This window comes from Pseudomonas eutrophicaquae (assembly GCF_023544715.1).
In the GTDB taxonomy this organism is placed as follows: Bacteria; Pseudomonadota; Gammaproteobacteria; order Pseudomonadales; family Pseudomonadaceae; genus Geopseudomonas.
Genome location: NZ_JAMJEZ010000001.1, coordinates 112,844 through 167,946, shown reverse-complemented (window position 1 = coordinate 167,946; position 55,103 = coordinate 112,844). Strand labels below are relative to the sequence as shown.

Below are 55,103 nucleotides of genomic sequence, written 5' to 3'. Positions count from 1 at the left end.
GCAGACAGCGATTCTTCCAGGGATTGACGACTCATGATGTTTTCTCCGGGCGGGTACTGCCTGTCCTCAGGATTCCTGCAGCAGCGGCTGCAGCACCTTGTCGATCGCTTCACGCGCGCGGAAGATCCGCGAGCGCACCGTTCCTATCGGACATTGCATGACGCTGGCAATCTCCTCGTAACTCAGGCCCTCGAACTCGCGCAGGGTCAGGGCCCGACGCAGCTCCTCCGGCAGCGCGGCGATGGCGCGATGCACGGTCGCCTCGATCTCGTCGCGCAGCAGGGCGCGCTCGGGGGTCTCGATATCCTTGAGGGCATGATCACCCTCGAAAAACTCGGCATCCTCGGCACTCACATCGCTGCCTGGCGGGCGGCGGCCGCGAGCGACTAGGTGATTCTTGGCCGTGTTCACCGCGATGCGGTATAGCCAGGTGTAAAAGGCACTTTCCCCGCGGAAATTGCCCAGCGCCCGGTACGCCTTGACGAAGGCCTCCTGGGCGACGTCCTGCGCCTCATGGGCATCGTGCACGAAGCGCACGACCAGTCCGAGCACCTTGTGCTGGTACTTGAGCACCAGCAGATCGAACGCGCGCTTGTCACCGCGCTGGACACGCTCGACCAGTTGCTGATCGGCTTCCTGGATTAGCATTGCGACTCCTAATCAATGCCCGGGCAGGCAGGCAGACCCCGACAGGCCCGACCAGTGTGGCGTAGACCTGGGGCTGCGATGAAAGTTCTGCTGGGGGCGGCGGCAGCCGTTCGCGATCCCGCAGGCCGGCTGCCGGTAAAAGCCGCCGAGACGGCCGGTATTTTGCCGATTGGGCCTTGGATATACTAGGCAGCCCCGTTATCGCGGAAGTTCAGTTCCCATGAGCCAGCATCATCAGTACGACGTCCTCGTCATCGGCAGCGGCGGTGCCGGCCTTGCCCTGGCACTCAATCTGCCCGAGCACCTCAAGGTCGCCGTCCTGAGCAAGGGCGATCTGGCCGGCGGCTCCACTTACTGGGCCCAGGGCGGCGTCGCCGCCGTGCTGGACGACAGCGACAACATCGACTCCCATGTCCAGGACACGCTGGTCGCCGGCGCCGGTCTCTGCCATGAAGATGCCGTGCGCTTCACCGTTGAGCACAGCCGCGAGACCATCGACTGGCTGATCGAGCAGGGCGTGCCCTTCACCCGCGACGATGAACACAGCCGCGGCCAGCAGGGCTTTGCCTTCCACCTGACCCGCGAGGGCGGCCACAGCCATCGGCGCATCATCCACGCGGCTGACGCCACCGGTGCTGCGATCTTCACCACCCTGCTTGAGCGCGCGCGTCAGCGCCCGAACATCGAGCTGCTGGAGCAGCGCGTGGCGGTTGATCTGATCACCGAGCGCAAGCTCGGCGGGCTGGGCAATCGCTGCCTCGGCGCCTATGTGCTGGATCGCCGGCGCGGCGAGGTCGATACCTTCGCTGCGCGCTTCGTGGTGCTGGCCACCGGCGGCGCCGCCAAGGTCTACCTCTACACCAGCAACCCGGACGGCACCTGCGGCGATGGCATTGCCATGGCCTGGCGCGCGGGCTGTCGGGTCGGCAATCTGGAGTTCAACCAGTTTCACCCGACCTGCCTGTACCACCCGCAGGCCAAGAGTTTTCTGATCACCGAAGCGGTGCGCGGCGAAGGCGGACAGCTCAAGCTGCCCAACGGCGAGCGCTTCATGCTCCGCTTCGATCCGCGCGGCGAGCTGGCCCCGCGCGACATCGTCGCCCGCGCCATCGACCATGAAATGAAGCGCCTGGGCATCGACTGTGTATACCTGGACATCAGCCACCGGCCCGCCGAGTTCATCCGCGAACACTTCCCGACCATCTACGAGCGCTGCCTGGGCTTTGGCATCGACATCACCCGCGAGCCGATCCCGGTGGTGCCGGCGGCCCACTACACCTGCGGCGGTGTGCTGGTCGATCACCACGGCCAGACCGATGTGCCCGGCCTGTATGCGATCGGCGAGACCAGCTTCACCGGCCTGCATGGCGCCAACCGGCTGGCCAGCAACTCGCTGCTGGAGTGCTTCGTCTACGCCCGCGCCGCGGCAGCCGATATCGTCCAGCAGCTACCGCACAGCGGCGTCCCGCGCACCCTGCCGGGCTGGGATGCCAGCCAGGTCACCGACTCGGACGAGGATGTGATCATTGCGCACAACTGGGACGAACTGCGGCGCTTTATGTGGGATTACGTCGGCATCGTGCGCACCAGCAAGCGTTTGCAGCGCGCCCAGCACCGGGTGCGCCTGCTGCTGGCGGAGATCGACGAGTTCTACAGCAATTACAAGGTCAGTCGCGACCTGATCGAGCTGCGCAACCTGGCGCTGGTCGCCGATCTGATGATCCGCTCGGCCATGCTGCGCCACGAGAGCCGCGGCCTGCACTACACCCTCGACTACCCGGAAACCCTGAGCGACGCCCGGGACACCCTGCTGGTGCCGCCGGCTTATCGACCGGTCTGATCCGCTGGCCGCGCGGGCTGAGACGCCCGGGCAAAGCGCAGGCGCACCCGCAGACGCCGGTGCGCCCCAGCATCCAGGCTATCCGCCGGCAGGCACAGGGCTCGGTCGAACCACTGACCGGGCTGGCGATACTGCAGCACGACCAGCGCCGGCAGCACCAGCGTACCGGGGCGCAGCTGGATCGGCTGCCAACCCTCCCCGCCCGACTGCAGCCACCAGCCCTCTGCATCATGGCGCAGGCTGCCGGTGGCGTAACGGCCACCGGGCAGCAGGGTGCGCGAGAGCAGCCAGCCGGCGTGCAGCAGCGCCAGACTCAGCAGCAGACTGAGCACAGTCAATGGCAGAGGACTGGACAAACCTGCCAGGGCCAGCAGCCCCAGCAGACCCAGATAGAGTGCCAGCAGGCGCCGCGAGGGGCGCCAGTGGCAGAGGAAGGGCTCAGTGCGGCTGGACACGCGCGAGGATCATGCGAACCATGCGCTGATAGTCGGCATCCTCAGGCGTGCTGTAGGCCATGAACCAGCTGAACAGATCCGGGTCCTCGCACTTGAGCAACTTGCGAAAGCGCGCCTGATCCTCGGCATCCAGCTGGGGATAGGCCTCATCCAGGAAGGGCTTGAGCAGGACATCCAGCTCCAGCATGCCGCGACGGCACTCCCACTGCAGACGTTTGAGCTCGGTGTTTTCTTCAGTCATGTGCAACCTCCAGGGGCAGGTGGCGCATTATAACCATGCCCCCGCCCCCCGCCAGCCTTGCCGCGACTGGCCAGCGCTGCCGGCCGGCCCTATGATGAGGGCCCGTTTTTTCAGGACCGGCGATCGATATGTCCGCACTCTTCTGCCTGCTCGACCACGAAGGCGTCCTCGCTGTCCACGGCGCGGAAGCTGCCAAGTTTTTGCAGGGCCAGCTGACCTGCAACCTCAACTACCTGGACGCCACCACCAGCAGCCTCGGCGCACGCTGTACGCCCAAGGGGCGGATGCTGTCGAGCTTTCGCATCGTGCCGCTGGCCGATGGCTTTGCCCTGGCCATGGACCGAGCACTGGCCGAGCCGCTGCGCGCAGAGCTGCAGAAATACGCAGCCTTTTTCCGCACGACCCGCCTGGTCGATGCCAGCAGCGACTGGGTGCGCTTCGGTCTGCTCGACGGGGATACGGCGCTCAGCGCGCTGGGCATCGATCTGCCGCCGGCTGCGGGCAGCGTCTGCCCTTACGGCGCAGGTCTGGCGGTACGCCTGCACGGTGGACACAGCGAGTTGTGGAGCCCGGCAGGGGAAGCCGCTGCGCTGGAGACGCGCCTGAGCACGCTGCTAAGCCGCGGCAGTCTGAATGACTGGCAACTGGCGCAGATCCGTGCCGGGGTCGGCCAGGTGGTGGAAGCCACCCGCGAGCTGTTCATCCCGCAGATGCTCAACCTGCAGAGCCTCGGTGGCGTCAGCTTCAAGAAGGGCTGCTACACCGGCCAGGAGATCGTCGCGCGCATGCAGTACCTCGGCCGCCTCAAGCGCCGCCTGTACCGCTTGCAGCTGGAAGGCGACACCGTACCGGCGCCGGCCACCGAGCTGTTCTCCCCGGTGCATGGCTCCTCGATCGGCGAGGTCGTGCTCGCGGCACGCAGCGCAGAGGGCGTAGAGCTGCTGGCCGTGCTGCAGGACAACGCCGTCGAGGATGGCCGCCTGCATCTGGGCAGCTTGGAAGGCCCGACTCTGCAGCTGCTCGAGCTGCCCTACACGATCGACGCCGACCGCGACATCCAGCACTGACTCCCGTTACAGATTGGGCAGCGCCCAATCGACCGGCTCGATGCCGCGCTGCGCCAGCCACTGGTTGGCGCGGCTGAAGTGCCCATTTCCCAGGAAGCCGCGGTGCGCCGACAGCGGTGAGGGATGCGCCGAGCGCAGGATCAGGTGCCGGGTCGGATCGATCAACGGCTCCTTGCTCTGCGCATGCGCGCCCCAGAGCATGAACACCAGATGCGGGCAATCCCGGTTGGCTACCTCGATCACCTTGTCGGTGAACGGCTGCCAGCCGGCCTTGGCATGCGAGCCGGCCTTGCCTTGCTCGACGGTCAGCGAGGTGTTGAGCAGCAGCACGCCCTGCTCCGCCCAATGCTGCAGGCAGCCGTGGTTGGGCGGATCGATGTTCAGGTCGCGCTTGAGCTCCTTGAAGATGTTCAAAAGCGACGGCGGCACCGGCACGCCGGGCGGCACCGAGAAGCACAACCCGTGGGCCTGACCCGGCCCGTGGTAAGGATCCTGACCGATGATCACCACCTTGACCTGCGCCAGCGGGGTGGAGTTGAGCGCATTGAAGATCAGCCCACCCGGCGGATAGATCTGCTTGTCAACGGCCTTTTCATGGCGCAGAAAGTCACCGAGCGCCTGCATGTAGGGCTGCTCGAACTCTGCCTGCAGGGCCAGCTTCCAGCCCGGCTCCAGCTTGATACGCTCCGCTGCGGCGCTCATCGCCTCTCCTCGTCACGGCCTAATCGGAGGCCGCACGCTAGGCAAGCCCTGAGCGCAAGTCAAGGCGCGGCACGGCGCAGGGTCAGATTGATGCGCTGCGCACCCATGCGCGGATGCTCGCCCGCCTCCAGCGGCAGGATGCCGTGATAGCGCAGCCGCGCCGGCCCACCCCAGACCAGCGCATCGCCATGCTGCAGGCGCAGCCGCTGCACCCGGTCACGGCGCTGCAACCCGCCGAGCAGAAAGGTGGCGGGCAAGCCCAGAGAGAAGGACACGATCGGCTGGCGGAAATCCGCCTCGTCACGGTCCTGATGCAGCCCCATGCGTGCCCCAGGGCGATACCGGTTGATCAGGCAGGCATCGGCCGCAAAGTCAGCAAAACCGGCCCGTTGCGCCGCCTGCCAGGACAGGCGCTGCAGCAGTGGTGGCAAGGCCGGCCAGGGCTGACCGCTCTGCGGGTCCTCACGGACATAGCAGTAACCCTGCGCCGTGCTGACCCAGCCCAGTGCACCGCAGTTGCTCATCGCCACCGACAGCGGCTGCCCTGAAGGCGTGTTCACCCGGCGCAGCGGCGCGGCGGCCAGCACCTCGCGCAGCGCATCCAGCAAAGGCTCCAGTTCCGGGAGCAGATACCCCGGCAACAGGCAGACGCCCGGCGCCAGCCATTGCACGTCCCCCGCCTCGCGGGCGAACAGATCATCGATCACGTTACCCCTCCGGATTGGCCATCTGCCCTTCAACATCACCACCGCGCGGATGCTATTGCCCTGACGCAGAAACGACAGACCCCGCACGCGGCGGGGTCTGTACAGCCTCAGCAGGTGACCGGCGTGCCGGTCAACCGGCTCAGAGGTAGTAGGCCTTGAGCGGCGGGAAGCCGTTGAATTCCACCGCGCTGTAGCTGGTGGTGTAGGCACCAGTGGACAGCCAATACAGGCGATCACCGATGGCCAGGTTCAGCGGCAGACCGTACTTGTAGTGCTCGTACATGATGTCGGCGCTGTCGCAGGTCGGGCCGGCGATGACCACTTCTTCCATCTCGCCCTTCTTCTCGGTCCAGATCGGGAACTTGATCGACTCGTCCATGGTTTCGATCAGGCCGGAGAACTTGCCCACGTCGGTGTACACCCAGCGCTCCACGGCGGTACGCGACTTGCGCGCCACCAGCACCACTTCACTGACCAGAATACCGGCGTTGGAAATCAGCGAGCGACCCGGCTCGAGAATGATTTCCGGCAGCTCGTCGCCGAAGTCTTCCTTGAGGAAGCGGGTGATCTCCTCGGCATAGGTCTCCAGGGTGTTGGTCTTGGCGATGTAGTTGGCCGGGAAGCCGCCGCCCATGTTGATCATCTTCAGGACGATGCCGTCTTCCTGCTTGAGACGCTCGAAGATCACCTTGACCTTGGCCACTGCCGCATCCCACACCGAGATGTCGCGCTGCTGGGAGCCGACGTGGAAGGAGATGCCGTAGGGCTCAAGACCCAGATCCCGGGCCAGTACCAAAAGGTCCATGGCCATGTCGGTCTGGCAGCCGAACTTGCGCGACAGCGGCCAGTCGGCGGTGGTGGAGCCTTCGGTCAGGATGCGCACATACACGCGCGAGCCCGGCGCCGCCTTGGCGATGTTGCGCAGATCCGCCTCGGAGTCGGTGGCGAACATGCGCACACCCTTGTCGTAGAAGTAGCGGATGTCGCGGGCTTTCTTGATGGTGTTACCGTAGCTGATGCGCTCCGGACCAACGCCGCGGCTCATCACCTTGTCCAGCTCGTAGATCGAGGCGATGTCGAAGCTGGAGCCCTTGTCGCGCAGCAGATCGATGATCTCCACCGCCGGGTTGGCTTTCACCGCATAGAAGATGTTGGCGAACGGGAAGCAGTTGCCCAGCTGATCATAGGCATCGGCGATGGTCTTGAGGTCGATGATCACGAAGGGGGTTTCGTGCTGGTCAGCGAAGGCCTTCATCTTCTTGAAGGTATCGCGCTCGAAGTAGTCTTCAACCTTGATGGACATGCATGGGCTCCAGTGATGGCAAAACAAGCTACGTGAAGGTGGTGGATTGGCCCGTGGGCCGTGAACGCCTGATCAGTTTCCCCACTTTGGTTCGCCTACTTCCCAAGGCATGTCGCCGAAAGCAAAAAGGTCAACCTCGGCAACCGGTTGACCTTGCTGTCTCGTCGTCAGTACTTGAGCCGGATGGATCGTTTCCAGCATGAGCGTTCGGGCGCGAACTTTAGGACCATAGGGGATGGGAATCAACCAAAAATTCAGCCGCAGGATCATCGGTCACGCCAGCGAACCGGCCGGGGGGCGCATCCGTTATAATCGCTGCCTTTTCTGACAGACCGACTACCACGTCGACGGGTTCCCATTGCGATGACCATTCAGGCCACCGAAGTCGCCAAGCGCCGTACCTTTGCGATCATTTCCCACCCCGATGCGGGCAAGACCACCATCACCGAGAAGCTGCTGCTGATGGGGCGCGCCATCGAAGTCGCCGGCACGGTGAAGTCGCGCAAGTCCGACCGCCACGCCACCTCCGACTGGATGGAAATGGAAAAGCAGCGCGGCATCTCGATCACCACCTCGGTGATGCAGTTCCCCTACCGCGCGCACATGATCAACCTGCTCGACACCCCCGGCCATGAGGACTTCTCCGAGGACACCTACCGCACCCTGACTGCGGTGGACAGCGCGCTGATGGTGCTGGACGGCGGCAAGGGCGTCGAGCCGCGCACCATCGCACTGATGGATGTCTGCCGGCTGCGGGATACTCCGATTGTGAGCTTTATCAACAAGCTCGACCGCGACATCCGCGACCCGATAGAGCTGCTTGACGAGATCGAGGCGGTGCTGAAGATCAAGGCCGCACCGATCACCTGGCCGATCGGCTGCTACCGCGACTTCAAGGGTGTCTACCACCTCAGCGAAGACAAGATCATCGTCTACCAGCCGGGTCACGGCCACGAGCGTATCGAGCAGCGCATCATCGACAAGCTCGACTCCCCCGAAGCCCGCGCGCACCTGGGCGATCTGTACGAGCGCTTCCTCGACGAGCTGGAGCTGGTGCAGGGCGCCTGCCACACCTTCGATCAGGACGCCTTCACCCGCGGCGAGATGACCCCGGTGTTCTTCGGCACCGCGCTCGGCAACTTCGGCGTCGATCAGGTGCTGGATGCGATCGTTGACTGGGCACCGATGCCGCTGTCGCGTGCCGCCCACGAGCGGGTGGTCGAGCCGACCGAGGAGAAATTCTCCGGCTTCGTGTTCAAGATACAGGCGAACATGGACCCCAAGCACCGCGACCGCATCGCCTTCATGCGCATCTGCTCGGGCAAGTACGAGAAGGGCATGAAGATGCGCCATGTGCGGATCAAAAAGGACCTGAAGATCGCCGACGCGCTGACCTTCTTCTCCAGCGAGCGCGAGCAACTGGAGGAAGCCTATGCCGGCGACATCATCGGCCTGCACAACCACGGCACCATCCAGATCGGTGACACCTTCAGCGAAGGCGAGCTGCTGGGCTTCACCGGCATCCCGCACTTCGCCCCGGAACTGTTCCGCCGCGTGCGCCTGAAGGACCCGCTGAAATCCAAGCAGCTGCGCCAGGGCCTGCAAGAGCTGGCCGAGGAAGGCGCCACCCAAGTGTTCTTCCCCGAGCGCAACAACGACATCATCCTCGGCGCGGTCGGCGTGCTGCAGTTTGATGTGGTCGCCAGCCGCCTCAAGGAGGAATACAAGGTCGAGTGCGCCTATGAGGCGATCAACGTCTGGTCGGCGCGCTGGATCGAGTGCAGCGATGAAAAGAAGCTCAAGGAATTCAAGGACAAGGCCTATGAGAACCTCGCCGTTGACGGCGGCGGCCACCTCACTTATCTGGCGCCGACCCGCGTCAACCTCAGCTTGATGGAAGAGCGCTGGCCGGACGTCAAATTCCGCGCCACCCGCGAGCATCACTGAGTCCCGAGTGGGCGCCGCAACGGCGCCCACTACACTTCCGGCAACCCCCGGAGGCGCCATGCAACTGATCGACACCCACACCCACCTGGATTTCCCCGATTTCGACGCCGACCGCCGCGCTGTGCTGGCGCGCTGCCGGACGCTCGGGGTGGAAAAACTGGTGGTGCTTGGCGTGCAGCAGGCCAACTGGCCGCGCCTGTGGCAACTGGTCGAGCAGGAGGATGGCCTCTACGCTGCCTTCGGCCTGCACCCGGTCTACCTCGACCAGCACAGCCCCGAGCATCTCGTCGAGCTGCGCCACTGGCTGCAGCGCCTGAGCGGACACCCCAAGCTCTGCGCCCTCGGCGAGTTCGGCCTCGACTGGTATCTCGAAGGGCTAGATCGTGTGCGCCAGCAGGCGCTGTTCGAGGCGCAGCTGGCGCTGGCCTGCGAGTTCGAGCTGCCCGCCCTGCTGCACGTGCGCCGCGCTCACGCGCAGACCATCGCTACCCTCAAGCGCTACCGACCGGCGCGCGGCGGCATCGTGCATGCCTTCGCCGGTAGCCTAGAGGAAGCGCGGGAATACCAGAAGCTCGGCTTTCGGCTCGGCCTGGGCGGGGCGGCCACCTGGCCGCAGGCCCATCGCCTGCGCAAGGTGGTCGCTGGATTGCCGCTGGAGAGCATCGTGCTGGAAACCGATGCGCCGGACATGGCCCCGAGCCTGTACCCCAACCAGCGCAACAGCCCGGAATACCTGCCGGACATCTGCACCGCCCTGGCGGCGCTGCGCGGTATCAGCGCGGCGGCGCTGGCCGAGGCCAGCTACCGTAATGCCTGCGCCTTGTTCGGCTGGCCCGTTGCCAGCCACTGAACCTGCGCCAAGCGTCAACCCAGCAGAACCCCGGCCGCCAGTACGCTGGCCCAGATCCAGCCGGCGCGCATCAATACGTGCTGCAAGTCCTCCAGACTGTGGACTGCCGCGCGGCCATCGCCCGGTAGAGGCTGGGCAGGCAACTCCGCGGCGGCTCGCCCGCCTTCCGCCAAGAGCTGCGGCGCACTGATCTTGCCATCGAGCAGATGACGGCGCAGCAGGGCTCCCGCAGTGACGAAGTTGCCGGCCAGCGCCAGGGCCAGCAGCAGCAGGCGCACCGGCAGTGCATCCAGCAGATGCCGCAGGCGCACCGCCGGCTCCTGCCCCGGCGTACCCGCCGGCTGCTCGCCGAGCACCGCCACCAGCCGATAGCCCAGCGCGCCCAGCGGCCCCAGCAGCGCGTAATAGAAGATCACCGCAAACCAGCCCTGATAGCTCTGCCAGAGCAGATACCCCTGCACCTGCTGCAGCAAGGCCGGTGCGCTGTCGGCGCGCAAGCCCAGCGTCTGTTCGGCATGCAGGCTGGCAGCCTGGTCATCCTCACGCAACCAGCGGGCGCGCAGCGCCGCCAGATCCGCCAGCGGCGTTCCCCGCCCGAAGCTCCACAACAGAATCAGCACATGCGCCGGCACCAGCAGCACGCCATAGGCCAGCGGAGCCAGGATCTGCAGCAACAGCGCCACCGGCAGCAGCAGCGCCAGCAGTGCGGCCAGCAGGGCCAGCCAGGCATGCCCCTTGAGGACGCGCGCCTGTATCAGCCACTCCAGAAAGCGCTGCAGCAGCGCATCCTGCTGGATCCGGCCATGCAGCGCGGTAAAGCGCTCCAGCAGCAGCGCCAGCAGCATCACCAGAAAACTCATGCCACCCCCTCCTGCAGCAGACGGCGATAGCGCCCCCAGTCAAAGGCCGGGCCGGGATCGGTCTTGCGGGTCGGTGCGATGTCGCTGTGTCCGCAGATTCGCTCCAGGGTGATGGCGGGATAAACGCATTGCAGGGCGCGGCTCAATGCGCCGAGCACCCGGTACTGCGCCTCGCTATAGGGCAGATGGTCCGTACCCTCCAGCTCGATGCCAATCGAGAAATCGTTGCACTGCGCCCGCCCGGCAAAGCACGACACCCCGGCATGCCAGGCCCGCTGGTTGCAGGGGACGAATTGGGTCAGCGTCCCATCCCGCTCGATCAGAAAGTGTGCCGACACCCGCAGCTCGGCAATATCGGCAAAATACGGGTGGCCCGCCGGATCCAGGCGATTGAGAAACAGGTTCTCCACCTCCCCCGTACCGAACTGCCCCGGGGGCAGACTGATGTTGTGGATGACCAGCAGCGACACCTCGCCATCCGGGCGCTCATTGCAGTTGGGCGAGGGGCAGCGACGGGCCTCAAGGCACCAGCCGGTCGAGGGATCGATATGCATGCGGACTCCTGTGACGATCTCCCGCCGATGGGAGCCGGACGCCACTCTAGAGCAGCCGCCCGCGCGGGCCAAGGCAATCACGGTCAGCCGGTTTTCCGGGACCTTGCGCAAAGCGCCTATAATCGGCCGACAACCCCCAGGGAGCCTGCCATGCCCAATCTGCGTCTTGCCGATCTCGGTGCCGAAATCACCGCCAATGTGCGCACCGCCCTTGCCGAGGACATCGGCAGTGGCGACATCACCGCCCAGCTGATCCCCGAGGAACGCATCGCCCGCGCCCGGGTCATTACCCGCGAGGCCGCCACCCTCTGCGGCACCGCCTGGGTCGATGAGGTCTTCCGCCAGCTCGACCCGCGCGTGCAGGTCACCTGGCACGTGGCCGATGGCGAGCGGGTGATGCAGGACCAGACCCTGTTCAGCCTGGAAGGCCCGGCACGCGCCCTGCTCAGTGGCGAGCGCAGCGCGCTGAATTTCCTGCAGCTGCTCTCCGGTATCGCCACCCGCTGCCGCGAGTACGCCGATCTGGTCGAGGGGACGGCGGTCAAGCTGCTCGATACCCGCAAGACCTTGCCCGGCCTGCGTCTGGCGCAGAAGTACGCGGTCACCTGCGGCGGTTGCCATAACCACCGAATCGGTCTCTACGATGCCTTCCTGATCAAGGAAAACCACATCGCTGCCTGCGGTGGCATCACCCAGGCCGTCGCTAGCGCCCGGCAGATCGCCCCGGGCCGCCCGGTGGAGGTGGAGGTGGAAAACCTTGACGAGCTGCGTGAAGCCCTGGCGGCCGGTGCCGACATCATCATGCTCGATGAGCTGGATCACGACGACATGCGCACCGCGGTCGCCCTCACCGCCGGGCGCGCCAAGCTGGAAGCCTCCGGCGGCATCAACCGCGACACCCTGCGCAGCTACGCCGAAACCGGGGTGGATTACATCTCGATCGGCACCCTGACCAAGGACGTCAAGGCCATCGACCTGTCGATGCGCCTAAGCCTCTGAGGCTCTGGCCATAAGTGAACGGGCGGCGCAGCCGGTGCGGTGCCGCCCGCCCTCGTCCGCTTACAGATGCTCTTCCGCGTACTCGGCCAGCACCGAGCGCGGCACGCCCTGCAGCATGATGTGCACGCCGTGGGGGAAGTCCTTGAAGCGCTCGGTCAGATAGGTCAGCCCCGAACTGGTCGCCGAGAGGTATGGCGTATCGATCTGCGCCAGGTTGCCCAGGCAGATCACTTTCGAGCCGTTACCGGCGCGGGTGATGATGGTCTTGACCTGGTGCGGGGTCAGGTTCTGGCACTCATCGATCAGCAACAGGGTCTGCTGGAAGCTGCGCCCGCGGATGTAATTGAGGGATTTGAACTGCAGCGGCACCTTCTGCAGGATGTAATCGACGCTGCCGTGGGTGTTCTCGTCATCGCTGTGCAGGGCCTCGAGGTTATCGGTGATCGCCCCCAGCCACGGCTCCATCTTCTCCGCCTCGGTGCCGGGCAGAAAACCGATGTCCTCATCCAGCCCCTGCACGCTGCGGGTAGCGATGATGCGCTTGTAGCGCTTGCTGACCAGGGTCTGCTCGATGGCCGCCGCCAGGGCGAGAATGGTCTTGCCGGAGCCGGCCGCGCCGGTCAGGTTGACCAGATGGATATCCGGATCCAGCAGCGCGTGCAGCGCCAGCGCCTGGTAGATGTCACGCGGACGCAGCCCCCAGGCTTCCAGCTCCATCGGGGACTGCTGGTGCAGGTCGAGGATCAGCAGCTCGCGCCCGTCCACCGCCTGAATCCAGCCGACAAAACCCTGCTCATCGAGGATGTACTCATTGATGTGCATGGCCGGCATGTCCTCGCCCAGCACCACGCTGTGCAGGGTGCGGCCGATTTCCTGACGGGTCTCGACCTTGCTGACCTGCTTCCAGAACGAGCCCTCGAAGGTGTGATAACCGCGCGGCAGCAGTGCCACATCATCGACCAGCTGGTCGGTGTGGTAATCCTCAGCCGCCACCCCGCAGGCCCGCGCCTTGAGGCGCATGTTGATGTCCTTGCTGACCAGCACCACCCGCACCGCCGGATGCCGGCGCTGCAGCTCGACCAGCTGATTGATGATGCGGTTGTCGTTGGCATTCTCCGGCAGGCTGCCCGAGACCACATCCACCCGGCTCATCAGGATCGACAGGCTGCCACGCGGCTCAGCCTTGCCGCGGGCAATCGGTACGCCGTGCTCGACCTGCTCGGGCGTGGCATCGCCCAGCAGCTGGTCGATCATGCGGATCGCCTGACGGCATTCGGCGGCCACGCTGTGCTTGCCGCGCTTGAGATGATCAAGCTCCTCCAGCACGGTCATCGGGATGGCCACCCGATGCTCCTGGAAGTTCAGCACCGCATTCGGGTCGTGAATCAGCACATTGGTATCGAGTACGTACAGCTTGGTCGGCGTGTTCGTCTGTGCAGTCTTGTCCATGTTCACTTACCTCGGGTGCTGGGAGCAGGCGACGGAAGGTGATTGACGATCCGCCAAGAGAAGCCATTCCGGTATGGCCTGTGTATCTGAATAGCGCAAAATGTCTGACGAATCAAAGCGCAAGACCCGATCAGCGGCATAGACACGCTCTTGCCTGACCGCCCCACCCCGGCCGCTCGCCGCAGGGCTTGGACTGCTAGAATGGCCCGACATCCTGAGGAGCCATTGACCATGCTGATGGTGCTTTCCCCCGCCAAGACCCTCGACTACAGCACCCGTACCGCCACGGAGCAGTACAGCCTGCCGGAGCATCTGGACGATGCGGCAAAGCTGATCGCGCAGCTGCGCACCCTGAGCCCGGCGGACATTGCCACGCTGATGAAACTCTCCGACAAGCTGGCCGGCCTGAACGTCGCCCGCTATACCGACTGGTCGCCCGAGACCACTTGGGCGAATGCGCGCCAGGCACTGCTGGCCTTTCGCGGCGACGTCTATACCGGCCTGGATGCTGACAGCTTGAGCGCTGACGATCTTGCCTTTGCCCAGCAGCATCTGCGCATCCTCTCCGGCCTGTACGGGGTACTGCGCCCCCTGGATCTGATGCAGCCCTACCGGCTGGAAATGGGCACCCGACTGGCCAATACCCGTGGCAAGGATCTCTACGCCTTCTGGGGCGAGCGCATCAGCCAGTGGCTGAACGAGGCACTGGCCGCACAGGGCGACCGGGTGCTGCTCAACCTGGCCTCCAACGAGTATTTTTCTGCGATAAAGCGCCCGGTGCTGCAGGCGCGAATCATCGATACCGAGTTCCGGGATCTCAGCCACGGCCAGTACAAGATCATCAGCTTCCACGCCAAAAAGGCCCGCGGCCTGATGGCCCGTTACGTGATCCGCCAGCGCCTGCAGGACCCGGATGACCTGCGCAGCTTCGATCTGGCAGGTTATCGCTACAGCGCCGGGCACTCCAGCCCCGACAAGCTGGTATTCCTGCGCGATGCGCCAGTGACCTGATCGGCCCGCGGCCCACCGCAATAGCCAGGCCCGCCCCGCGCAGCCCTGTACATCGGCATGGCCAGCGCGGGACCCAGGCACCGCCCTGCAAGAGCCGCGCGTGGACGGACCCCGGCGACTCAGCGGCAGTTGGCCGGTGCCAATCCTGCGGCCAGCGTGCCAGCCACGGCCGGGGCGGCGGCATCCTTGGCGCCACAGGCCCAGGCGATCATCTCGCCGGGCACACTGTAACTGCCCGTCGAATCCGGCAGCGCCGTCGGCGTAGCCCGGCCACCGGTATAGGGACGCAGCACCAGTGTGCCATCCGCCTGAATCGCACTCTGGAAGGTCACGGTGATCTGCCCAGTTTCGTCGTCGATCGCCACCGATTTGACGTTATCGGTAGCCGATGGGCTGCTCCAGCCCGCGCCATAGCGCACCCCGTTGGCGGCATTCTCGATCACCAGCGCCTTGGCGGAACTGGCCAGCACCAGCCCCTCGGAGACCTTGGTGCGCTTGAGATAATCCTGATAGGCCGGCATGCCGACCAGCACCAGGGCGCTGATGATCGCCACCACGATCATCAGCTCGATCAGGGTAAAGCCTCGCTGTGCATGCATCGCAAAATCCTTTTCCGTCTGCCGAAGTGGCGCCGCCCACTGTAGCCCTGCCCTGACCGTATTCCGGGCACACGCCCACAGTCGCGGCATGTTCTGCGACGCAGTGCCGGCTTCTGTACACCCAGCGCCGGCAAGACGTGACACGCTGCACGGCACCGCAACACCCCCGCCGCCGGGCCGCTCACCCCTGCATCACACTGGGACGCTGCCTCCTGCCACGGGATTTTCCATGCCTGCACCCAATCTGCCCCTGACCGGCCTGGCCCGGCATCTGCTCAACAGCGGCCTACTGGATCAGGCCACCTTGCAGCAGGCCAGCCTGGAGGCGCACCAGCGTGACCGGGCGCTGATCACCAGTCTGATTCAGCAGCGCCTGCTCAGCGCCCGGCAATTGGCCGAACAGGTGGCGGGATTGTTCGGCCTGCCACTGCAGACGCTGGATGCCTTGCCGGCGATCGATCTGCCCGAGCACCTGCAGGATGAGGCACTGAGCCGCCGCCACCGGGCACTGCCGCTGTGCCGGCGCGGTTCGCGTCTGCTGGTGGCGCTCTCCGACCCCGGCTGCCTGCCCGCCCTGCAAACCCTGCAGTTTCGCAGCGGACTGCAGATCGAGCCGCTGCTGCTTGATGACGACCAGCTCGGGCAAGCGATTGATCGACACTTTGGCCGCCATGACGGCGGGCTGGCCAGCCTTGAGGGCAGCCACGAGCCGACCGATGCGGACGCGACCAGCCGCACTGAACTGTCCGCCGATGAGGCACCGCTGGCGCGCTTCATCCATCACCTGCTGCGCGATGCGGTGCGCCGGGGAGCTTCCGACCTGCATTTCGAGCCCTATGAGTCGTTCTACCGGGTGCGTTTTCGCATCGATGGCCTGCTGCATGAAGTCAGCCGCCCACCCCAGGCGCAGGCGGCGCGTATCGCCGCGCGGCTCAAGGTACTGGCCGGGCTGGACATTGCCGAGCGGCGGCGCCCGCAGGATGGCCGCATCCGCCTGCCGCTGGAAGGGCTGACGGATATCGATCTGCGCATCAACAGCCTGCCGACCCTGTGGGGCGAGAAGATCGTGATGCGGATCCTCGATCAGTCCAGCGCGCGCCGGAGCATCGATGATCTGGGCTTTGATCCCGACCAGCAGGCGCTCTATCAACAGGCCTTGCAGCAGCCACAGGGGATGATTCTGGTGACCGGGCCAACCGGTTCGGGCAAGACGGTGTCGCTGTATGCCGGGCTGAACCTGCTCAACACCGAGGACATCAACATCGCCACCGCCGAGGATCCGGTGGAAATCAACCTGCCCGGGATCAACCAGGTCAACGTCAATCCACGTCAGGGGCTGGACTTTGCCCAGGCGCTGCGCGCCTTTTTGCGCCAGGACCCGGATGTGCTGATGGTCGGCGAGATCCGCGATCTGGAAACCGCCGGGATTGCCATCAAGGCAGCGCAGACCGGGCACCGGGTACTCTCCACCCTGCACACCAACAGCGCTGCAGAGACCCTGACCCGTCTGCGCAACATGGGGATTCCCGCGGTGGACATTGCCACCTCAGTGAGCCTGATCATTGCCCAACGCCTGGTGCGGCGCCTGTGCCCGCACTGCAAGACGCCGCAGACCCTGCCGGACAACGCCCTGCGCGAGCAGGGCTTTGCCCCGCAGATGCAGGGCAGCCTGCACCTGTACCAGCCCCAGGGTTGCCCGGCCTGTCAGGATGGCTATCGCGGGCGTATCGGTGTCTATGAGGTGGTGCGCGTGACGCCCGCTCTGCAGCAACTGATCCTGGCCGGCGGCAACGCTCTGGAGCTGGCCGCCCAGGCCCGCCAGGAAGGCTTTGCCGACCTGCGCCAGGCGGGCCTTGCCAAGGCGGCGCGGGGTCTGACCAGTCTCGCCGAGGTCAACCGGCTGACCCTGGAGGCGACATGAAGCGCACACCACAGACCTTCTGCTGGCAGGCCCTGGATGCGCGCGGCCAGCGCCACAACGGCGAGCTGCAGGCCGACAGCCGCCTGCAGGCACGCGCCCTGCTGCGCCGGCAAGGCTTGCAGCCTCTGCGCCTCTACAGGGCCCGGCGCCTGTTCAGTGGCCAGCGCAGGCAGCAACGCGAGGCCCCTGCACTGCTGGCCCGCCAGTTGGCCAGCCTGCTCAAGGCCGGTGTACCGCTGCTGCAGGCGCTGGATCTCTTGGCCACCGGCAGCGCGCCCTGGCTGCGCCAGCGGTTACAGGATATTCGCCGCCATGTGGCCGAAGGCCATAGCCTGCATCAGGCACTGCGCCGGCATCCGGAGCAATTCGACCGGCTGTACTGCAGCCTGGTGGCGGTCGGCGAGCAGTCCGGCACCCTTGACCGCCTGCTGGAGCGTCTCGCCCGCGAGCGGGACAAGGGGCAACAATTGCAGCGCCGGATCCGCCAGGCCTTGCGCTACCCGGTGCTGGTTCTGCTGATCGCCTTGCTGGTCTGCGTGATCCTGCTGGTCGAGGTGGTGCCGCAGTTCGAGGCCATGTTCGCAGGCTTTGGCGCCGCCTTGCCGGCGGCCACCCGGCTGGTGATCGCCCTCTCCGAGCAGCTCCGCCAGAGCGGGCCATTCGTGCTGCTGGCCAGCTTGCTCTCGCTGAGCGCCTACCGTTACCTCTACACACGCCACCCGGCACTGCGCCTGCGTCAGGATCGACTGCAACTGCGGCTGCCGCTGCTCGGCCGTGTACAACAACAGGGGCTGACCGCGCAGTTTGCACGCACGCTGGCCACCACCTTTGCGGCCGGCGTGCCACTGCTCGAGGCCCTGGACGCCTGCGCCGAGGCGGCCGGCAATCGGGTATTCCAGCAGGCCATTCGCCATGTGCGCCAAGAGGTGAGCGGCGGTCAGCCGTTGCACGTTGCGCTGCGGGCTGCCAAGGTGTTCCCGCCCCTAGCCATCCAGATGATCGCCGTGGGAGAAGAAGCCGGCGCGCTGGACAGCCTGTTGGAGCGGATCGCGGACTATTACGAAACGGAAGTGGACACCATGGTCGATACCCTGACCTCCCTGCTGGAGCCGATGATCATGGCCATGCTTGGCCTGCTGGTCGGCGGTCTGGTACTGGCAATGTACCTGCCGCTGTTCCAGCTGGGTGCGGCGGTGTAAACCATGCTGCCACCCTTCTCGCTCAGTACCCTGCAGCTCGACTGCGCCCTCGCCCTGCTGCTGATTGGCCTGCTGATCGGGCGGCTGATCAACCTGCTGACCTATCGACTACCGCAACTGATGCACTGCGACTGGCAGCTGCAGGCCCGGGAAATTCTCGGCCTGTCCACCGACGCAGCGGCGCACCCCGCCGCCCCCTACCCGCTGCGCGACTGCGCGCACTGCGGCCGGAGGCAGCCACTGCAGCACCTGCTGCCGCTGGCCGGGCTGCTCTGGCCGGCGGCCTGCCCGGCCTGTGGCCACCGCCCTGGCGGGCGCAATGGCCTGGTCGAGATCGGTTTTGCCCTGCTGGCCGCCGGCCTTGGCGGCTGGCTCGGCTGGCAGCTGCTGACGGTCTGGCTGCTGCTGCTGGCCGCAGGACTGCTGACCCTGAGCCTGATCGACGCCGACCACCACCTGCTGCCCGATGCGCTGGTGCTGCCACTGCTGTGGCTGGGGCTGCTGCTCAACCAGGGGTCGCTGCTGAGCAGCCCGAGCGCCGCCTTCTGGGGGGCGGTCAGCGGGTATCTGATTCTCTGGAGCCTGTACTGGCTGTTCCGGCTGGTCACCGGCCGCGAAGGCATGGGCTATGGAGACTTCAAGCTGCTGGCCATGCTCGGGGCCTGGGGCGGCTGGCAGATCCTGCCGCTGACCCTGCTGCTGGCCTCGTTCACTGGCGCGCTGGTCGGGCTATTCCTGCTGCGCCGGCGCGGCAGTCCAGCGGGTACGCTGCTGCCCTTTGGCCCTTATCTGGCACTGGCCGGCTGGATCGCCCTGCTGCTGGGTGAGCGCGGGCACCTGCTGCTGCCCGGGTAGCGCACGGCTCAGGCAGCGGTGATAATCCCGGCCTGATCATTGCGGAGCATGGCCGTGAAACCCTGGATCCTTGGACTGACCGGCGGCATTGGCAGCGGCAAGAGTGCCGCCGCCGCCCACTTTGCCCGTCTGGGCATCCATCAGGTCGATGCTGACCAGAGCGCCCGGCGGGTGGTCGAGCCGGGCCAGCCGGCGCTCGAGCAGATCGTTGCCGAGCTGGGCAGCGGCATTCTGCAGGCCGATGGCCAGCTGGATCGGGCGGCCCTGCGCGCACGCATCTTTGCCGAACCGGCGCTGCGCCAATGGCTGGAAATGCTGCTGCATCCGCTGATCCGTCAGGACCTGCGCCAGCGCCTGGCCGAGGCCGACTCACCCTATGCCATTCTGGTCGCGCCCCTGCTCACCGAATCACCGGCCCTGCGCCAGATGGTCGAACGCATTCTGGTGGTGGATGCTCCAAAGGCCCTGCAGCTGACCCGCACCATGCAGCGCGACGGGGTGGACGAGGCTCAGGTGCGCGCGATTCTGGCCACCCAGGCCCAGCGCGAGGAGCGCCTGCGCCATGCTGATGATGTGCTGTGCAATGACCGCGACCTTGGCTGGCTGCACAGTGAAGTCGAGCGCCTGCATCGCTTTTACCTGCAGCTGCGCGCCTGATCCCCCCACACCCGCCCCTGCGAGGAGCCCCCATGCCAAGCCCTGCGACCATTCCCTGCCCGACCTGCCAACGCCCGGTGACCTGGCACCCGGAAAATCGCTGGCGGCCATTTTGCAGTGAACGCTGCAAGCTGATCGATCTGGGCGCCTGGGCGGCCGGCGAGCATGCAATCCCCGGTGACAACCTCGAAGACGCCGCGTTCAGCAATGAGCTGGAAACGCGGCAGCACTGAGTGGATCAAGGCTCGCGGCGACGGTCTTCCTGCCAAGGGGCCTGCAGGTAGCGGGTGCGGTTGAAGGTCTCCAGCCAGTCCGGGTAGAACACCACCAGGGCGGTGACCACCAGCCCGTTGATGAAGGCCTCGGGGAACACTACCAGCCACAGGTAGCCGACAAATTCGTCCAGCCAGGGCGGCATGGCAAACAGGCCATCGGCCAGCAGGATCCCCAGCCCGGCCAGCACGCTGGCCAGCGTCGCCAGCGCTGAGGGGAAGAATCCGCTCAGGAAGATGTAGACGAACAGGTTCTCCGGCTGACGGCGCTCCACTGCGCGGGCGCAGTATTCGGTGATCAGCACGGGAATCAGCACCATCAGCAGCGCATTGACGCCAAGTGCCAAGGCATCCTGGCGCCCCAGCGCTACCAGCGCCAGCTGCGCGGCAAAGCCCGCCAAAATCGCCAGCGGCCAGTCCAGCAGCAGGGTTACGGCGGTCATGCCAAGAAAGTGATAGGACAGCCCCGCGGGAAAATCCCGGCGCACCAGCCAGAGTACGAACAGCGCCAGCACCGTACCGAACAGCAGGTGCTGGCGGCGACTGTCACTGAACAGCTCCACCCAGGGCGCCCTGCGCAGCGCAATCAGCAGGCTGGGCCCGGCAATGATCGCTCCCAGCCAGAGGCTGGCCTCGGAGAGTAAGCTGGCCGCGATCACGGTGCCCGTTGCTCCAGTGCGGCCTTGAGCGGTGCGCTGCTCAGATACTCCCGACGCTCAAGGACGACGCCCTTCTCCAGCTGCAGCCAGAGCACGCCCTGCTCCGGGGCGCGGTACTGCGGCACCACCTGCGCCTCGCGATCCAGCAGCACGCGATAGGGATAATCACGCATGGCCGGGATGGCGAACAGGCTGCCGATCAGCCGCGGCATCCGGCTGACATCGGCCAGAAACAGCGCGCCACGCGCCTCCAGCGAGCCCGGCTCCGCACCGGCCATGGCCTGCTCGAGCAGCTTGGCACCCTCCATGCTGCGCGCCACCAGCAGCACCTCCAGCGAGTCATCGAGGGTATAGGGGCGATCAAACTGATCCTGCAATGACCAGGATGCCAGTCGCTCACCCGGCTCCACCGCCAGTGCCGGGGCCGCCAGCAGCGCCAGCGCCAGGCCGATCCAGAATGTCTTCACGATAGGTCTCCACAGCGTCGAACAGATCCGGCGCCGCCCAACGCGACACCTGCCGAGCGCAGTCTACACCGCCCCCTGCCCGCCGCGAGGCCCTGCGACACCCTGTGCAGGATGGCCGCCCTGCAGCCGTCACGGGCGAGCCCGGAAACGGGCGATCACCGCCCAAAGAGGGTCTTGACATACACTGGAGTCGCGTTGTTTCAAACCCTACTTAAGCCTAGAATGTATTTCATTTTCCGAGACGGCTACCCGGCTTCATGGACCCTGTATCGCCGCCCCACGCGGCCATCTGCCATTGCCCATTGCCTACCCCGACAGTCGCGCCCCTGACACGCCCCACTGCCCGCAGGATGCCCCGTCTCGCCGATTTCCTTCCCAGCCTTGCGAGAATGCTTCATGACTCATCACATCGTGATTGTCGGCGGTGGTGCCGGCGGGATCGAACTGGCGACCCGCCTGGGGCGCCGGCTCGGCAAACGCCAACGCGCACGCATCACACTGGTCGACGCCAACCGTACCCACATCTGGAAACCGCTGCTGCATGAAGTGGCCGCCGGATCGCTGAACTCCTCGGAAGATGAGCTGAATTACGTCGCTCAGGCCAAGTGGAACCACTTCGACTTCCAGCTGGGGCGCATGTCCGGCCTGGATCGGGCGTGCAAGGTGATCCAGCTGGAGGCACTGTTCGATGAATCCGGCGCCGAGCTGATTCCCTCGCGGGAAATCAGCTATGACACGCTGGTGATTGCCGTTGGCAGCACCACCAATGACTTTGGCACGCCGGGGGCGGCCAAGCACTGCATCTGCCTGGACACGCGCCAGCAGGCGGAGCGCTTCCACCAGCTGCTGCTTAACCAGTATTTCCGCGCCCACGCCCGCCCCGATACCAGCACCCAGATCAATGTCGCGATTGTCGGCGCCGGCGCCACCGGGGTCGAGCTGGCTGCCGAGCTTCACCATGCCGCCCGCCTGCTGGCCGCCTATGGCCTGGATGATATTCGCCCGGAAAATCTGCGCCTGACCCTGATTGAAGCCGGCCCGCGCGTACTGCCCGCCCTGCCAGAGCGGATCGGCGTGCCGGTGCACAGCACCCTCGAGAGGCTGGGTGTTCAGGTGATCACCGGCTCAGCGGTCAAGGAGGTAACGGCTGCCGGCCTGCATACCAGCGACGGACGCTTCATCCCGGCCACCCTCAAGGTCTGGGCAGCGGGCATTCGGGCGCCACAGTTTCTGGCTGACCTGGATGGCTTGGAGAGCAACCGCATCCAGCAGCTGGCGGTACTGCCCACCTTGCAGACCACCCGCGATGCCGACATCTTTGCCTTTGGCGACTGCGCGGCCTGCCCCATGGGAGATGGCAAGCTGGTGCCGCCCCGCGCCCAGGCGGCTCACCAGCAGGCAGCCCTGCTGGCCCGCAGCCTGCAGCGGCGCCTGGAAGGCAAACCCCTGCTGGAATACACCTATCGGGACTATGGCTCGCTGATTTCCCTGTCCGCCTTCAGCGCGGTCGGCAATCTGATGGGTAACCTGACCGGCAGCGTGATGCTGGAAGGACGCCTGGCCCGCTGGTTCTATGTTTCGCTCTATCGCCTGCACCAGATGGCGCTCTACGGCAAGCTGCGCACCCTGATGCTGATGCTCGGCAACCGCCTGGGACGCAGCACAGAACCACGCCTCAAGCTGCACTGACGCCGATGACCGGCAACCTCTGGTGTGCTGCCGGTCATCCACCCTGCTGACACACGGACCGCAGATTTTCACGACCTGGAAAACAAAAACCCGGATCACTTAGCGTGATCCGGGTTCTCTGAACCTCGGCAAGCGAGGTAAATATGGTGGGTCGTGTAGGGGTCGAACCTACGACCAATTGGTTAAAAGCCAACTGCTCTACCACTGAGCTAACGACCCTGAATTGGTCGGGGTAGAGAGATTCGAACTCCCGACATCCTGCTCCCAAAGCAGGCGCGCTACCAGACTGCGCTATACCCCGCCTAGAAGTTGGCTCCGCGACCTGGACTCGAACCAGGGACCCAATGATTAACAGTCATTTGCTCTACCGACTGAGCTATCGCGGAACTTCGAGACTTCCAACCCTCTACAGTTGCTGATCTTTCGATCGGCTCACCGTTTCAGTGGGGCACATTTTACGGACTGCGAATCCTGTGTCAACAGGGAATTTCATTTTTTCAGAAAAAAGCGCTTTGTACTCAGGGACATGCAGATCGACAGCACTCACCCGCCGCGGCGCAAAAACCGACGCGGCGGGCGATCAGCCTCAGGCGAAGACGATCTGCTCACCCTCGACCCGCGCATGGATGGTCGCCCCCGCGGCGAACTCCCCAGCGAGGATCTGCTGCGCCAGCGGGTTCTCGATCCAGCGCTGGATCGCCCGCTTGAGCGGCCGTGCGCCATACACCGGGTCGTAGCCGACGGCGATCAGCTTCTCCCGCGCCTCCGGGGTCAGCTCGAGCGTCAGCTCGCGCTCGGCCAGGCGCGAACGCAGGCGCGCCAGCTGGATCTCGGCGATGCCGCCGATCTGCTCCTTGCCCAGCGGGTCGAACACCACCACCTCGTCGATGCGGTTGATGAACTCGGGGCGGAAATGCTGGCTGACCGCATCCATCACCGCGGCGCGCTGCGCCTCGGGATCGCCGACCAGCTCCTGGATCTGCGCCGAGCCGAGGTTGGAGGTCATCACCACCACGGTGTTCTTGAAGTCCACGGTGCGGCCCTGGCTGTCGGTCAGGCGGCCGTCTTCCAGCACCTGCAGCAACACGTTGAACACGTCCGGATGGGCCTTTTCCACCTCGTCCATGAGAATCACCGAGTACGGCTTGCGGCGCACCGCCTCGGTCAGGTAGCCGCCCTCCTCGTAGCCGACGTAGCCGGGCGGGGCACCGATCAGGCGGGCCACCGAGTGCTTTTCCATGAACTCGGACATGTCGATGCGCACCATGGCCTCCTCGGTATCGAAGAGGAACTCAGCCAACGCCTTGCACAGCTCGGTCTTGCCCACCCCTGTCGGACCGAGGAACAGGAACGAGCCACTGGGACGGTTGGGATCGGCCAGACCGGCGCGTGAGCGACGCACCGCGTTGGATACCGCGACGACCGCCTCGTGCTGGCCGATCACCCGCTGGTGCAGGCCGTCCTCCATGCGCAGCAGCTTGTCGCGCTCGCCTTCCATCATCTTGGCCACCGGGATGCCGGTCCACTTGGAGACCACCTCGGCGATCTCCTCGTCGGTGACGCGATTACGCAGCAGCTGCTTTTCCTTCTGCTCGCTGCTGTCGACGCTGGCCAGCTTGCGCTCCAGCTCCGGAATCACCCCGTACTGCAGCTCGGCCATGCGCTGCAGGTTGCCTTGGCGGCGCGCGGTTTCCATGTCGGCACGGGCCTGCTCGAGCTGCTGCTGGATCTGTGCCGAGCCTTGTACCTCGGCCTTCTCCGACTTCCAGATCTCCTCGAGGTCGGCGTACTCGCGCTCGAGCTTGGCGATGTCCTCCTCCAGCTTGGCCAGGCGTTTTTTCGTCGCCTCGTCGGTTTCCTTCTTCAGCGCCTCGCGCTCGATCTTCAACTGGATCAGCCGGCGATCCAGGCGATCCAGCGCCTCGGGCTTGGAATCGATCTCCATGCGGATGCGGCTGGCCGCCTCGTCGATCAGGTCGATGGCCTTGTCCGGCAGCTGGCGGTCGGTGATGTAGCGGTGCGAGAGCTTGGCCGCAGCGATGATCGCGCCGTCGGTGATGGTCACCCCGTGGTGCACCTCGTAGCGCTCCTTGAGGCCGCGCAGGATGGCGATGGTGTCTTCCTCGCTCGGCTCGTCGACCAGCACCTTCTGGAAACGACGCTCCAGCGCGGCGTCCTTCTCGATGTACTGGCGGTACTCATCGAGGGTGGTGGCGCCCACGCAGTGCAGCTCGCCGCGCGCCAGCGCCGGCTTGAGCATGTTGCCGGCGTCCATCGCGCCCTCGGCCTTGCCGGCCCCCACCATCGTATGCAGCTCGTCGATAAACAGGATCACCCGGCCTTCCTGCTTGGCCAGCTCATTGAGCACCGCTTTGAGGCGCTCCTCGAACTCGCCGCGGAACTTGGCGCCGGCGATCAGCGCGCCCATGTCCAAGGAGAGCAGGCGCTTGTCCTTGAGGCCATCCGGCACCTCGCCGTTGACGATGCGCTGGGCCAGGCCCTCGACGATGGCGGTCTTGCCCACGCCCGGCTCGCCGATCAGCACCGGGTTGTTCTTGGTGCGCCGCTGCAGGACCTGGATGGTGCGGCGGATCTCATCGTCACGACCGATCACCGGATCCAGCTTGCCGTCCTCGGCGCGCTTGGTCATGTCGACGGTGTACTTGTCCAGCGCCTGGCGCGACTCCTCGGCGTTGGGGTCGTTGACCGCCTCACCGCCGCGCAAATTGCTGATGGCATTTTCCAGCGCCTGTTTGCTCACCCCCTGGGCGAGCAGCAGCTTGCCCAGCTTGGTGGCGTTATCCAGCGCGGCAAGCAGCACCAGCTCGCTGGAGATGTACTGATCGCCCTTCTGCTGAGCCAGCTTGTCAGCCAGATTGAGCAGGCGGGCGAGATCCGGCGACAGGTTCACGTCGCCGGTGGGATTCTGGATCTTCGCCAGCTCATCCAGCGCCTTGCTCAGCGCACTGCGCAGCGCGGCGATGTCGAAGCCAACCTGCATCAACAGCGGGCGGATCGAACCGCCCTGCTGCTCGAGCAGCGCGGACATCAGGTGCAGTGGTTCGATGGCGCTGTGGTCGCGGCCCACGGCCAGCGACTGGGCATCGGAGAGGGCCAGTTGAAGCTTGCTGGTCAAACGGTCGATACGCATCGTGCGGATTCCTGTCTCGGCGGCACGCCCGGCGGAGTCGCCAGCGCGCCTGGTAAGGTGGCTTACAGGATAGATGCGGACAATTACAGGCGATTCAAGGGGCGCCGCCTTGACGCGGATCAACCCTGACGGCTCAGGAATACACGGGCTCCAGCCAGATCAGGCTGGCCAGCCGCCCGGTGCGCGGCTCGCGGCGGTAAGAATAGAAACGCTCGGCTTCGCCGTAGGTGCAGCGCCCTCCACCGTAGACAGCCTCGACACCGATCGCCGCCAGTCGGATACGCGCTAGCCGGTACAGATCGGCCATAAAGCGCCCGGGATGGGCGCTGTGTACAAAGGCTGCAGCGGCCTCGGCATGCTGACTGACAAAGGCATCACGCACCTCAGCACCGACCTCGAAGGCCTGCGGGCCGATGGCCGGCCCAAGCCAGGCCAGCACCCGATCCGCCGGACACTCCAGCGCCGCCACCGTGCGCTCCAGCACCCCCGCCGCCAGACCGCGCCAGCCGGCATGCGCCGCCGCCACCCGCGTAGCGGCCAGGTTGCAGAAAAGGACCGGCAGGCAGTCGGCGGTCAGGATGGTACAGGCCACCCCGGGCGCCGCGCTCCAGCTGGCATCCGCTTCCAGCACCCGGGCCGGGTCAGCTTCGACCACGGCCACGCCATGCACCTGATTGAGCCACGCCGGCTGACAGCCCAGCAACGCCTGCAGACGCCGGCGGTTCTCAGCCACCGCCTGTGGATCATCCCCGACATGCTCGCCCAGATTGAGGGTCGCAAAGGGCGCCTGGCTGACACCACCGGCGCGCGTGGTGACCACGGCACGCACCCGGGCTGGCGCTGGCCAGTCGGGGATCAGTAGGTCGTCCAGGCTAAGGCTCATCCGATAAACGCCTCACGATCACCGCGCAAGAGATTGAGCAGCTCGACAAAATCATCCGGCAGCGGCGATTCCCAGCCCATCCGCTCGCCCGTGGCAGGATGCTCAAGCTCAAGGAAGCGGGCATGCAGCGCCTGACGCGGGAAATGCCGCAGGGCATCGACCAGCACCGGATTGGCCGCCGGCGGAATGCGGAAACGCCCGCCGTACACCGGATCACCGACCAGCGGGAAGTGGATGTGCGACATATGCACACGGATCTGGTGAGTGCGCCCGGTCTCCAGCTTGACCCGCACATGGGTGTGGGCCCGGAAGCGCTCCAGCACCCGGTAATGACTGACCGCAGGCTTGCCACCCGCCGTCACCGCCATTTTCTGACGCTGCTGGGAGTGCCGGCCGATCGGCTCGTTGACCGTACCGCCGGCGATCACCACGCCCAGCACGATGGCCTCATAGACCCGGCTGACAGAACGCGCCTGCAGCTGCGCCACCAGCTGGGTATGGGCCTCGAGAGTCTTGGCCACCACCATCAGGCCGGTGGTGTCCTTGTCCAGACGGTGGACGATACCGGCACGCGGCACGCTGGCCAGCTGCGGGGCGTGGTGCAGCAGGGCATTGAGCAGGGTGCCATCGGCGTGACCGGCCGCAGGATGCACCACCAGCCCGGCCGGCTTGTCGATCACCAGCAGGTGCTCGTCTTCATAGACGATCTCCAGGGCGATGTCCTGGGCCTTGAATTCGACCTGCGCCTCGCGCTCGGCCTCCAGCGCCAGGCAGGCGCCACCGTAGACGATGTCGCGCGGGCGCAGCACAGCGCCATTGACCGTCAGGCGGCCTTCCTTGATCCAGCCGGCCAGGCGCGAGCGTGAATGTTCGGGGAACAGCTGGGCGGCCACCTGGTCGAGACGCTGCCCGCCCAGTTCGGAAGGCACCTGAGCGTTGAGTTGGATGATTTCGGGCATGGAGGGCATCGCAGGAGGGCCGGACAGCTTTGGTTTCGGCTAACGGCTTGTGGTTAAATACGGCGAAATTTTCCCCGGAAAATCCGGGGCGCCCATCATAACAGGCCGGCCCCTGCCACGCACCCGGCCCCAGGGAATCCACGCGCCATGCAAGTGAAACACCTGCTGCTGATTGCCACCCTCGCCCTGACCGCCGCCTGCTCCTCCAAACAGCCCATCGACGAGTCGCTGAGCGAGACCGAGCTGTACCGTCAGGCACAGACACACCTTGACAACCGCAGCTATACCCTGGCCGTCGATACCCTCAAGGCGCTGGAGTCACGCTATCCCTTCGGCCGCTATGCCGAGCAGGCGCAGCTTGAGCTGAGCTATGCCTACTACAAGAATCAGGAGCCGGAGGCGGCACGCGCCGCCGCTGAGCGCTTCATCCGCCTGCACCCCCAGCACCCGAACGCCGACTACGCCTGGTACATGAAGGGCCTGGCCTCCTTCGACCGGGATCGCGGCCTGCTGGCGCGCTTCCTGCCACTGGATATGACCAAGCGTGATCCGGGCGCGGCGCGTGACTCGTTCAACGAGTTCGCCCAGCTGGTGTCCCGCTACCCCGCCAGCCGCTATGCCCCGGACGCCAAGGCGCGGATGATCTACCTGCGCAACCTGCTGGCCGCCTACGAAGTCCACGTCGCCCGCTACTACCTCAAGCGCGAGGCCTATGTCGCCGCCGCCAACCGTGGCCGTTATGTGGTGGAAAACTTCCAGCAGACCCCCGCGGTGGCCGATGGCCTGGCGATCATGACCGAAGCCTATTTGCGCACCGGCCTTGAGGAGCCGGCCGCTCGCAGCCTGGCTACCCTCAAGCTCAACCACCCCGAGCACCCCTCGCTGGAAAGCGGCGAGTTCGTCCCCAGCGAGCAGGAGGCCGATACCCGCTCCTGGCTGAGCCAGGCCACCTTGGGCCTGCTGGAGAGCGAAGCGCCGCTGCCGCCGGGTGAGACACGCGCGAGCCAAGACATGGAGCGCCTGTACCGCAACGCCCTTGATGAACTGCCCAGAGATCTGGACACCCCACAGGCGGAAGCGGAAGCGCCCAGCCCTTCGCGCTCCTGGTGGAGCCGGCTGAGCTTTGGCCTGTTCGACTGAGCCGGCCAGACTGACACAAAAGGGGAGACTCGCCAGAGCCTCCCCTTTTTCATGCCCGCCCGCTGCTCAGTCGCCGATCGGCCAGTGTGAGGTGATCGGGTAGCGGCGATCACGACCAAAACCGCGCTGGGTAATCCGCGGGCCGATGGCGGCCTGGCGGCGCTTGTATTCGTTGAGATCGACCAGCCGCAGAATCCTGCGCACCGTCGCCGCGTCAAATCCCTGCGCGGTGATGGCCTCGGCAGACTGATCCTCCTCGACATACAGACGCAGGATCTCATCGAGTACCGGATAAGGCGCCAGCGAGTCCTCATCCTTCTGATCCGGCGCCAGCTCAGCCGATGGCGGCCGGTCGATGACCCGCTGTGGAATCACCTCGCCGTTCAGGCTGTTGCGGTACTCGCAGAGGCGGAATACCAGGGTCTTGGGCACGTCTTTGAGCACATCGAAGCCACCGGCCATGTCGCCATACAGCGTGCAATAACCGACTGCCACCTCGCTCTTGTTCCCGGTGGTCAGCACCAGATAGCCCTTTTTGTTGGAGATCGCCATCAGCAGGGTGCCACGGCAACGCGCCTGCAGATTCTCCTCGGTGGTATCGCGCCCCAGCCCGGCAAAAACCGGCGCCAGGGTACCCATGAAGGCCTCGACCATCGGTGCAATCGGCAGCACCTGATAGCTCACGCCCAGGGTGCGCGCCTCCGCCTCGGCATCCTCCAGACTGATCTGCGCGGTATAGCGGTAGGGCATCATCACCGCCTCGACGTACTCGGCGCCCAGGGCGTCCACGGCGATGGCCAACGTCAGCGCTGAATCAACTCCTCCGGAAAGACCGAGCACCACCCCCTTGAAGCCGTTTTTCTGCACATAGTCACGCACCCCCAGCACCAGCGCGCCATAGACGCTGGCCTCATCACTGGCCAGCGCTGCACAGGCCGCCACCTGCGGCTGCAGCGTCTGCGCCTCGACATTCAGCTCAGCGAGAAACAGCCCCTCCTCATAGGCCGGTGCGCGCTGGCACAGGCTGCCATCCGCAGCGATCACACACGAGCCGCCGTCAAACACCAGCTCATCCTGGGCGCCGACCTGATTGACATAGAGGATCGGCATATCACCCTCACGGGCGCGTGCCGCCAGCACCGCCTCACGCTCGAGCTGCTTGCCCCGGTGAAATGGCGAGGCATGCAGACTCAGCATCAGCCGCGCGCCGGCCGCACGCGCTGCCGCCATCGGACCGGGATGCCAGAGATCCTCACAGATCCCCAGCGCCACCGGCACACCGGCCACCTCCACCACACAGGGCGTATTCCCCGGCTCGAAGTAGCGCTTCTCATCGAAGACCTGATAGTTGGGCAGGCACTGCTTAAAGTAGCGCGCCCGCATTTCGCCATCCTCGATCAGCGCGCAGGCGTTGTAACGGCACCCCTGCTCAACCCACGGAAAACCGACCAGCAGCCGGATGCCGCGCACCTCAGCACACAGGCGCGCCAGCGCCGCCTCGATCCGCCGCTGCATGCTGTCGCGCAGCAGCAGATCCTCCGGTGGATAGCCACACAGCGACAGCTCCGGGAACAGGACCAAATCGGCCTGCCAGCGCTCGCGGGCCTCGTGAGCGGCGGTAATGATCCGCTCGAGATTGCCGTGGATATCACCAACGCGCAGGTTGAGCTGGGCCAGGACGACCCTCAGGGTGGAATTCATGATCGGCGCTATCCTCAAAAGGCTGACGGCCCCTGCACTGGCAGGCGAGCCACGAGACTGAGCATTGTCCCGCAAGGCCCTACACGCAAACAACGTGCCGGCCCTGCTGGGCGACGCTTTGGCCACTGGCTACACTCACCCCCCGACCCGGCCAACAACCAACCGCCGGGCACCTCACTGATCGACCAAACAGGAACCCGGCCATGGCCCGCCTGCTGCTGCTATTTGCCCTTGCCCTTCTGCTCACCTGGTTATGGCGGCGGCTGCGCAACCGGCCGCCGCGCCGCCCCGCGCCGCCCACCCAGGCTGAGCCGATGGTGCGCTGCCAGCACTGTGGGCTGCACGTGCCGCGCGAAGAGGCACTGGGCAGCGCGCCGCACTGGTACTGCAGCCAGGCGCACCTGGAAGCTGATCGCGCCAAGCAGGACTCCTAAGCGGCACGCGCACCAAACCATTGCACTGAAAAGCCCCAAAGTCGTGCAAAAAATGTACAGACACATCGCATTGCGACCACCGGCACGGCACAAACTTACATAAAAGCACCAAAAAGTTTCATCAAAGCGTCACCCTGCACTATCGCAATGCAGGCAAGACCTGCTAAATTTCGCCGCACGCCGGGATTCGGCAACGACTTCATCGCAATAAGACCTTCGAGGCATTCCAATGTCCCTGACCCTTGACGCTTTCCTCGCGCAGATCAAGCAGCGCGATCCCAACCAGCCCGAGTTCCACCAGGCCGTGGAAGAAGTCGTGCGCAGCCTCTGGCCGTTCCTTGAAGCCAACCCGCGCTACATGCAGGCCGGCATCATCGAGCGTATTGTCGAGCCTGAGCGCGTGATCATGTTCCGGGTACCGTGGGTCGACGATCAGGGCAAGGTGCAGGTCAACCGTGGCTTCCGCATCCAGATGAACAGCGCCATCGGCCCGTACAAGGGCGGCCTGCGCTTCCATCCGTCGGTAAACCTCAGCGTGCTGAAGTTCCTCGCCTTCGAGCAGGTGTTCAAGAATTCCCTGACCTCCCTGCCCATGGGCGGCGGCAAGGGCGGTTCCGACTTCGATCCCAAGGGCAAGAGCGATGCTGAAGTCATGCGCTTCTGCCAGTCGTTCATGAGCGAGCTATACCGCCACATCGGCGCTGACCTGGACGTACCGGCCGGCGACATCGGCGTCGGCGCCCGCGAGATCGGCTTCATGTATGGCCAGTACAAGCGCCTCGCCAACGAGTTCACCTCGGTGCTGACCGGCAAGGGCATGAGCTACGGCGGCAGCCTGATCCGTCCAGAAGCCACTGGTTATGGCTGCGTGTACTTCGCCGAAGAAATGCTCAAGTCCCGCAAGGAGAGCTTCGACGGCAAGCGCGTGACGATCTCCGGTTCGGGCAACGTCGCCCAGTACGCCGCCCTCAAGGTCATGGAACTGGGTGGCAAGGTGATCTCGCTGTCCGACTCCACCGGTACCGTCTACTTCGAGAACGGTCTGACCAAGGAGCAGTTCGACTTCCTGATGGACCTGAAGAACGTGCGCCGTGGTCGTATCGAGGAAATGGCCACCACCTTCGGTGCCCAGTTCCTGGCCGGTCAGCGTCCGTGGGGCCTGGCGTGCGATGTCGCCCTGCCGTGCGCCACCCAGAATGAGCTGGATGCCGACGACGCCCGCACCCTGATGAAGAACGGCTGCTTCTGCGTGGCTGAAGGCGCCAACATGCCGTCCACCCTCGAGGCGGTCGATCTGTTCATCGAGGAAGGCATCCTCTATGCCCCGGGCAAGGCTTCGAATGCCGGTGGCGTGGCAGTTTCCGGCCTGGAAATGAGCCAGAACGCCATGCGCCTGCTGTGGACCGATGGCGAAGTGGATGCCAAGCTGCACAGCATCATGCAGAACATCCACCAGGCCTGCGTCACCTACGGTGAAGAAAACGGCCGCATCAACTATGTGAAGGGCGCCAACATCGCCGGCTTCGTCAAGGTTGCCGACGCCATGCTGGCCCAGGGCGTGGTCTGATCCACACCCTGCTCTGAAAAGGGGCTGGTTGCGCTACGCAGCCAGCCCCTTTTTCGTTAAGGATCGCACACCCCCTTCACCGCCGGTGGCATGAACGCTCCGCCTGATCTTCACTGAAAGCAGTTCAGTGCCTCAGGAGCGATACATGCACGCAGCAACGAACGATGCCCCCCACCCGCCTCACCTGCTGTGGATCGACCTGACCACCAGCGGTCACGCGGGCGTTGCCCAGCAGCTGTTCAGCGCACACTGCACCGTACAGACCTACCCCCTGGACGCTCGCCAGAGCCCGCTGGCAAGCCTGCCGGATGCCGACATGCTGTGCCTGCAATTCGACGCGCCCGATGCGGCCGGCCTCAACCGGCTGGTGGAAATCCGCCAGCGCTTTCCGCACTTGCCCATCACCATGCTCACGGTGCAGCACTCGGAAGAGCTGGCCGTCTGGGCCTTTCGCGCCGGGGTGTGGGACTACTTGACCCTGCCGCTCAGCGACCATGAGCAGCGGCGCTATCTGGAGGCGCTGAACGCCCTGTGTCAGCCGCGCAACCCCGGCTCCAGCAGCAAACGTGCCCGCCTGCAGCGAACCCCGCCGCTGCCTGAAACCATCCGCCTGAGCCGTCAGCCATCTCCCAGACCGCTCCAGGCCGCACTGAAGTACATCGACACGCATTACCGCCAACCGATCAGCGAGGCCTATCTGGCGCAACTGTGCGGCATGTCCCCCAGCCGCTTCAGCCGCCTGTTCAAGCAGTGGTGCGGCATCGGCTTTCAGGATTATCTCAAGGAAAAACGCATGCAGGCCGCGCGCGATCTGCTGCTCAACAGCAATGTGGCTATCTCAGGGGTCGGCTACCTGCTGGGCTTCCGTGACCCCTCGTATTTCACCCGCTGCTTTCGCCAGTTCTTTGGCTGCAGCCCCAGTGAATACCGCCAGAATACGGCGCAGCAGAGCGCTTCCACGCCATCACCTGCCACGCAGAGCGCGGACTGAAGCGGTTCAAGGCTGTGGCTGACGTACCGGCAACAGGCCTGCTTCGGCCGCCGGCACGCTGACCAGCGGCCCCTGCAGAGTGCGGGCATCACCACCGCGGCTGCGCAGATTGCGCACCTGCTGCACGCGGCGCAGATTCTGTGCCGCTACCTCGTAATGCGCCGGCGCCAGATCGATTGCGGCACGGAAGAACCGCTCCGCTTCACTCAGCTTACCCTCGATCAGGCAGACATAACCGACATCATTGCTCGCCTCGGCGCGCGCCCCGACCTGTTCAAAGGCCGACAGCGCCTCTTCATAGCGACCCATGCGCGCCAGCAGCAGGCCATAGTTACGCCACGCGGGTTTGTAGGCTGCATCGGCCCCCAGCGCCTGGCGATAGGCCTGATAGGCACCCTCCCAGTCACCGGCCAGATAACGTGAATAGCCAAGGCTGTTGGCGGCCAGCGCCGACTGCGGGCTGACTTGCAGCGCCAGACGGTAATAACGCTCTGCGGTGGAGAAATCGTTGCGCAGATCCGCCAACACGCCCAGCCCGTTGTACAGCCGCATTGGGGAGCGGTCATCGACCCGTGGTGGCTCCTCTGCGGGTGTTTTCAGACGCTGCTGATCCACCCGCAGCGCCTGCATCAGGGTTTCCGTAGCCTGCTCGTACTGGCGCTGCGCGATCTGCAGGGTACCCAGCTCGCTCAGGGCGGCCAGTTGCTGCGGATCACGCTCCAGAACATCGTCCAGCGCCATGCGGGCCAGCGCATAGTTGCTGCGCTCGCGGTGAATACGGGCCACCCAGATCAGCGCCTCGGCACGCTTGGGATCCAGCTCGCTGGCGCGCAAGTATTGAAAGAGCGCCTGATCACGGTCGCCAGCCCGATAGGCCGCAGCGGCCATCGCCATGGCCTGATCGGCACTCCCGCCCTTCTTGCCCACCTCGTAGAGTACAGAACGATCGCCGTCATAAAGATTGCTGCGTGTGTTCGCCACGCCACCGCCGGACTGACACCCGCCCAGCACCGTGATGGCTACTGCCAGCATTGCGATTCTGTACATATCACATTCTCCCGAACACCTTGAGCACACCGAGTGCAGCCGGCCCGATCACCACCACAAAGAAACTCGGCCACAGGCACAAGATTAGTGGAAAGATCAGCTTGGTGCCGACCTTGGCGGCCTGCTCCTCCGCGGCCTGGGTGCGCCGGTCACGGAACTCGTCGGCGTAGATGCGCAGTGTGTCAGCGATACTGGTGCCAAAGCGGATACTTTGCGAGAGCAGGCTGACCAGACCGCGCACATCCTCAAGCCCGGTACGCTCGGCCAGGTGCCGCAGCGCATCGGGTGAACTGACCCCGGCCCGCACCTCGGCATTGACCAGCGCCAGCTCCTCGGCCAGATCACCGTGACTGACCTGCATCTCATCGGCTACCCGATCAATCGACTGTGGCAGCGACAACCCCGACTCCACGCACACGACCAAAAGGTCCAGCGCATCGGGGAAGGCAGCCCGCAGGGAATCCATGCGCGTATTACGCTGATTGTCCAGATAGATCGCCGGAACCAGCCAGCCCAGCCCCGCCGCACTCACCAGCAGCAAGATCTCGAAGGTCGCATTGAGCGCTTCAACCAGCGGGATGGCCAGCAGCGCCAGCCCCACCAGTACCGCCATCAGCGACAAGCGAGCCGCCCAGAACACCTGCAAGGCGTTGGGGCTGCGAAACCCCGCGTGCAGCAAACGCATGCGCAGCGATTGGCTGTCGGTATTCTCAGGATGCACAAAGCGTGCGCCCATCTGCTGCAGGGCGCCCTCCAGCCCACCACCGGCAGCCGCGCCAGCGTCGCGGCCCCGCCCTTTCACCGACTCAATACGCCGCTTGACCGGGCTGCGCAGATTGATCACTACCATGCCGACAGTGGCCACCAGCAACGCCACGCCACAACCCAGCACCGCCAGAAACAACAGGCGGGCCTGTTGTGGGTCAGCCAGCAGGTCTTGCAGCAACTTCAGCAGACTTTCCATGGGCTTGCTCCTTCGTCACCGTCTCACACCTGAATGCGGATGACCTTCCTGATCCAGAAAATGCCCAGCAACATCAGGACAAACGCCGCCATGACCATTTTTTGCCCGGCCGGCTCATTGACCAGCATCGGCAGGTACTCTGGCGAGGTGATCGACATGATCATCACCAGCACAAACGGGATGGCAACCAGCAGCCAGGCCGACAGCCGCCCCTCAGCCGACAGGGTGCGCACCTTGCGCTGGAAACGAAAACGCGCCCGGATCAGGGTGCTCAGACGCTCGAGAATCTCGGTCAGGTTGCCGCCGGTCTCCCGGTGCAGCAGGATCGAAGTCACCAGCATCATCACCGTCATGCTGGGCATACGCTCCAGGAGCCCCAGCATGGCGCGGCGCACATCATTACCGTAGTTGATGTCCGCGAAGGTCATGCCGAACTCGTCCGCCACCACGCCTTTCTGCTCCTCGGCAACCAGGCGCAGGGCCTCCCCAAAGGGGTGGCCGGCACGCAGGGCGCGCACGATGGCATCCAGTGCATCGGGCAGCCCCTCTTCAAAGGCATCAAAGCGCTTGGCACGATCCTGAGACAGCTTGAGGATCGGCAGCCAGAACAACACCAGGCACAGCAGCAACGAAACCCACCACATACCCAGTAACCAGGCACTGACAACAGCCGCCGTCAGCCCCAGGCCCAGCCCCAGCAGCACAACACGGTAAGCCCGGTAATCATGCCCGCCCTGCTCGATCATCTGGCCCAGCGCCTCCATGCCCGGAAGCCGCTCCAGCAAGGCTTCAAGGGGTGACAGGCGGCGCAGGTACTTCTCGCGCAGCACCACCTGCAGACTCGGCTGATTGGTGACCTGCTCCAAGTGCTTGATACGCTGGTGAATCCGCTTGCGTACCTGACCCGCCTCACTGAACGCCGGCACCACCGCGCCCTGGCTGAGCAGGAACACCGACAGAAAGACCATGCCAAAAAAGACCAGGATCAACTCGAGCGGGATCTGGTTCATGAGGATTTCTCCTCCATCCACTCCGGACGGAACAGCGTCAGCGGCAGATCAATGCCGCGCTTGAGCAGCTTCTCGCGGAAGGCTGGCACCATGCCGGTCGGCTTGTAATCCCCCAGCACCTCGCCGCGCTCGCCGATACCCCGGCGCTCGAAGCAGAAGATTTCCGTCATGGTGATGACATCGCCTTCCATGCCGTTGATCTCCTGCACGCTGACCAGGCGACGCTTGCCGTCCTCCTGACGCTCCAGCTGGACCACCACATGGATGGCCGACGCGATCTGCTGGCGCAGCGCCTTGATCGGGAAGGTTGCCCCGGTCATCGCCACCATGTTTTCAATCCGGTTCAGCGCATCACGGGGCGAGTTGGCGTGAATGGTGGTCAGCGAGCCGTCATGCCCCGTGTTCATGGCCGCCAGCATGTCCAGCGCCTCGGTACCACGCACCTCCCCGACCACAATGCGGTCAGGGCGCATCCGCAGACTGTTGCGCACCAGCTCGCGCTGGTTGACGCCCCCCTTGCCCTCGATGTTCGGCGGGCGGGTCTCCAGGCGCACCACATGGGGCTGCTGCAGTTGCAGCTCGGCCGAGTCCTCGATGGTCACGATGCGCTCATTATGGGGAATGAAGCTGGACATCACGTTGAGCATGGTGGTCTTACCGGTACCGGTACCACCGGAAATCAGCACGTTCATCCGCCCGCGTACCACCGCCTTGAGCACCATGGCGATCGAGGGCGTCAGGGTGCCGCGCTCGACCAGGCTATCGGAGTTGAGCAGATCGACCGAAAAGCGGCGGATCGACAGGCTCGGCCCGTCAATGGCCAGCGGCGGGATGATCGCGTTGACCCGCGAGCCATCCTTGAGGCGCGCATCGACCAAGGGTGACGACTCATCAATGCGCCGCCCAAGGCTTGAAACAATCCGGTCGATGATATTCAGCAGATGCGTGTCGTCACGAAACTGCACGTCGGTCTTCTGCAGCTTGCCAAAGCGCTCGACATACACCGCCTTGGCGCCATTGACCAGGATGTCGGAAACCGTTGGGTCGCACAGCAGCGGCTCCAGTGGCCCCAGCCCCAGCACCTCATCCGTGACCTGTTTCACGATCAGCTGGCGGCTGGCCATGCTCACCGGCACAGCGTTCTCGTTGAGCAGGCGCTGGCACACTTCCTGAATCTGCCGGATGGCCTCCTCGCGCTCCAGGCTGTCGAGCAGTGACAGATCCATCACCTTGAGCAGCTGCTCATAAATACGATCCCGCCACTCGCCTTCCAGCTGATTGAGCCGAGTACGGGTGCTGTAGATCTCCAGCGGGGCGGCATTCTCCCAAGATTGCGGCTCAACGGCCGGGGCTGGAGCACTCTCTTGCCCGCCGTCGCGCACCTTGAGAGGCGCCGGATTGCTCTGCGCCACCCGGTGACGCAGACGGTTGCGCAGTTCATCAAGCATGATCGCGTCTCCCGAACAGACGGCCTACGGTGCGCGCCAGCAGACCTTGGTGATGGTCAGGACGCTCGCCGTGCAGATGGTGGGCCAGCTTGACCAGGGCCAGCGTAATCGGCGCATGGGGCGCATTGATTCTCAACGGAATCCCGGCGTTCTGACTCTCGCTGACCACTTTGAAGTCATTGGGCAGGGTCATCAGCGTGCCGACCGGCAGTGCTTCCTCGATATCCTCAAGGGTCACCGGCGCGGCCTTGCTGTAGCGGTTGATCAGCTTGATCAGCCGGTTCTCCTGAACCCCGATGTCATCACGCAGGATGCCCAGCAGACGGGTGGCGTCCCGCAGGTGGCTGACGCTCTGCTCCAGCACCATCAATACCTGATCGGCCTGCTCCAGCGTGGTGCTGCTGAGGTGATCAATATGCCGCGGCAGATCGACCACGACAAAATCAAAAGTCTGCCGCGCCAGTGTGAGCAGTGTTTCCAGCTGCTCGGCTTCCACATCAAAGGGCAGGTACCATTCGTGGGCACGCCCACCGAGCAGGTACAAATTGTCGCTGTAACGGGCGCAGAATCCGGTCAGCGCGACGCCATCCAGATCATGGCTCTGCTGCAGCACCTCGACATGACTGTGGGTGGGCGTGACATCCAGGTAATGCGCGGCGCTACCAAATTGCAGGTCCAGATCCAGCAGCAGCACCTTGGCATCCAAGCTCAGTTGGTGGGCCAGGTTGGCAGCAATCAGGGTCGCTCCTGAACCACCCTTGGCATTGATGACCGCCACCAGCTGGCCGCGCCCGCCTTCCCGGCTGCTGTACTCGCGCTGAATACGCTGCACGGCGGCGCGCAACTCCTGATCATCCAGCGTGTCAGGCAAAAGATCGCGCGCCCCCGCCTGCATGGCCAGCCGCGTGCTGTCCGCGCCATCCAGCGCGCCGACCACCAGCAACGCCGGACGCTCGCTCGGGCGCAGTTGCAGCAGGGCCGCCAGTGCTTCGCGGCCGTGGCTGCCGACATGGAGCATAAGAATATCCGGCCGCGGATCGACACCGCGCAGCGGATCGCAGTGCTGCTCGTCACTCAGGCTCGCACTGACCTGCAGCCCCGACACACCCTCACAGACGGTTTGCAGGCGCCGCAGGTACTGGGGATCTTCACTGCTGATATGCAGACGACAGGCAGCGCTCCCTGTAGCCGTTGATTCCTTGGGTTTCAGCATGGTGTGTTCTCCGTCCCTTCCGGATAGCGCCCGAGACTCTCGCGCGGCAGGATGGCGCGGAAGGTCTGCAGTTCGATGGTTCCCCCGATAAAGGGAATCAGCAGATTGAATTCAAAGCCACTGAGCGAGACCTCAACGAAGCGGATCTGCAAGTATCCATCCGGGGTATCCGGTACGCCGACTTCCACGCCCTGCTCATCGAGATAGCGCAAGGTGAGTTGCCCGGTATCGAGCTGACTGATCAGACGGCTCTCCGTGCTGCCAGCTTCAGCAAATACCGCTCGTCGCAAAATGGTCTCATCATGGATATAGCACACCGCTGCCAGACGCGCTCCGCGCCTTACCGATTCGTTGAGCACGTTGACGGTATAGAGCAGACGCCCCATCTCGAGCACGGCAAACAGCACGATCAACAGCACCGCCCCGACGATGGCAAACTCGACAACATAGATTCCTTGTGCCCGCTGCCTGTTCATCACAAAGCCCTCATCACAGTGCTGGCGACCAGCTCAATGTCCAGCGCAATAGGCTCACCGAACAGGCCGGGCAGCGCCTGGCGAATCGCCGGGCGGAAGGTGTAGCGGATTGTGACCCGCACATGCTCGTCACCCTCTGCCACCACCTCGACGGCGTCCGTCGCCAGACCCGGCAGCAGAGGCTCGGTCAGTGCTGCGGGTGAGCCATACACCGCCAGGTTGCTGACCACCGGCTGGATGCGATCCAGATTTATATTGCGGGTCACCGGATCGGTGACATGGCGCGCGGCATACCCTGCTGCATCGCGGCTGCTCTGCAGCAGCACGTTGTAGTGGGACAACAGCCGCCCCACCTCACCCACAGCCAGCAGCAACAGCAGCAGCACGGGAATGCACAGCGTGAACTCGATGATCGCAAAGCCACCCTGGCGCGTCCCTGACGTGCGCAGCAGCCCTCGTGCGCTCTTGTTCATGTTGCCTCCTAGGAGTCCTGCCCTGGCTGACCATCATTCTGGTAAGCCTTGAACAGCTGGATCACCTGCGGCCCGCTCGTCGCCGACGGGTTGATAGTCGGGTAGCCCTCGGTGGTCTCGCAGGATTCGACGAACTGGCCAAAGACTGGCGCACTGGGGTTATTGATGTCCTGAACCAGATAAAAGCAGCCAAAACCAACAATCGGCACCTCTACCTTGCCCGCCACCTTGCCCGTACAGTCACCCAGCACAATAGGCAGAATGCGGCGCTGGTACGCACCATCACTGTTGCAGGACGCACCACCAGTACCTGCCAGACAGTTAGCGGAGTCGCGGGCCCAGTCCTGATAGTCAAACAGTGCCTGGGTACCTGCGGTCAGGTTGCCGTCAGCATCCGCCACCACAGGCTCACCCGCATACTTGGCCACCTCGCCATCCAGCACGATACGCTGCGTGAATGTGGTCACCAGATCACGGGGAGCCCGAGCAGGGGGCGTGGTATTCGGGCAGAAGAAGTTAGAACCCTCGAAGCGGGCATTCACCCCCCCCTGCACGGGCCCCGTATTCTGGCCAGGCTGGACGTTGACGTTTTGACCAACTGCCAGGCATTCATGAGACCCGCAGGCCAGGGCTTCGCGCAGCTCATTCGCACCGCCACCGATACCTGCCATATCGACCCACAGGTACTCACCCTTTTTCAGGGCCTGGTTATTGGCCGGCGTACTCAGGCGGCTCAACTCACCAAAACGAAAGCCCCAGTAACCCTCGCTGCTCGGAGGAATGCTCGGATCGACGCAGACCAGAATCGGCACCAGATCGCAGGGCGCGGAAGGACTCGGCCCCGCTACGGCAACTGCCGCCACCTCCTTGTCAGGCAGGCTGCTGCCACTGGCCAGACTCATCAGTCGCCAGAAGAAACCGGTCAGCCCGAACTCCTCCACGCTGACACGCACATAAGCCGCATCCGCCGGTGCGCTCGTGCTGTAGGGGCCATACAGCGCGCGGGAGAACTCCACCACCGCAAAGTCAGCCGCCGAGCTGCGCTCAGCCAGCTCCTCGTTGCCCACGGCCGCGGCATTGCGCGCCAGCGTATCGAGGGCATCCGCGCGGGCCAGCGCCTCCATATCGGTTGGGTTGCCGCGCTGGCGCAGCAAGGTCTTGGCGCCACTGAGCGCTGCCGCATCCACCGCATTCTGCAGGCGGGTCTTGTTGAGCAGCAGGTGCCCGCCGTCCAGCGCCAACCCCGCCATCACCAGCAGGGCCAGCATCGCCACGGTGAGCAGCACCGCCACAGCGCCGCGCTGCCTGCAGGGCTGCAGCTGTTGGATATTGCGCATGGATCGGCTCATGGGCGTTGCCCTCTACGTCAGTCGTTGACACGAATCTCGATGGGCTTACTCACCTGGCGGGCCTCGCCTTTTGCGGCACGGTAGGCGTTGATGACATTTTCAGTCAGCGGCCCGTCGGTGCCTGCCGGTGACAGCTCGGTGCCCGGATCTGCCGCACGCGGCTGATCGACGATCTGCGAGTACTGCACGGCGCGCACGGTCTCGCCCTGCTCACCAACCCGCGCAAGGTCGTAGGACATACAGCCGCTCAGCAGAAGCAGCAGCGCAGCAGGAATCATCACGTTCATGGCAGTGCCCTCATTCAATCCAGATCGTGGCCGAAGCGGCCCTCGCTGATGCCCAGGCTGACCGGTACGCGGTGCTCACCGGTATCACCCTTGGTCTTGCCCAGCAGGTAGAAGTCCAGATCGCTCGGTTCCACGAAGCGCTCGGTCGGCAGGCGCACCGCCCGGGCATCGGTCGGCTTGACCAGATAGGGCGTTACCAGAATCACCAGCTCCGTCTCACCACTGATGAACTCCTGACTGCGGAACAGATGCCCCAGCACCGGGATGTCACCCAGCCCCGGGAAGCGACTGACAAAATCACGCGCACTGTCGTTGATCAGCCCCGCAATCGCGATGGTCTGCCCGTCACCAAGCTCTACCGTCGACTTGGCGCTGCGCTTGGTCAGCGCAGGCACGACCTGGCTGACCGCCGTGTTGCCACCTAGGCCGGTGTTGAGCAGCACGCTGTTGGTGTTGCTCAGCTCGCTGACCAGCACATTCAGGTTGAGGTTGATACGCCCGGAGTCGAGCACCACCGGCATGAACTTCACCCCGACGCCAAATTCCTTGTAGTCGATGGTGATGCCATCGTTGTCACTGACCGGAATCGGGAACTCGCCCCCGGAGATGAACTCAGCCTGCTGGCCGGTCAGGGTGGTCAGGGTCGGCTCGGCAAGGATCTTGGCCGAACCGTTGTCCTTGGCTGCCTCGATGACCATGTCCAGGGTGAAGTTGTCCGATGCAAAGCTGGCCAAAAGGCCCTTGCCACTGCCGAACAGCCCGCTGGCAAGACCGGTCGCATTATTGAATCCGCCGATGTTCCAGCGCCCGGATGAGCCAAAGTCCAGCGCCTTGAAGTTCACGCCGATGCGCTTGATCAGGCTGCGCTGCATCTCGGCCACCTTGACCTCCAGCATCACCTGCTGACTGCCACCGATGCTCATCAGGTTGATCACCTGCAGGGAGCGGCTGGGCGCCGCCTTGGCCGCTTCCCCCTCGCCCTGCACGATGCTCTCGCTCTGCGCGGCATAGGTCTTGGCCACCTTGATGGCCGTATCCATCACCGCCGCACTCGACACCTGGCCACGCAGCACCAGAGAGCCCTGCGAGCTGTACACGGCAATCCGCTCATTGGGGAACAGCTCATGCAGCTGCGCCTTGAGCTGATTCAGGTCGTGTACCACCGCCACGTCCAGCGTCTCGATCAGGCGGCCACGGGCATCCCAGAGCATCACGTTGGTGCTGCCCAGGGCGCGCCCCAGCAGGTATAGCTCATTGGGGTTGGTGATCAGGACGTCGGCAATGCCGGGATTACCGACTGAAATGCGCCGGATGCCCGTCGGGGTATCCAGTACCCGCGACTTGTAAATCGGCACTTCGATGCTGCCCGTGTGTCCACCGGCTGGCCCCGCCGCATGGCTCTGAATACTCAGCAACCCCGTCACGAGCAGGCACAGTGCGGATGAACCGAATCTGCGAATAGTGTCCATCTTCGAAATCCTCTCTGTATCCCAAGGCTCAGCGCTGCAAGCCCTGACGCTCGATCGATGTGCCGCGAATGATGGTGATCTGTACCGGAGCAGGGACGCTGCGCCGCACCACGGGCGCGGCCTTGGGCGGCGTCGGTGCAGCCACAGCCGGTGCCGGCGCACTGGGCGGCGGCTCTACGGCCAGGCGGCTGTCATCCAGCGGATTACGCAGCGCCAGTTGCAACCGGCCCTCGGTTTCGGCCTTGAAGAGCTTTTCCGCTTCCTCAAGGGTCATTTCCAGGGTCACGGCGCGCACCAGCACAGGGTCGGTCTTGTTGGTACTGACGGTCTGATCGACCGCCAGTACGCGCAGGTTTTCCAGCACGGTGCGCACCTGGGCGACATCGCTGTTGCCACTGCGTGCGGCAAGCACATCAACCCGGTTACCCGGCAGCAGGAAACCACCCACCCCGATCACATCGTTGACCCGCACGGTCAGCGCACGCTTGTTCGGCTCAATCAGCGCAGCCAGAGTACTGCCGCCCAGATGCTCGGAGACCCGGGCACGCCGCACGACATCGCCTTCGAGGATTTCCGCCGTTGCCACCTTGCCGATCAGCTCACCGACATTGGCAAAGCTGTCAGCGGGCGTTGCATTTCTGGGCAGGCTGACCGCACGCAGATGGCGCTCCTCGATGGTGCGCCCGAACGGAATCGGCAAAGCCGCCACCATCACCTCCGTGACGTCTTCTGCCTGCTCACGCACCGCAAGGCGCGACTCCAGCATGGTGTTGGCCAGCCAGACGGCCGCCAGTGCAAACAGCACTGAAAAGCCCAATAACAGCAACGTTCGCAGTTTCATGACTTATCTCCTTGCTCGAAATCCCGTACACGGACGAAGTAACTGCGCCACGCCCACTCCACATCGCGCGGTACCAGCGGCCCTGAAGAGCCCAGATAGCGCTTGCGATCCATGGCCATGCCCAAGATGTCTCGGGGATGACAGGGCAAGAGGGGGACTTTTTCGGCCGCGTGCAGCTCGTCCAGCACGTACTGGAGCAGCTCAGGGTCGAAAGCGAGGCCGAGTTTTTCCATTTCCTGACGCCAGATCTGCGCATATTCATCGCGGGTCAGGTAAGTGAAATAGACCTTGTAGCCAATCCGCCGCAGGAAGGCTTCATCCGCCAGTTGCAGTGGATTGATGTTGGTGGAGAACACCAGAATCACGTCAAAGGGCAGCTCACTGTGCCGGCCGCCGCCAAGGTTCAGGTATTCCTTCTTCTCCTCCATCGGCACGATCCAGCGGTTGAGCAGCTTGGCGGGCGGCATGCTCTGCCGCCCCAGATCGTCGATGATGAAGATGCCGTTACCTGCCTTGAGTTGCAGGGGGGCTTCGGAGCGGTGGGTGATGGCGTCGTGGCGGATTTCCAGCTGATCCATGGTCAGCTCGCCGCCGGTCACCACCACCGGGCGCTTGCAACGCAGCAGGCGGCGATCATGGCCATCTTCGAGTAGCAGATTCGGCTGCTCCGGTTCATCCACCTCAATCAGCCGATGCACTTGGGGATCGTAGATTTCGATGACGATTTCGTTGATGGCGACCGCATGGGGCACCCAGATCGCCTCATCGAACAGGCGGATCAGCTTGCTGCCGATAAAGGTCTTGCCGGTCCCCGCCGGGCCGTACAGCATCATGGCGCGACCGGAGTTGAGGGCGGCGCCCAAGCGATCCAGCATCACCTCATGCACCACCAGCCCCGTGAAGGCCTCGTGCATGCGTGGTGCAGTGACGGTGGCGTGGTGCACGGTCTGCGCCTTGAGCAGTTCCCGGTAGCGCTCGATCGGATAGGGGGCCGGCCCCAGGTAACTGTTGCGCTCCATCGCCTCGCGGGCCACGGTGCGCCCCCGCTCAGTCAAGCCGTAACGCAGCCCTACGCCACGCACGCCGGCCTGCCCCAGCACCTCGAGCCGTCCATCACGGCGCATCAGGCCGATCAGCTCATCGAGTACCGGCCCGGCAAGACCGGTGCGCTGCATCAGCTTGCCGGCATCCAGGCTGCCGGCGTCATACAGGTGCTTGCAGAGAAGGTCGGTGAGCAGCAGTTCGGACAGCCCGGTCTCAGCCATGCTGCGCGGCTGGCTGACATCGGGCACAGCGCCCTGCCGGGGAGACGAGTCTCCCGAAATCCCGGGCTGGTGCATGATGCACTCCTTATTGTTCAGCGAGGGGGTAGCGCCGCAGCACCCCTGCTCAGATAGCGAAGCGTGACAACAGCGGCATCAAGGGCGAAGGCAGATACAGGCTGCACACGGTGCCGACCGCAATCGCCAGCGCATAAGGGAAGCGGTGCCGGGCAGCGGAGTCGTCCGTCGCCGGGATGTAGCGGCGCAGTCCCGCACTGGCCCAGTAGCGACCCAGCACACTGGCCAGCTGACCGCGCCAGAGCAGATACCCCAGCGCCAGCAGACTGCCGGCCAAGAGACTGCACAGCGCAGCCCACAACACCATCCAGCCGCCAATAAAAGCCCCGACCACGGCCATCAGCTTGACGTCGCCAGCGGCCATGCCACCCCGGATATAGAAGGGCAGGAAGGCCAGCAGCCCCAGCAGAAAGCCGCCGCCCGCTGCCGCCAACCCGGCCCCACCGGCTTGCCAGAACTGCAGCGCCAAGGCGACACACAGTCCGGCAAGCAGGTAGAGGTTAGGCAGGCGGTGGTGGCGCAAATCGTGAAGCGCTGCAACGGCCAAGAAGATCATCAGTGGCGTTGTCAAGGCAGCCCCCGATAGGCATCCATGCTCATTAGCTGGGACGAGACTGCACAGCGCTGGTCAGGTCTTCGATATTGTCCTGAACGGCGCCGCCCAGCGTGATGAATGCTGCCACAACACCCACGGCAATCAGCCCACCCGCAATGGCGTACTCAACAATGGTCAAACCTTCTTCATCCTTGATAAAGCGCATGACGGATTGCTTGATCGATTGCATGTCCATGTCTCACCTCACTGAATTCATCAATTGACGGTGGGTACCTGCACCCTCCGTATTGATCAGGCTAGTCAGCACCTGGACAAGGCGTTAGGACAATCTTGAGAAAAACTGGCATTTTTTTGCAGGCCGCGCGGCACCCTCCCGGCGTGCCTCTCACGCAAGACGGCACGCACCGGGCAGAGCATCTACACTGATAGCAATTCGTCACAGCCGGGGCGCTGTCATGCCGTCTCCTCTGCGCATTTCCTGTACATACGGCAGACTCGGGCCTTGTCTGGCGCTGCTGCGCAGCCTGCTGCTGGCCATCCTGCTACCCAATGCCGCCTTTATCCTGGCCAGTCAGCTGCTGGACCTGGGGCGCCCCTGGATCAACCTCGACTACAGCCTGGCGGTACTGGCCTTTGCCGTGCGCTGGCAGCTGGTCGGGGCGCTGCTGTTCGTGACATTTTTTCTCATTGACTTGATGGTGCTGAGCAACCAAATCTTCCCGATCGTGCGCCTGGCCGATGCCTGGTATCTGATCGGCTTTACGCTGGAGGCCTCCCTGCGCTATCAGCTGTTGCTGCTGGGCATTGTGCTGCTGCTGGGCGTGCTGTGGGCGATCCTGGCGCGCCGAGGGCCGAGCCTCTCGCCACGTCTCGCCGGAGCAACCTGTGCGTTGCTGCTGGCCTTGGGAGGACTCAGCTACGCGACTGACAAGGAGGCGGGAGACAGCTTCTATCGCGCCATCAATGAACCGGCCGTCGCCAGCCAGACCCAGCGTCTGCTACAGACGCGCTCACAAGACTTCCTGTTGGCCTTCAACGCCACCGGCACCGCCGTCAAGCCACTGGAAGGCGCCGCCGCCAGCGACGAATGGCATCAACAGCTGGCTCAGGGCACCCTGCCCGGCGAGCGCTTGCTATTGATCGTCAATGAATCCTGGGGCATTGCGCAGGATCCGCGAGTCCATCAAGCACTGCTTGCACCCCTTACGGCCTTGCAAAGGCCGCTACGCGAGGGACAGCTGAACTTCATCGGCCCCACCCTGAGCGGAGAGCTGCGCGAGCTGTGCCGTTTGCAGCCCAGACACTTCAACCTGAAGGATGATCTGCCCTCACTGAGCGGTTGCCTGCCAGAGCGCCTCAAGACTCAGGGCTATGCCACGGCCTCACTGCATGGCGCGGTCAGCCTGATGTACGACCGGCACCTGTGGTATCCCCGTATCGGCTTTACCGAGCGCACCTTTTTTGAGAGTCGTGCATGGCCGCAGCGCTGCTACTCCTTCCCTGGCGCCTGTGATCTGGATCTGCGTGAAGAGGTCCGCCACTTCTTTGCCCAGCCCGGCCGGCGCTTCATGTACTGGCTGACCCTCAACAGCCATTCGATCTACGACGAGCGCGACATTCGCATCGATGCCTTTGACTGCGCTGCCTTTGCCATCGACCCGCAGACTGAATCCTGCCGCAACCTGCGCCTGCAGGCACAGTTCTTCCAGGGGCTGGCAGAGCTGCTCGCCAGTGACGCCCTAGAGAACGTCAAGGTGCTGATGGTCGGTGATCATGTGCCGATCATCTTCAGCAACAACGAACGGCAGGCCCACTTCGTTGAGGGGCAGGTGCCTTGGCTGCAGCTGCACACCCAAAGCACGCCGCCTACCACCGCTGCAGCATCCGACAGATAATGGCCAATCCGCGCTGCCCTGCTCGCCCGGCTTTCTGTTAGAATTTGCGGCTTTCTTTAACAGCCCAGGTGACCTCTCCCATGCAGCCCATGCTGAATATCGCGCTGCGCGCCGCCCGCAGTGCCGGTGAACTGATCTTCCGCTCGATCGAGCGCCTGGACGTGCTCTCGATCAACGAGAAGGACGCCAAGGACTACGTCACCGAGGTGGACCGTGCCGCCGAGCAGAGCATCATCAGTGTGCTGCGCAAGGCCTACCCCAACCACGGTTTCATGGGCGAGGAAAGCGGCCTGATCGCGGGCAGTGGCGAAGGTGCCGACTACCTGTGGATCATCGACCCGCTGGATGGCACCACCAACTTCATCCATGGCGTACCGCACTTTGCGGTCAGCATCGCCTGCAAATACCGCGGCCGCCTCGAGCACGCCGTGGTGCTTGATCCGATTCGTCAGGAAGAGTTCACCGCCAGCCGTGGCCGCGGCGCCGCCCTCAACGGCAAGCGCATCCGCGTCAGCAACCGCCGCAGCCTGGAAGGCGCCCTGCTGGGTACCGGCTTCCCGTTCCGCGACAGCCAGCTCGATCATCTGGACAGCTACCTCGGCATGTTCCGCAGCTTGGTCGGCCAGACTGCCGGCATCCGCCGCGCAGGCGCAGCCAGCCTGGATCTGGCCTATGTCGCGGCCGGGCGCTTTGATGCCTTCTGGGAATTTGGCCTCTCCGAGTGGGACATGGCAGCGGGTGCGCTGCTGGTGCAGGAAGCCGGTGGCCTGGCCAGCGACTTCTCCGGCGGTCACGAGTTCCTCGACAAGGGGCACATCGTCGCCGGCAACACCAAGTGCTTCAAGGCGGTACTGACCGCCATCCAGCCGCACCTGCCGCCGGCTCTCAAGCGCTGAGGCTGCGCGCCCGTAGCGCACGCTTGCTTGATGTAGCGCTCAGATGACAAGGCCCCGAAGATCGGGGCCTTGTTGTTTCTGCAGCCTGCCCGCACCGGACAGGGCTCACGCGAAGATGACCGCGCCTCAACCGGCGCGGCGCAGCAGGTGGAAGCCGATCAGCGCACAGAGCCCCGCCGGCAGCAACACAGCCCAGAGCGGCGAGAAACCGAACACCAGACTCGCGGGCCCCAACAGGTCCTGCCCGATACGGAACGCGAAGCCGACCACCACCCCGGTGAACAGCCGCTGCCCCAGCGTCACCGAACGCAGCGGGCCGAAGATGAAGGAAATCGCCAGCAGCACCAGCGCGGCAGTGACCAGCGGCTGCAAGGCCTTGTTCCAGAACGCCAGCCAGTAGCGATCGGCATTCAGGCCCTGCTCACCCAGATAGCGGGCATAACGCCACAACCCGCTCATCGACAGGGCATCCGGCTCCAGCACCACCGTCCCCAACAGCTCTGGCGTCAGCGCCACTTCCCAGCGTTCGGTAGCCTGCTGCTGCACCTCGCTGCGCTCCGCGTACAGGTGCGTGGTGGCCACCTCCTCGAGCAGCCAGTGATCGCCCTGATACAGCGCGCGGCGCGCAAAACTGGCGCTCTGCAGGGTTTGCCCCTCGGCAAAACGATAGCGCGTCACCCCCAGCAGCACACCACCCGGTTGCACCGCATTGATATGGATGAACTCATCGCCCTGACGATGCCACAGCCCGCGCTTGGAGCTTTGCGCCTCGCCGCCCCCCAGCGCCAGCGCCCGGCTGCCCTGCGCCAGATTGGCACTCCAGGGCGCCAGATATTCGCCGACCAGCGCGCCCAGCAGCACCAGCAGCAGCATCGGGCGCATCACCGCTGCCACGATGCGCGCCAGCGATACCCCGGCTGCGCGCATCACCGTCAGCTCGCTGCTGCTGGCCAGCGTCCCCAGACCGACCAAGCAACCGATCAGCACGGCCATCGGCAACAACTCGTAAAGGCGCTGCGGCGTGCCGAGCAGCACGTACAGGCCGATCTGCGCGATGCCATAACCTGGCGCCAGATCCCCCAGCTCATCGATGAAGGCAAACAGCAGTGCCAGGCCGACGATCACCCCCAGCACACCCAGGATGGCCAGCAGCACACTGCGCCCGATGTAACGATCCAGATGATTCATCCGCGACCCTCCTGCACCGAACGGCGAGCCACCCACCACAGCTGCAGTGATTCACGATAGAGCAGCAGCAGGCCAATCAGCAGGAACAGACCATGCACCCACCACAGCCCCAGCGCCGGCGGCAGGCTGCCCTTCTCCAGCTGGCCACGCATGGCAATCAGCAGCGCCAGATAAGCCATGTAAAGGAGGATGGCCGGCAGCAGCTTGAGGAAGCGTCCCTGACGCGGATTGACCCGCGCCAGCGGCACCGCCAGCACAGTCACCACAAAGACCAGCAGCGGAATCGACAGCCGCCACTGCAGCTCGGCCTGATAGTGCAGGTCATCGCTGGCCAGCAGCGCGGCACTTGGCAGCGCCTCACGCTCACCGATCTCGGCACGGATTTCCGGCTTGGGCAGCAGCACCCCGTAACGCTCATAGTGGATCAGCCGGTAATCGGCCTGACCGGGCGTGCCGTCATAACGGTAGCCGTTCTCCAGAATCAGGTAGCGGCTGCCATCGGCGCGCAGCTCCTGACGTCCCGATTCAGCCAGCAACAGCGACAGGCCACGGGTGCGGTTGCCGCTGCCCAGCTGCTGCTCAGAGATAAACACCCCGGACAGCTGGCTGCGATCCTCGGACAACCCTTCGGTATAGGTCACCCGGCTGCCGCCGCGCATCGACTGGAAGCGACCGGGCTGCAGGGTATCGAACTCAGTCAGCGACGCCTGGCCATTGAGGATCTGCTCGACCTTGTTCAGGCCCTGCGGAGCCATGTACAGGCTGAGCCAGCCAACCAACAGCGCCACCAACAGCGCTGGCGCCAGGGTATAGACGAGGATGCGCTGGGTACTGACGCCACTGGCATGCAGCACGCTCATCTCTGACTCAAGATACAGCCGCCCATAGGCCAGCAGGATGCCGAGGAACAGCCCCAGCGGCAGGATCAGCTGCAGGAATCCCGGCATGCGGTAGGCCATGATCAGCAGCAGGACGCCCGGATCGAGCAGACCCTGCGCGGCCTGCGCCAGGTACTTGATGAAGCGGCCGCTCATGATGATCACCAGCAGCACGGCACTCACCGCACTCAGGGTCACCAGCACTTCGCGGGACAGATAGCGGAAGACAATCAAGGCTGGGTGACTCCAGGGTTGTCAGGCTTGGGGGGCAACGTTCAGACTAGCCGACAATCTACGCCGGCCCGGGCTGCCCGAAAAAACAGGCCGGCATTATCCTGCAATACCGCCTGTTTGTCTTGGGGACCCCCTCCATGCAATTCCTCGTCAAGAGCGCTCGTCCGGATACCCTGAAAACCGCCACCCTGGTCGTGGCCATCGGCGAAGGCCGCAAGCCGGGCGCGGCGGCCCGTGCCCTCGATGCTGCCAGCGAAGGTGCCCTGAGCGCCCTGCTCAAGCGCGGCGATCTGGCAGGCAAGCCGGGGCAGACGCTACTGCTGTACGGCCTGCCCGGCGTCAAGGCCGAGCGCATCCTGCTGGTCGGCTGCGGCAAGGAGCGCGAACTGTCCGAGCGCACCTACCGCAAGATCACCACCGCCGCGCTGGGCGTGCTCAAGACCCTGGGCGGCAGTGATGCGGCGCTGACCCTCGGCGAGCTGATGGTCAAGGGCCGCGACGCCTACGCCAAGGCGCGCCTGCTGAGTGAAGTCCTGGCCGACGGGCGCTACGTCTTCGATCGCTTCAAGAGCGAGAAGGCCGAAGCGCCGGCGCTGGAAAAGATCACCCTGCTGGTCGATGACAACGAGCAGGCCGAGGCCGAGCGCGGCGTGGCCCACGGTCAGGCGATCGCCCGTGGCATGGCCTTTGCCCGCGATCTGGGTAACCTGCCGCCGAATCTCTGCCACCCGAGTTTTCTTGCCGACGAGGCCCGTGCGCTGGCCAAGGGTCGCAAGGCCCTCAAGGTCGAAGTTCTGGATGAGAAGAAGCTCAAGGAACTCGGCATGGGCGCCTTCCTCGCCGTGGCCCAGGGCAGCGCGCAGCCGCCACGCCTGATCGTTCTTGAGTACAAGGGCGGCAAGAAGGACGATGCGCCCTTCGTGCTGGTCGGCAAGGGCATCACCTTCGACACCGGCGGCATCAGCCTCAAGCCGGGCCTTGGCATGGATGAGATGAAGTACGACATGTGCGGCGCCGCCAGCGTGCTCGGCACCTTCCGTACCCTGGTCGAGCTGAACCTGCCGATCAACGTGGTGGGTCTGCTGGCCTGCGCCGAGAACATGCCCAGCGGCCACGCCACCCGCCCCGGTGACATCGTCACCACCATGAGCGGGCAGACCGTAGAAATCCTCAACACCGACGCCGAAGGCCGTCTGGTGCTCTGCGATACCCTGACCTACGCCGAGCGTTACAAGCCGCAGGCCGTGATCGACATCGCCACCCTGACCGGCGCCTGCATCACCGCGCTCGGCAGCCATACCTCCGGCCTGCTCGGCAACCACGAGGGTCTGATCAAGCAGGTCCTCAAGGCCGGCGAAGCAGCCGGTGATCGCGCCTGGCAGCTGCCGCTGCTCGACGAGTATCAGGAGCAGCTGGACAGCCCGTTCGCCGATATCGCCAACATCGGCGGCCCCAAGGCCGGCACCATCACTGCTGCCTGCTTCCTGTCGCGCTTTGCCAAGGCGTTCCACTGGGCGCACTTGGACATAGCCGGCACCGCCTGGATCAGCGGCGGCAAGGAAAAGGGCGCCACCGGTCGCCCGGTGCCGCTGCTGACCCAGTACCTGCTCGACCGCTGCGCGTGAGCTGCTCCCGGCTGGCCTGCGCGCCAGCCGGCCTGCCCCGATGAAGCGCATCGACTTCTACATCCTGCCCGATGCCGATGAGGCCACGCGCCTAACCTATGCCTGCCGCCTGGCAGCCAAGGCCTGGCGTGCCGGCCATCGCATCTACCTCAACTGCCGCGATGCACAGCAATGCGCTGCGCTGGATGAGCGCTTGTGGTCATTTGCGGCGGCCAGCTTCGTGCCCCATCAGCAGGCTAACGAGGGCACCGATGCCCCACTGCTGCTGGCCACCGGCGCCGATGCCGGCGGTGAACAGGATCTGCTGATCAATCTCGACCACCGGGTTCCCGGCTTCTTCGAGCGCTTTGCACGCATCGCCGAAGTGGTCAATCAGGAGCCCTCGACCCGTCAGGCGCTGCGCGACAGCTACCGTTTCTACCGTCAGCGCGGCTATGCTCCGCAGCACCTGCACCTCTAGTCACGAGCCTTCGATGCACCACCCGACACCGCCCTCGCTCGACGCCAGCCACATTCCGCTGCTGAATGAGCCCGCCGATGACCTGACCATCCCCACCCTGACCGAGCGGGTCGATACGCCGCCCCCAGCCAATCGCGGGCCCTCGAGCGCGGCTCAGGCTCCGGCGCTGCTGCCATCTGAAGCCACGCAGGCCGCCCCCTCCCGCGCACCGGCCAGCGAGCCTCTGGCGCGCATCGAGCTGGAGCTGCAGGCCGCCGGCCGGCAGATCGTGGACCGGCTGGTGGCCGAGCAGCTGCCGCTGATCGAGCAGGAATTGCGCCAGCGCCTCGAAGCGCAACTCGGCCAGCTACTGCGTGCCGGGCGTCGCTGAGGCCGCCTGCCGCTCAGGCCGGTTGTGCGGCAAAGCCCTCCTCCGCCAGCGCCGCCACCACCTCGGCGCTGCTCAGTTGCGACTCGACGCGCACCTCGCCGGCTTCAAGATCGACCTCGACCTGTGCTGCTGCATCCAGCGCCTGCAGCGCCGTGGTAATCGCCCGCACACAATGACTGCAGGACATGCCGGTAACCTTGAAGACGTGCATGGGATTCCTCTCCTGAAAACGGTAAGTGGCCGTTTTGACGCGAGACAGGCACTGCCGTCAAGGGGCCGACCATCAACGCCTCGCCAGCCTCGGAGCACGGCACGATGAATCAGGACGACACCACCACCTTTGAGCTGTCCATCGACGGCATGACCTGTGCCAGCTGTGCCGGACGGGTCGAGCGGGCGCTGGGCAAGGTTGCGGGGGTCCGTGCGGTCAGCGTCAACCTGGCCAGCGAAAAAGCCCACATCCAGGCCCCCGCCGAGACCCTGCCGGCCCTGCTGGCGGCGGTCGAGAAGGCCGGCTATCACGCCCACCCGCCGCAAGCGCGCCCGGCCGAGGCCGACGATACCCGGCAGCGCCTGCAGCGTGAGCGCTGGCAGGTCATCCTCGCCCTGCTGCTGGCCCTGCCGCTGACACTGCCGATGTTCGCCGCGTGGTTCGGCCTGCATATCCTGCTGCCAGCCTGGCTGCAGTTCGCCCTCGCAGCGCCAGTGCAATGCGTGCTCGGTGCGCGCTTCTACCGTGCCGGCTGGCAGGCGCTGCGGGCCGGCAGCGGCAACATGGACCTGCTGGTGGCGCTGGGCACCAGCGCAGGCTTTGGCCTGAGCCTGTACCTGTGGTGGCAGGCCGCGCCGGGCAGCGTGCCGCACCTGTACTTTGAAGCCGCCGCCGTGGTCATCGCCCTGGTGCTGCTCGGCAAGCACCTGGAAAGCCGCGCCAAACGCCAGACCGGCGCCGCAATCCGCGCCCTCGAAGCCCTGCGCCCGGCCCAGGCGCGGCGCTGGCGCGAGGGCGTCGAGGAGGAGGTACCCGTGGCCCTGCTGCGCGTCGGAGACCTGCTGGTGGTGCGACCCGGCGAGCGCTTCCCGGCCGATGGCGAGGTCATCGACGGCGAAAGCCAGGCGGATGAAGCGCTGATCACCGGAGAAAGCCTCCCGGTGGCCAAGGCACCGGGCGATCGGGTCACCGGTGGGGCGATCAATGGCGATGGCCGCCTGCGGGTGCGGGTCACTGCCCTCGGTGCCGAGAGTGTGCTGGCGCGGATCATCCGTCTGGTCGAGGATGCCCAGGCCGCTAAAGCGCCGATCCAGCA

General features: G+C 64.9%; 57 protein-coding genes and 3 tRNA genes (2 of these 60 running past the window's edge). 22 read left to right on the top strand and 38 right to left on the bottom strand.

From position 1 onward, the window contains the following. Window positions 1-35: the 5' portion of a sigma-E factor negative regulatory protein gene (locus MXC11_RS00820; protein ID WP_250003928.1), read on the bottom strand. The gene continues 487 nt to the left of window position 1, outside the view; only the first 35 of its 522 coding nucleotides appear in the window; its start codon is at window positions 33-35; its stop codon lies off the left edge, out of view. A gap of 31 nt (window positions 36-66) precedes the next feature. Further along, window positions 67-648 carry an RNA polymerase sigma factor RpoE gene (gene rpoE, locus MXC11_RS00815; RefSeq protein ID WP_250003927.1) on the bottom strand — a complete coding sequence of 194 codons (582 nt, stop codon included), beginning with the start codon at window positions 646-648 and terminating at the stop codon, window positions 67-69. A gap of 220 nt (window positions 649-868) precedes the next feature. On the opposite strand from rpoE, the gene nadB reads away from it, so the two are divergent. Next, window positions 869-2,488 carry an L-aspartate oxidase gene (gene nadB / locus MXC11_RS00810; protein WP_250003925.1) on the top strand — a complete coding sequence of 540 codons (1,620 nt, stop codon included), beginning with the start codon at window positions 869-871 and terminating at the stop codon, window positions 2,486-2,488. On the opposite strand, the gene MXC11_RS00805 is transcribed toward nadB, so the two are convergent. Both MXC11_RS00805 and MXC11_RS00800 read right to left on the bottom strand, forming a co-directional pair. Then, a complete protein-coding gene (locus MXC11_RS00805; protein WP_250003923.1) occupies window positions 2,473-2,943 on the bottom strand; it encodes a protein YgfX in 471 nt (156 codons plus the stop codon). The genes nadB and MXC11_RS00805 overlap by 16 nt on opposite strands. Further along, window positions 2,927-3,184, bottom strand: a complete 258-nt coding sequence (locus MXC11_RS00800) for an FAD assembly factor SdhE (RefSeq protein ID WP_250003922.1) — start codon at window positions 3,182-3,184, stop codon at window positions 2,927-2,929. Before MXC11_RS00800 ends, MXC11_RS00805 begins: the two co-directional genes overlap by 17 nt. A gap of 128 nt (window positions 3,185-3,312) precedes the next feature. On the opposite strand from MXC11_RS00800, the gene ygfZ reads away from it, so the two are divergent. Further along, window positions 3,313-4,251 (top strand): CAF17-like 4Fe-4S cluster assembly/insertion protein YgfZ, encoded by a 939-nt coding sequence (gene ygfZ / locus MXC11_RS00795; RefSeq protein WP_284060301.1) that lies wholly within the window; start codon window positions 3,313-3,315, stop codon window positions 4,249-4,251. 6 nt (window positions 4,252-4,257) lie between these two features. Here ygfZ and ung read toward each other — a convergent pair whose 3' ends face one another. The 4 genes from ung to MXC11_RS00775 all read right to left on the bottom strand — a co-directional run bounded on the left by ung (window position 4,258) and on the right by MXC11_RS00775 (window position 7,233). After that, complete coding sequence (ung, locus tag MXC11_RS00790; RefSeq protein WP_250003920.1) at window positions 4,258-4,953, bottom strand: uracil-DNA glycosylase; 696 nt, start codon at window positions 4,951-4,953, stop codon at window positions 4,258-4,260. A 59-nt stretch (window positions 4,954-5,012) separates the two neighbouring features. After that, window positions 5,013-5,660, bottom strand: a complete 648-nt coding sequence (gene alkB, locus MXC11_RS00785; protein WP_462938082.1) for a DNA oxidative demethylase AlkB — start codon at window positions 5,658-5,660, stop codon at window positions 5,013-5,015. 139 nt (window positions 5,661-5,799) lie between these two features. Beyond that, window positions 5,800-6,963 (bottom strand): type III PLP-dependent enzyme, encoded by a 1,164-nt coding sequence (locus tag MXC11_RS00780; protein WP_250003918.1) that lies wholly within the window; start codon window positions 6,961-6,963, stop codon window positions 5,800-5,802. 72 nt (window positions 6,964-7,035) lie between these two features. Continuing rightward, window positions 7,036-7,233, bottom strand: coding sequence for a hypothetical protein (locus MXC11_RS00775; protein ID WP_250003916.1), 198 nt, complete (start codon window positions 7,231-7,233; stop codon window positions 7,036-7,038). Between the two features lie 93 nt (window positions 7,234-7,326). Between MXC11_RS00775 and MXC11_RS00770 the strand changes: the two genes are divergently transcribed. Continuing rightward, window positions 7,327-8,910, top strand: coding sequence for a peptide chain release factor 3 (locus MXC11_RS00770; protein ID WP_250003914.1), 1,584 nt, complete (start codon window positions 7,327-7,329; stop codon window positions 8,908-8,910). Window positions 8,911-8,968: 58 nt separating this feature from the next. After that, the gene (locus MXC11_RS00765; RefSeq protein WP_250003912.1) at window positions 8,969-9,760 is read left to right on the top strand and encodes a TatD family hydrolase; all 792 of its coding nucleotides are present in this window, start codon (window positions 8,969-8,971) and stop codon (window positions 9,758-9,760) included. Window positions 9,761-9,774: 14 nt separating this feature from the next. On the opposite strand, the gene ampE is transcribed toward MXC11_RS00765, so the two are convergent. Both ampE and ampD read right to left on the bottom strand, forming a co-directional pair. Next, a complete protein-coding gene (ampE, locus tag MXC11_RS00760; RefSeq protein WP_250003910.1) occupies window positions 9,775-10,620 on the bottom strand; it encodes a regulatory signaling modulator protein AmpE in 846 nt (281 codons plus the stop codon). Then, window positions 10,617-11,174, bottom strand: coding sequence for a 1,6-anhydro-N-acetylmuramyl-L-alanine amidase AmpD (ampD, locus tag MXC11_RS00755; RefSeq protein ID WP_250003908.1), 558 nt, complete (start codon window positions 11,172-11,174; stop codon window positions 10,617-10,619). The genes ampE and ampD overlap by 4 nt, the downstream gene beginning before the upstream one ends. Window positions 11,175-11,324: 150 nt before the next feature. Here ampD and nadC point away from each other — a divergent pair, with 150 nt between their 5' ends. Next, window positions 11,325-12,173 carry a carboxylating nicotinate-nucleotide diphosphorylase gene (gene nadC / locus MXC11_RS00750; RefSeq protein ID WP_250003907.1) on the top strand — a complete coding sequence of 283 codons (849 nt, stop codon included), beginning with the start codon at window positions 11,325-11,327 and terminating at the stop codon, window positions 12,171-12,173. Between the two features lie 60 nt (window positions 12,174-12,233). On the opposite strand, the gene MXC11_RS00745 is transcribed toward nadC, so the two are convergent. Continuing rightward, the gene (locus tag MXC11_RS00745; protein WP_250003905.1) at window positions 12,234-13,622 is read right to left on the bottom strand and encodes a PhoH family protein; all 1,389 of its coding nucleotides are present in this window, start codon (window positions 13,620-13,622) and stop codon (window positions 12,234-12,236) included. A gap of 231 nt (window positions 13,623-13,853) precedes the next feature. On the opposite strand from MXC11_RS00745, the gene yaaA reads away from it, so the two are divergent. Further along, complete coding sequence (gene yaaA, locus MXC11_RS00740) at window positions 13,854-14,633, top strand: peroxide stress protein YaaA (RefSeq protein ID WP_250003904.1); 780 nt, start codon at window positions 13,854-13,856, stop codon at window positions 14,631-14,633. 119 nt (window positions 14,634-14,752) lie between these two features. Here the strand turns inward: yaaA and MXC11_RS00735 are convergent, their stop codons facing one another. Further along, a complete protein-coding gene (locus tag MXC11_RS00735; protein ID WP_250003903.1) occupies window positions 14,753-15,232 on the bottom strand; it encodes a pilin in 480 nt (159 codons plus the stop codon). A gap of 229 nt (window positions 15,233-15,461) precedes the next feature. On the opposite strand from MXC11_RS00735, the gene pilB reads away from it, so the two are divergent. The 5 genes from pilB to yacG are packed head-to-tail and all read left to right on the top strand — an operon-like array spanning window position 15,462 to window position 20,097. After that, window positions 15,462-17,153 carry a type IV-A pilus assembly ATPase PilB gene (gene pilB / locus MXC11_RS00730; RefSeq protein ID WP_250003902.1) on the top strand — a complete coding sequence of 564 codons (1,692 nt, stop codon included), beginning with the start codon at window positions 15,462-15,464 and terminating at the stop codon, window positions 17,151-17,153. Next, on the top strand, window positions 17,150-18,352 hold the full coding sequence (locus MXC11_RS00725) for a type II secretion system F family protein (RefSeq protein WP_250003900.1): 1,203 nt from the start codon (window positions 17,150-17,152) through the stop codon (window positions 18,350-18,352). The genes pilB and MXC11_RS00725 overlap by 4 nt, the downstream gene beginning before the upstream one ends. 3 nt (window positions 18,353-18,355) lie before the next feature. Continuing rightward, on the top strand, window positions 18,356-19,207 hold the full coding sequence (locus MXC11_RS00720) for a prepilin peptidase (protein WP_250003898.1): 852 nt from the start codon (window positions 18,356-18,358) through the stop codon (window positions 19,205-19,207). Window positions 19,208-19,255: 48 nt separating this feature from the next. Further along, complete coding sequence (gene coaE / locus MXC11_RS00715; protein WP_250003897.1) at window positions 19,256-19,864, top strand: dephospho-CoA kinase; 609 nt, start codon at window positions 19,256-19,258, stop codon at window positions 19,862-19,864. Window positions 19,865-19,896: 32 nt separating this feature from the next. Then, window positions 19,897-20,097 carry a DNA gyrase inhibitor YacG gene (yacG, locus tag MXC11_RS00710; RefSeq protein ID WP_250003895.1) on the top strand — a complete coding sequence of 67 codons (201 nt, stop codon included), beginning with the start codon at window positions 19,897-19,899 and terminating at the stop codon, window positions 20,095-20,097. A 5-nt stretch (window positions 20,098-20,102) separates the two neighbouring features. Here the strand turns inward: yacG and MXC11_RS00705 are convergent, their stop codons facing one another. After that, a complete protein-coding gene (locus tag MXC11_RS00705; RefSeq protein ID WP_250003893.1) occupies window positions 20,103-20,795 on the bottom strand; it encodes an energy-coupling factor ABC transporter permease in 693 nt (230 codons plus the stop codon). Further along, entirely contained in the window at window positions 20,792-21,265 is a 474-nt protein-coding gene (locus MXC11_RS00700) for an FAD/FMN-containing dehydrogenase (RefSeq protein ID WP_462938084.1), read from the bottom strand. The genes MXC11_RS00705 and MXC11_RS00700 overlap by 4 nt, the downstream gene beginning before the upstream one ends. A 393-nt stretch (window positions 21,266-21,658) precedes the next feature. Here MXC11_RS00700 and MXC11_RS00695 point away from each other — a divergent pair, with 393 nt between their 5' ends. Continuing rightward, window positions 21,659-22,951: an NAD(P)/FAD-dependent oxidoreductase gene (locus MXC11_RS00695; protein ID WP_250003890.1), complete on the top strand. Its 1,293-nt coding sequence runs from the start codon at window positions 21,659-21,661 to the stop codon at window positions 22,949-22,951. Between the two features lie 144 nt (window positions 22,952-23,095). Here MXC11_RS00695 and MXC11_RS00690 read toward each other — a convergent pair. The 6 genes from MXC11_RS00690 to rluD form a co-directional block, all read right to left on the bottom strand. Then, a tRNA-Lys gene (locus tag MXC11_RS00690) sits at window positions 23,096-23,170 on the bottom strand. A 5-nt stretch (window positions 23,171-23,175) separates the two neighbouring features. After that, window positions 23,176-23,252 (bottom strand) — tRNA-Pro (locus tag MXC11_RS00685). 9 nt (window positions 23,253-23,261) lie between these two features. After that, a tRNA-Asn gene (locus tag MXC11_RS00680) sits at window positions 23,262-23,337 on the bottom strand. A 200-nt stretch (window positions 23,338-23,537) separates the two neighbouring features. Next, window positions 23,538-26,102, bottom strand: coding sequence for an ATP-dependent chaperone ClpB (clpB, locus tag MXC11_RS00675; protein ID WP_250003888.1), 2,565 nt, complete (start codon window positions 26,100-26,102; stop codon window positions 23,538-23,540). A gap of 133 nt (window positions 26,103-26,235) precedes the next feature. Next, window positions 26,236-26,985 carry a peptidoglycan editing factor PgeF gene (gene pgeF, locus MXC11_RS00670; RefSeq protein WP_462938081.1) on the bottom strand — a complete coding sequence of 250 codons (750 nt, stop codon included), beginning with the start codon at window positions 26,983-26,985 and terminating at the stop codon, window positions 26,236-26,238. Beyond that, the gene (gene rluD, locus MXC11_RS00665) at window positions 26,982-27,944 is read right to left on the bottom strand and encodes a 23S rRNA pseudouridine(1911/1915/1917) synthase RluD (RefSeq protein WP_250003886.1); all 963 of its coding nucleotides are present in this window, start codon (window positions 27,942-27,944) and stop codon (window positions 26,982-26,984) included. The genes pgeF and rluD overlap by 4 nt, the downstream gene beginning before the upstream one ends. 147 nt (window positions 27,945-28,091) lie before the next feature. Here rluD and MXC11_RS00660 point away from each other — a divergent pair, with 147 nt between their 5' ends. After that, on the top strand, window positions 28,092-29,084 hold the full coding sequence (locus MXC11_RS00660) for an outer membrane protein assembly factor BamD (RefSeq protein WP_250003884.1): 993 nt from the start codon (window positions 28,092-28,094) through the stop codon (window positions 29,082-29,084). A 66-nt stretch (window positions 29,085-29,150) separates the two neighbouring features. On the opposite strand, the gene MXC11_RS00655 is transcribed toward MXC11_RS00660, so the two are convergent. Continuing rightward, window positions 29,151-30,785, bottom strand: a complete 1,635-nt coding sequence (locus tag MXC11_RS00655; protein ID WP_250003882.1) for an NAD+ synthase — start codon at window positions 30,783-30,785, stop codon at window positions 29,151-29,153. A 203-nt stretch (window positions 30,786-30,988) separates the two neighbouring features. Here MXC11_RS00655 and MXC11_RS00650 point away from each other — a divergent pair, with 203 nt between their 5' ends. The 3 genes from MXC11_RS00650 (at window position 30,989) to MXC11_RS00640 (ending at window position 33,777) form a co-directional block, all read left to right on the top strand. Then, the gene (locus MXC11_RS00650; RefSeq protein WP_250003880.1) at window positions 30,989-31,219 is read left to right on the top strand and encodes a PP0621 family protein; all 231 of its coding nucleotides are present in this window, start codon (window positions 30,989-30,991) and stop codon (window positions 31,217-31,219) included. A 229-nt stretch (window positions 31,220-31,448) separates the two neighbouring features. Further along, window positions 31,449-32,786, top strand: coding sequence for an NADP-specific glutamate dehydrogenase (gene gdhA, locus MXC11_RS00645; RefSeq protein WP_250003878.1), 1,338 nt, complete (start codon window positions 31,449-31,451; stop codon window positions 32,784-32,786). 145 nt (window positions 32,787-32,931) lie between these two features. Then, window positions 32,932-33,777, top strand: coding sequence for a response regulator transcription factor (locus MXC11_RS00640; RefSeq protein ID WP_250003876.1), 846 nt, complete (start codon window positions 32,932-32,934; stop codon window positions 33,775-33,777). 6 nt (window positions 33,778-33,783) lie between these two features. On the opposite strand, the gene MXC11_RS00635 is transcribed toward MXC11_RS00640, so the two are convergent. The 14 genes from MXC11_RS00635 to MXC11_RS00570 all read right to left on the bottom strand — a co-directional run bounded on the left by MXC11_RS00635 (window position 33,784) and on the right by MXC11_RS00570 (window position 46,485). After that, window positions 33,784-34,824: a tetratricopeptide repeat protein gene (locus MXC11_RS00635; protein WP_250003873.1), complete on the bottom strand. Its 1,041-nt coding sequence runs from the start codon at window positions 34,822-34,824 to the stop codon at window positions 33,784-33,786. A 1-nt stretch (window position 34,825) separates the two neighbouring features. Further along, entirely contained in the window at window positions 34,826-35,788 is a 963-nt protein-coding gene (locus MXC11_RS00630; RefSeq protein WP_250003872.1) for a type II secretion system F family protein, read from the bottom strand. A gap of 23 nt (window positions 35,789-35,811) precedes the next feature. Next, the gene (locus MXC11_RS00625) at window positions 35,812-36,798 is read right to left on the bottom strand and encodes a type II secretion system F family protein (RefSeq protein WP_250003870.1); all 987 of its coding nucleotides are present in this window, start codon (window positions 36,796-36,798) and stop codon (window positions 35,812-35,814) included. Next, window positions 36,795-38,246 (bottom strand): CpaF family protein, encoded by a 1,452-nt coding sequence (locus MXC11_RS00620; protein ID WP_250003868.1) that lies wholly within the window; start codon window positions 38,244-38,246, stop codon window positions 36,795-36,797. The genes MXC11_RS00625 and MXC11_RS00620 overlap by 4 nt, the downstream gene beginning before the upstream one ends. Further along, entirely contained in the window at window positions 38,239-39,459 is a 1,221-nt protein-coding gene (locus MXC11_RS00615; protein ID WP_250003866.1) for an AAA family ATPase, read from the bottom strand. Before MXC11_RS00615 ends, MXC11_RS00620 begins: the two co-directional genes overlap by 8 nt. Next, on the bottom strand, window positions 39,453-39,935 hold the full coding sequence (locus MXC11_RS00610) for a TadE/TadG family type IV pilus assembly protein (protein WP_250003864.1): 483 nt from the start codon (window positions 39,933-39,935) through the stop codon (window positions 39,453-39,455). Before MXC11_RS00610 ends, MXC11_RS00615 begins: the two co-directional genes overlap by 7 nt. Further along, a complete protein-coding gene (locus tag MXC11_RS00605; RefSeq protein WP_250003862.1) occupies window positions 39,935-40,408 on the bottom strand; it encodes a TadE/TadG family type IV pilus assembly protein in 474 nt (157 codons plus the stop codon). Before MXC11_RS00605 ends, MXC11_RS00610 begins: the two co-directional genes overlap by 1 nt. 8 nt (window positions 40,409-40,416) lie before the next feature. After that, window positions 40,417-41,745, bottom strand: coding sequence for a TadE/TadG family type IV pilus assembly protein (locus tag MXC11_RS00600; RefSeq protein ID WP_250003860.1), 1,329 nt, complete (start codon window positions 41,743-41,745; stop codon window positions 40,417-40,419). Window positions 41,746-41,774: 29 nt separating this feature from the next. Continuing rightward, window positions 41,775-42,044 (bottom strand): hypothetical protein, encoded by a 270-nt coding sequence (locus MXC11_RS00595; protein WP_250003858.1) that lies wholly within the window; start codon window positions 42,042-42,044, stop codon window positions 41,775-41,777. Window positions 42,045-42,058: 14 nt separating this feature from the next. Beyond that, on the bottom strand, window positions 42,059-43,399 hold the full coding sequence (locus MXC11_RS00590) for a type II and III secretion system protein family protein (RefSeq protein ID WP_250003856.1): 1,341 nt from the start codon (window positions 43,397-43,399) through the stop codon (window positions 42,059-42,061). A 142-nt stretch (window positions 43,400-43,541) separates the two neighbouring features. Continuing rightward, window positions 43,542-44,354 carry a Flp pilus assembly protein CpaB gene (gene cpaB, locus MXC11_RS00585; RefSeq protein WP_250003854.1) on the bottom strand — a complete coding sequence of 271 codons (813 nt, stop codon included), beginning with the start codon at window positions 44,352-44,354 and terminating at the stop codon, window positions 43,542-43,544. Further along, on the bottom strand, window positions 44,351-45,694 hold the full coding sequence (locus MXC11_RS00580; RefSeq protein WP_250003852.1) for a P-loop NTPase family protein: 1,344 nt from the start codon (window positions 45,692-45,694) through the stop codon (window positions 44,351-44,353). The genes cpaB and MXC11_RS00580 overlap by 4 nt, the downstream gene beginning before the upstream one ends. 49 nt (window positions 45,695-45,743) lie before the next feature. Beyond that, window positions 45,744-46,250 (bottom strand): A24 family peptidase, encoded by a 507-nt coding sequence (locus MXC11_RS00575; RefSeq protein WP_250003850.1) that lies wholly within the window; start codon window positions 46,248-46,250, stop codon window positions 45,744-45,746. A 43-nt stretch (window positions 46,251-46,293) separates the two neighbouring features. Continuing rightward, a complete protein-coding gene (locus tag MXC11_RS00570) occupies window positions 46,294-46,485 on the bottom strand; it encodes a Flp family type IVb pilin (protein ID WP_250003848.1) in 192 nt (63 codons plus the stop codon). A 220-nt stretch (window positions 46,486-46,705) separates the two neighbouring features. Here MXC11_RS00570 and MXC11_RS00565 point away from each other — a divergent pair, with 220 nt between their 5' ends. After that, a complete protein-coding gene (locus MXC11_RS00565; protein ID WP_250003846.1) occupies window positions 46,706-48,145 on the top strand; it encodes an alkaline phosphatase family protein in 1,440 nt (479 codons plus the stop codon). 80 nt (window positions 48,146-48,225) lie between these two features. Next, complete coding sequence (suhB, locus tag MXC11_RS00560) at window positions 48,226-49,041, top strand: type III secretion system regulator SuhB (RefSeq protein WP_250003844.1); 816 nt, start codon at window positions 48,226-48,228, stop codon at window positions 49,039-49,041. A 126-nt stretch (window positions 49,042-49,167) separates the two neighbouring features. On the opposite strand, the gene lptG is transcribed toward suhB, so the two are convergent. Both lptG and lptF read right to left on the bottom strand, forming a co-directional pair. After that, window positions 49,168-50,229 (bottom strand): LPS export ABC transporter permease LptG, encoded by a 1,062-nt coding sequence (gene lptG, locus MXC11_RS00555; protein WP_250003841.1) that lies wholly within the window; start codon window positions 50,227-50,229, stop codon window positions 49,168-49,170. After that, entirely contained in the window at window positions 50,226-51,341 is a 1,116-nt protein-coding gene (gene lptF / locus MXC11_RS00550; protein WP_250003839.1) for an LPS export ABC transporter permease LptF, read from the bottom strand. Before lptF ends, lptG begins: the two co-directional genes overlap by 4 nt. Before the next feature lie 137 nt (window positions 51,342-51,478). Between lptF and MXC11_RS00545 the strand changes: the two genes are divergently transcribed. Genes MXC11_RS00545 through MXC11_RS00535 form a run of 3 tightly spaced genes read left to right on the top strand, consistent with a single transcriptional unit; the run spans window position 51,479 to window position 53,796 of the window. After that, window positions 51,479-52,966: a leucyl aminopeptidase gene (locus MXC11_RS00545; RefSeq protein ID WP_250003837.1), complete on the top strand. Its 1,488-nt coding sequence runs from the start codon at window positions 51,479-51,481 to the stop codon at window positions 52,964-52,966. Window positions 52,967-53,006: 40 nt separating this feature from the next. Next, window positions 53,007-53,426: a DNA polymerase III subunit chi gene (locus MXC11_RS00540; protein WP_250003835.1), complete on the top strand. Its 420-nt coding sequence runs from the start codon at window positions 53,007-53,009 to the stop codon at window positions 53,424-53,426. 13 nt (window positions 53,427-53,439) lie between these two features. After that, window positions 53,440-53,796: a hypothetical protein gene (locus MXC11_RS00535; protein WP_250003833.1), complete on the top strand. Its 357-nt coding sequence runs from the start codon at window positions 53,440-53,442 to the stop codon at window positions 53,794-53,796. 13 nt (window positions 53,797-53,809) lie between these two features. On the opposite strand, the gene MXC11_RS00530 is transcribed toward MXC11_RS00535, so the two are convergent. Next, on the bottom strand, window positions 53,810-54,007 hold the full coding sequence (locus MXC11_RS00530; RefSeq protein ID WP_250003832.1) for a heavy-metal-associated domain-containing protein: 198 nt from the start codon (window positions 54,005-54,007) through the stop codon (window positions 53,810-53,812). A 104-nt stretch (window positions 54,008-54,111) separates the two neighbouring features. Here MXC11_RS00530 and MXC11_RS00525 point away from each other — a divergent pair, with 104 nt between their 5' ends. Further along, window positions 54,112-55,103 carry the start of a heavy metal translocating P-type ATPase gene (locus tag MXC11_RS00525; RefSeq protein ID WP_250003830.1) on the top strand. Its footprint extends 1,216 nt past the window's final position, so only the first 992 of its 2,208 coding nucleotides appear in the window; it begins with the start codon at window positions 54,112-54,114; its stop codon lies off the right edge, out of view.

Excerpts from the sequence above, each read along its gene's own strand:
- rpoE (WP_250003927.1), bottom strand. The coding sequence starts at position 648 with ATGCTAATCCAGGAAGCCGATCAGCAACTGGTCGAGCGTGTCCAGCGC.
- nadB (WP_250003925.1), top strand. The coding sequence starts at position 869 with ATGAGCCAGCATCATCAGTACGACGTCCTCGTCATCGGCAGCGGCGGT.
- MXC11_RS00800 (WP_250003922.1), bottom strand. The coding sequence starts at position 3,184 with ATGACTGAAGAAAACACCGAGCTCAAACGTCTGCAGTGGGAGTGCCGT.
- ygfZ (WP_284060301.1), top strand. The coding sequence starts at position 3,313 with ATGTCCGCACTCTTCTGCCTGCTCGACCACGAAGGCGTCCTCGCTGTC.
- ung (WP_250003920.1), bottom strand. The coding sequence starts at position 4,953 with ATGAGCGCCGCAGCGGAGCGTATCAAGCTGGAGCCGGGCTGGAAGCTG.
- MXC11_RS00780 (WP_250003918.1), bottom strand. The coding sequence starts at position 6,963 with ATGTCCATCAAGGTTGAAGACTACTTCGAGCGCGATACCTTCAAGAAG.
- MXC11_RS00775 (WP_250003916.1), bottom strand. The coding sequence starts at position 7,233 with ATGATCCTGCGGCTGAATTTTTGGTTGATTCCCATCCCCTATGGTCCT.
- MXC11_RS00770 (WP_250003914.1), top strand. The coding sequence starts at position 7,327 with ATGACCATTCAGGCCACCGAAGTCGCCAAGCGCCGTACCTTTGCGATC.
- MXC11_RS00765 (WP_250003912.1), top strand. The coding sequence starts at position 8,969 with ATGCAACTGATCGACACCCACACCCACCTGGATTTCCCCGATTTCGAC.
- ampE (WP_250003910.1), bottom strand. The coding sequence starts at position 10,620 with ATGAGTTTTCTGGTGATGCTGCTGGCGCTGCTGCTGGAGCGCTTTACC.
- ampD (WP_250003908.1), bottom strand. The coding sequence starts at position 11,174 with ATGCATATCGATCCCTCGACCGGCTGGTGCCTTGAGGCCCGTCGCTGC.
- nadC (WP_250003907.1), top strand. The coding sequence starts at position 11,325 with ATGCCCAATCTGCGTCTTGCCGATCTCGGTGCCGAAATCACCGCCAAT.
- MXC11_RS00745 (WP_250003905.1), bottom strand. The coding sequence starts at position 13,622 with ATGGACAAGACTGCACAGACGAACACGCCGACCAAGCTGTACGTACTC.
- yaaA (WP_250003904.1), top strand. The coding sequence starts at position 13,854 with ATGCTGATGGTGCTTTCCCCCGCCAAGACCCTCGACTACAGCACCCGT.
- MXC11_RS00735 (WP_250003903.1), bottom strand. The coding sequence starts at position 15,232 with ATGCATGCACAGCGAGGCTTTACCCTGATCGAGCTGATGATCGTGGTG.
- pilB (WP_250003902.1), top strand. The coding sequence starts at position 15,462 with ATGCCTGCACCCAATCTGCCCCTGACCGGCCTGGCCCGGCATCTGCTC.
- MXC11_RS00725 (WP_250003900.1), top strand. The coding sequence starts at position 17,150 with ATGAAGCGCACACCACAGACCTTCTGCTGGCAGGCCCTGGATGCGCGC.
- MXC11_RS00720 (WP_250003898.1), top strand. The coding sequence starts at position 18,356 with ATGCTGCCACCCTTCTCGCTCAGTACCCTGCAGCTCGACTGCGCCCTC.
- coaE (WP_250003897.1), top strand. The coding sequence starts at position 19,256 with ATGGCCGTGAAACCCTGGATCCTTGGACTGACCGGCGGCATTGGCAGC.
- yacG (WP_250003895.1), top strand. The coding sequence starts at position 19,897 with ATGCCAAGCCCTGCGACCATTCCCTGCCCGACCTGCCAACGCCCGGTG.
- MXC11_RS00695 (WP_250003890.1), top strand. The coding sequence starts at position 21,659 with ATGACTCATCACATCGTGATTGTCGGCGGTGGTGCCGGCGGGATCGAA.
- clpB (WP_250003888.1), bottom strand. The coding sequence starts at position 26,102 with ATGCGTATCGACCGTTTGACCAGCAAGCTTCAACTGGCCCTCTCCGAT.
- pgeF (WP_462938081.1), bottom strand. The coding sequence starts at position 26,985 with ATGAGCCTTAGCCTGGACGACCTACTGATCCCCGACTGGCCAGCGCCA.
- rluD (WP_250003886.1), bottom strand. The coding sequence starts at position 27,944 with ATGCCCGAAATCATCCAACTCAACGCTCAGGTGCCTTCCGAACTGGGC.
- MXC11_RS00660 (WP_250003884.1), top strand. The coding sequence starts at position 28,092 with ATGCAAGTGAAACACCTGCTGCTGATTGCCACCCTCGCCCTGACCGCC.
- MXC11_RS00655 (WP_250003882.1), bottom strand. The coding sequence starts at position 30,785 with ATGAATTCCACCCTGAGGGTCGTCCTGGCCCAGCTCAACCTGCGCGTT.
- MXC11_RS00650 (WP_250003880.1), top strand. The coding sequence starts at position 30,989 with ATGGCCCGCCTGCTGCTGCTATTTGCCCTTGCCCTTCTGCTCACCTGG.
- gdhA (WP_250003878.1), top strand. The coding sequence starts at position 31,449 with ATGTCCCTGACCCTTGACGCTTTCCTCGCGCAGATCAAGCAGCGCGAT.
- MXC11_RS00640 (WP_250003876.1), top strand. The coding sequence starts at position 32,932 with ATGCACGCAGCAACGAACGATGCCCCCCACCCGCCTCACCTGCTGTGG.
- MXC11_RS00635 (WP_250003873.1), bottom strand. The coding sequence starts at position 34,824 with ATGTACAGAATCGCAATGCTGGCAGTAGCCATCACGGTGCTGGGCGGG.
- MXC11_RS00630 (WP_250003872.1), bottom strand. The coding sequence starts at position 35,788 with ATGGAAAGTCTGCTGAAGTTGCTGCAAGACCTGCTGGCTGACCCACAA.
- MXC11_RS00625 (WP_250003870.1), bottom strand. The coding sequence starts at position 36,798 with ATGAACCAGATCCCGCTCGAGTTGATCCTGGTCTTTTTTGGCATGGTC.
- MXC11_RS00620 (WP_250003868.1), bottom strand. The coding sequence starts at position 38,246 with ATGCTTGATGAACTGCGCAACCGTCTGCGTCACCGGGTGGCGCAGAGC.
- MXC11_RS00615 (WP_250003866.1), bottom strand. The coding sequence starts at position 39,459 with ATGCTGAAACCCAAGGAATCAACGGCTACAGGGAGCGCTGCCTGTCGT.
- MXC11_RS00610 (WP_250003864.1), bottom strand. The coding sequence starts at position 39,935 with ATGAACAGGCAGCGGGCACAAGGAATCTATGTTGTCGAGTTTGCCATC.
- MXC11_RS00605 (WP_250003862.1), bottom strand. The coding sequence starts at position 40,408 with ATGAACAAGAGCGCACGAGGGCTGCTGCGCACGTCAGGGACGCGCCAG.
- MXC11_RS00600 (WP_250003860.1), bottom strand. The coding sequence starts at position 41,745 with ATGCGCAATATCCAACAGCTGCAGCCCTGCAGGCAGCGCGGCGCTGTG.
- MXC11_RS00595 (WP_250003858.1), bottom strand. The coding sequence starts at position 42,044 with ATGAACGTGATGATTCCTGCTGCGCTGCTGCTTCTGCTGAGCGGCTGT.
- cpaB (WP_250003854.1), bottom strand. The coding sequence starts at position 44,354 with ATGAAACTGCGAACGTTGCTGTTATTGGGCTTTTCAGTGCTGTTTGCA.
- MXC11_RS00580 (WP_250003852.1), bottom strand. The coding sequence starts at position 45,694 with ATGCACCAGCCCGGGATTTCGGGAGACTCGTCTCCCCGGCAGGGCGCT.
- MXC11_RS00575 (WP_250003850.1), bottom strand. The coding sequence starts at position 46,250 with ATGATCTTCTTGGCCGTTGCAGCGCTTCACGATTTGCGCCACCACCGC.
- MXC11_RS00570 (WP_250003848.1), bottom strand. The coding sequence starts at position 46,485 with ATGGACATGCAATCGATCAAGCAATCCGTCATGCGCTTTATCAAGGAT.
- MXC11_RS00565 (WP_250003846.1), top strand. The coding sequence starts at position 46,706 with ATGCCGTCTCCTCTGCGCATTTCCTGTACATACGGCAGACTCGGGCCT.
- suhB (WP_250003844.1), top strand. The coding sequence starts at position 48,226 with ATGCAGCCCATGCTGAATATCGCGCTGCGCGCCGCCCGCAGTGCCGGT.
- lptG (WP_250003841.1), bottom strand. The coding sequence starts at position 50,229 with ATGAATCATCTGGATCGTTACATCGGGCGCAGTGTGCTGCTGGCCATC.
- MXC11_RS00545 (WP_250003837.1), top strand. The coding sequence starts at position 51,479 with ATGCAATTCCTCGTCAAGAGCGCTCGTCCGGATACCCTGAAAACCGCC.
- MXC11_RS00540 (WP_250003835.1), top strand. The coding sequence starts at position 53,007 with ATGAAGCGCATCGACTTCTACATCCTGCCCGATGCCGATGAGGCCACG.
- MXC11_RS00535 (WP_250003833.1), top strand. The coding sequence starts at position 53,440 with ATGCACCACCCGACACCGCCCTCGCTCGACGCCAGCCACATTCCGCTG.
- MXC11_RS00530 (WP_250003832.1), bottom strand. The coding sequence starts at position 54,007 with ATGCACGTCTTCAAGGTTACCGGCATGTCCTGCAGTCATTGTGTGCGG.